Annotated in this window: 56 protein-coding genes (1 of these 56 cut by a window edge); 29 read left to right on the top strand and 27 right to left on the bottom strand. The window is 59.9% G+C overall.

Annotated elements, in window-relative coordinates:
- On the bottom strand, positions 1-425 hold the 5' portion of the coding sequence (gene purE / locus L8V22_RS06400) for a 5-(carboxyamino)imidazole ribonucleotide mutase (RefSeq protein WP_005322524.1). Its footprint begins 76 nt before the window's first position; 425 of the gene's 501 nt are visible here — the first part of the coding sequence; it begins with the start codon at positions 423-425; its stop codon lies off the left edge, out of view.
- Between the two features lie 24 nt (positions 426-449).
- On the bottom strand, positions 450-1,565 hold the full coding sequence (locus tag L8V22_RS06395; RefSeq protein ID WP_238801294.1) for a 5-(carboxyamino)imidazole ribonucleotide synthase: 1,116 nt from the start codon (positions 1,563-1,565) through the stop codon (positions 450-452).
- A gap of 79 nt (positions 1,566-1,644) precedes the next feature.
- Between L8V22_RS06395 and budA the strand changes: the two genes are divergently transcribed.
- Positions 1,645-2,376, top strand: a complete 732-nt coding sequence (budA, locus tag L8V22_RS06390; protein ID WP_238801234.1) for an acetolactate decarboxylase — start codon at positions 1,645-1,647, stop codon at positions 2,374-2,376.
- Here budA and L8V22_RS06385 read toward each other — a convergent pair.
- The gene (locus L8V22_RS06385; protein ID WP_238801233.1) at positions 2,354-2,794 is read right to left on the bottom strand and encodes a hypothetical protein; all 441 of its coding nucleotides are present in this window, start codon (positions 2,792-2,794) and stop codon (positions 2,354-2,356) included. The genes budA and L8V22_RS06385 overlap by 23 nt on opposite strands.
- Positions 2,795-2,831: 37 nt before the next feature.
- Entirely contained in the window at positions 2,832-3,716 is an 885-nt protein-coding gene (locus L8V22_RS06380) for a biotin--[acetyl-CoA-carboxylase] ligase (RefSeq protein ID WP_238801232.1), read from the bottom strand.
- Positions 3,717-3,760: 44 nt separating this feature from the next.
- On the opposite strand from L8V22_RS06380, the gene L8V22_RS06375 reads away from it, so the two are divergent.
- From L8V22_RS06375 to L8V22_RS06345, 7 genes are all read left to right on the top strand, one after another.
- A complete protein-coding gene (locus tag L8V22_RS06375) occupies positions 3,761-4,753 on the top strand; it encodes an ABC transporter ATP-binding protein (RefSeq protein ID WP_238801231.1) in 993 nt (330 codons plus the stop codon).
- Positions 4,754-4,942: 189 nt separating this feature from the next.
- Positions 4,943-6,193: an ABC transporter substrate-binding protein gene (locus L8V22_RS06370; protein ID WP_238801230.1), complete on the top strand. Its 1,251-nt coding sequence runs from the start codon at positions 4,943-4,945 to the stop codon at positions 6,191-6,193.
- 122 nt (positions 6,194-6,315) lie between these two features.
- On the top strand, positions 6,316-7,320 hold the full coding sequence (locus tag L8V22_RS06365) for a carbohydrate ABC transporter permease (RefSeq protein ID WP_420839968.1): 1,005 nt from the start codon (positions 6,316-6,318) through the stop codon (positions 7,318-7,320).
- Positions 7,320-8,141, top strand: a complete 822-nt coding sequence (locus L8V22_RS06360) for a carbohydrate ABC transporter permease (protein WP_238801229.1) — start codon at positions 7,320-7,322, stop codon at positions 8,139-8,141. The genes L8V22_RS06365 and L8V22_RS06360 overlap by 1 nt, the downstream gene beginning before the upstream one ends.
- Positions 8,141-8,326 (top strand): hypothetical protein, encoded by a 186-nt coding sequence (locus tag L8V22_RS06355; protein ID WP_238801228.1) that lies wholly within the window; start codon positions 8,141-8,143, stop codon positions 8,324-8,326. The genes L8V22_RS06360 and L8V22_RS06355 overlap by 1 nt, the downstream gene beginning before the upstream one ends.
- Positions 8,323-9,813: an alpha-amylase family protein gene (locus L8V22_RS06350; RefSeq protein WP_238801227.1), complete on the top strand. Its 1,491-nt coding sequence runs from the start codon at positions 8,323-8,325 to the stop codon at positions 9,811-9,813. The genes L8V22_RS06355 and L8V22_RS06350 overlap by 4 nt, the downstream gene beginning before the upstream one ends.
- A 333-nt stretch (positions 9,814-10,146) precedes the next feature.
- The gene (locus L8V22_RS06345) at positions 10,147-10,338 is read left to right on the top strand and encodes a hypothetical protein (protein ID WP_238801226.1); all 192 of its coding nucleotides are present in this window, start codon (positions 10,147-10,149) and stop codon (positions 10,336-10,338) included.
- A gap of 241 nt (positions 10,339-10,579) precedes the next feature.
- Here the strand turns inward: L8V22_RS06345 and L8V22_RS06340 are convergent, their stop codons facing one another.
- Genes L8V22_RS06340 through L8V22_RS06330 form a run of 3 tightly spaced genes read right to left on the bottom strand, consistent with a single transcriptional unit; the run spans position 10,580 to position 13,035 of the window.
- On the bottom strand, positions 10,580-11,158 hold the full coding sequence (locus L8V22_RS06340; protein ID WP_238801225.1) for a hypothetical protein: 579 nt from the start codon (positions 11,156-11,158) through the stop codon (positions 10,580-10,582).
- A gap of 2 nt (positions 11,159-11,160) precedes the next feature.
- Entirely contained in the window at positions 11,161-11,733 is a 573-nt protein-coding gene (locus tag L8V22_RS06335) for a hypothetical protein (protein ID WP_238801224.1), read from the bottom strand.
- 33 nt (positions 11,734-11,766) lie between these two features.
- The gene (locus L8V22_RS06330; RefSeq protein ID WP_238801223.1) at positions 11,767-13,035 is read right to left on the bottom strand and encodes a hypothetical protein; all 1,269 of its coding nucleotides are present in this window, start codon (positions 13,033-13,035) and stop codon (positions 11,767-11,769) included.
- Between the two features lie 350 nt (positions 13,036-13,385).
- Between L8V22_RS06330 and L8V22_RS06325 the strand changes: the two genes are divergently transcribed.
- Genes L8V22_RS06325 through L8V22_RS06305 form a run of 5 tightly spaced genes read left to right on the top strand, consistent with a single transcriptional unit; the run spans position 13,386 to position 16,855 of the window.
- The gene (locus tag L8V22_RS06325) at positions 13,386-14,846 is read left to right on the top strand and encodes an acyl-CoA carboxylase subunit beta (protein WP_238801222.1); all 1,461 of its coding nucleotides are present in this window, start codon (positions 13,386-13,388) and stop codon (positions 14,844-14,846) included.
- A gap of 8 nt (positions 14,847-14,854) precedes the next feature.
- A complete protein-coding gene (locus L8V22_RS06320) occupies positions 14,855-15,064 on the top strand; it encodes an acyl-CoA carboxylase subunit epsilon (protein WP_238801221.1) in 210 nt (69 codons plus the stop codon).
- Complete coding sequence (locus L8V22_RS06315) at positions 15,064-15,651, top strand: Maf family protein (RefSeq protein ID WP_238801220.1); 588 nt, start codon at positions 15,064-15,066, stop codon at positions 15,649-15,651. The genes L8V22_RS06320 and L8V22_RS06315 overlap by 1 nt, the downstream gene beginning before the upstream one ends.
- 31 nt (positions 15,652-15,682) lie before the next feature.
- Complete coding sequence (locus L8V22_RS06310) at positions 15,683-16,099, top strand: DUF3151 domain-containing protein (RefSeq protein ID WP_269966419.1); 417 nt, start codon at positions 15,683-15,685, stop codon at positions 16,097-16,099.
- A 15-nt stretch (positions 16,100-16,114) separates the two neighbouring features.
- Positions 16,115-16,855: a hypothetical protein gene (locus L8V22_RS06305; protein ID WP_238801218.1), complete on the top strand. Its 741-nt coding sequence runs from the start codon at positions 16,115-16,117 to the stop codon at positions 16,853-16,855.
- Positions 16,856-16,978: 123 nt separating this feature from the next.
- Here L8V22_RS06305 and L8V22_RS06300 read toward each other — a convergent pair whose 3' ends face one another.
- Together L8V22_RS06300 and L8V22_RS06295 are read right to left on the bottom strand one after the other, a co-directional pair.
- Positions 16,979-17,902, bottom strand: coding sequence for a DUF4282 domain-containing protein (locus L8V22_RS06300; protein ID WP_238801217.1), 924 nt, complete (start codon positions 17,900-17,902; stop codon positions 16,979-16,981).
- A gap of 86 nt (positions 17,903-17,988) precedes the next feature.
- Entirely contained in the window at positions 17,989-19,050 is a 1,062-nt protein-coding gene (locus L8V22_RS06295; protein ID WP_238801216.1) for a Cj0069 family protein, read from the bottom strand.
- 247 nt (positions 19,051-19,297) lie between these two features.
- Between L8V22_RS06295 and L8V22_RS06290 the strand changes: the two genes are divergently transcribed.
- The 7 genes from L8V22_RS06290 to L8V22_RS06260 all read left to right on the top strand — a co-directional run bounded on the left by L8V22_RS06290 (position 19,298) and on the right by L8V22_RS06260 (position 25,828).
- Complete coding sequence (locus L8V22_RS06290; protein WP_238801215.1) at positions 19,298-20,161, top strand: sulfurtransferase; 864 nt, start codon at positions 19,298-19,300, stop codon at positions 20,159-20,161.
- Positions 20,162-20,315: 154 nt separating this feature from the next.
- Complete coding sequence (locus L8V22_RS06285) at positions 20,316-22,079, top strand: acetyl/propionyl/methylcrotonyl-CoA carboxylase subunit alpha (protein ID WP_238801214.1); 1,764 nt, start codon at positions 20,316-20,318, stop codon at positions 22,077-22,079.
- A gap of 23 nt (positions 22,080-22,102) precedes the next feature.
- Entirely contained in the window at positions 22,103-22,546 is a 444-nt protein-coding gene (locus L8V22_RS06280) for a hypothetical protein (protein ID WP_238801213.1), read from the top strand.
- Between the two features lie 42 nt (positions 22,547-22,588).
- The gene (locus L8V22_RS06275) at positions 22,589-23,170 is read left to right on the top strand and encodes an ABC transporter ATP-binding protein (RefSeq protein ID WP_238801212.1); all 582 of its coding nucleotides are present in this window, start codon (positions 22,589-22,591) and stop codon (positions 23,168-23,170) included.
- Positions 23,167-24,189: an ABC transporter permease gene (locus L8V22_RS06270; RefSeq protein ID WP_238801211.1), complete on the top strand. Its 1,023-nt coding sequence runs from the start codon at positions 23,167-23,169 to the stop codon at positions 24,187-24,189. Before L8V22_RS06275 ends, L8V22_RS06270 begins: the two co-directional genes overlap by 4 nt.
- Before the next feature lie 140 nt (positions 24,190-24,329).
- Positions 24,330-24,707, top strand: a complete 378-nt coding sequence (locus L8V22_RS06265) for a GntR family transcriptional regulator (RefSeq protein WP_238801210.1) — start codon at positions 24,330-24,332, stop codon at positions 24,705-24,707.
- On the top strand, positions 24,704-25,828 hold the full coding sequence (locus L8V22_RS06260) for a DUF1648 domain-containing protein (protein WP_238801209.1): 1,125 nt from the start codon (positions 24,704-24,706) through the stop codon (positions 25,826-25,828). The genes L8V22_RS06265 and L8V22_RS06260 overlap by 4 nt, the downstream gene beginning before the upstream one ends.
- Before the next feature lie 171 nt (positions 25,829-25,999).
- Here the strand turns inward: L8V22_RS06260 and L8V22_RS06255 are convergent, their stop codons facing one another.
- Entirely contained in the window at positions 26,000-29,431 is a 3,432-nt protein-coding gene (locus tag L8V22_RS06255; RefSeq protein ID WP_238801208.1) for a pyruvate carboxylase, read from the bottom strand.
- 360 nt (positions 29,432-29,791) lie between these two features.
- Between L8V22_RS06255 and L8V22_RS06250 the strand changes: the two genes are divergently transcribed.
- From L8V22_RS06250 to L8V22_RS06240, 3 genes are read left to right on the top strand one after another with little or no spacing between them, the layout of a single operon-like run.
- Positions 29,792-30,160: a GntR family transcriptional regulator gene (locus tag L8V22_RS06250; protein ID WP_284767849.1), complete on the top strand. Its 369-nt coding sequence runs from the start codon at positions 29,792-29,794 to the stop codon at positions 30,158-30,160.
- Complete coding sequence (locus L8V22_RS06245) at positions 30,147-31,001, top strand: ATP-binding cassette domain-containing protein (protein ID WP_238801207.1); 855 nt, start codon at positions 30,147-30,149, stop codon at positions 30,999-31,001. Before L8V22_RS06250 ends, L8V22_RS06245 begins: the two co-directional genes overlap by 14 nt.
- 2 nt (positions 31,002-31,003) lie before the next feature.
- Positions 31,004-31,687, top strand: coding sequence for a transglycosylase (locus L8V22_RS06240; protein ID WP_238801206.1), 684 nt, complete (start codon positions 31,004-31,006; stop codon positions 31,685-31,687).
- 87 nt (positions 31,688-31,774) lie between these two features.
- Here L8V22_RS06240 and L8V22_RS06235 read toward each other — a convergent pair whose 3' ends face one another.
- From L8V22_RS06235 to prpD, 3 genes are read right to left on the bottom strand one after another with little or no spacing between them, the layout of a single operon-like run.
- Positions 31,775-32,932, bottom strand: coding sequence for a bifunctional 2-methylcitrate synthase/citrate synthase (locus L8V22_RS06235; protein ID WP_238801205.1), 1,158 nt, complete (start codon positions 32,930-32,932; stop codon positions 31,775-31,777).
- Between the two features lie 14 nt (positions 32,933-32,946).
- Positions 32,947-33,879, bottom strand: a complete 933-nt coding sequence (gene prpB, locus L8V22_RS06230) for a methylisocitrate lyase (protein ID WP_238801204.1) — start codon at positions 33,877-33,879, stop codon at positions 32,947-32,949.
- Positions 33,879-35,390, bottom strand: a complete 1,512-nt coding sequence (prpD, locus tag L8V22_RS06225) for a 2-methylcitrate dehydratase PrpD (protein ID WP_238801203.1) — start codon at positions 35,388-35,390, stop codon at positions 33,879-33,881. The genes prpB and prpD overlap by 1 nt, the downstream gene beginning before the upstream one ends.
- A 167-nt stretch (positions 35,391-35,557) precedes the next feature.
- Between prpD and L8V22_RS06220 the strand changes: the two genes are divergently transcribed.
- Entirely contained in the window at positions 35,558-36,871 is a 1,314-nt protein-coding gene (locus L8V22_RS06220) for a short-chain fatty acyl-CoA regulator family protein (RefSeq protein ID WP_238801202.1), read from the top strand.
- A gap of 70 nt (positions 36,872-36,941) precedes the next feature.
- Here L8V22_RS06220 and L8V22_RS06215 read toward each other — a convergent pair whose 3' ends face one another.
- The 4 genes from L8V22_RS06215 to upp all read right to left on the bottom strand — a co-directional run bounded on the left by L8V22_RS06215 (position 36,942) and on the right by upp (position 40,782).
- On the bottom strand, positions 36,942-38,369 hold the full coding sequence (locus L8V22_RS06215) for an NAD(P)H-quinone dehydrogenase (RefSeq protein WP_238801201.1): 1,428 nt from the start codon (positions 38,367-38,369) through the stop codon (positions 36,942-36,944).
- 70 nt (positions 38,370-38,439) lie between these two features.
- The gene (locus L8V22_RS06210; protein ID WP_238801200.1) at positions 38,440-39,630 is read right to left on the bottom strand and encodes a M20 family metallopeptidase; all 1,191 of its coding nucleotides are present in this window, start codon (positions 39,628-39,630) and stop codon (positions 38,440-38,442) included.
- 93 nt (positions 39,631-39,723) lie between these two features.
- Entirely contained in the window at positions 39,724-40,098 is a 375-nt protein-coding gene (locus L8V22_RS06205; RefSeq protein WP_238801199.1) for a helix-turn-helix domain-containing protein, read from the bottom strand.
- A gap of 48 nt (positions 40,099-40,146) precedes the next feature.
- Positions 40,147-40,782 carry a uracil phosphoribosyltransferase gene (gene upp / locus L8V22_RS06200; protein WP_238801198.1) on the bottom strand — a complete coding sequence of 212 codons (636 nt, stop codon included), beginning with the start codon at positions 40,780-40,782 and terminating at the stop codon, positions 40,147-40,149.
- Positions 40,783-40,839: 57 nt separating this feature from the next.
- Between upp and L8V22_RS06195 the strand changes: the two genes are divergently transcribed.
- Genes L8V22_RS06195 through L8V22_RS06185 form a run of 3 tightly spaced genes read left to right on the top strand, consistent with a single transcriptional unit; the run spans position 40,840 to position 43,344 of the window.
- On the top strand, positions 40,840-41,118 hold the full coding sequence (locus tag L8V22_RS06195) for a chemotaxis protein (RefSeq protein WP_238801197.1): 279 nt from the start codon (positions 40,840-40,842) through the stop codon (positions 41,116-41,118).
- Positions 41,119-42,054 carry a C40 family peptidase gene (locus L8V22_RS06190; protein ID WP_238801196.1) on the top strand — a complete coding sequence of 312 codons (936 nt, stop codon included), beginning with the start codon at positions 41,119-41,121 and terminating at the stop codon, positions 42,052-42,054.
- Positions 42,055-42,105: 51 nt separating this feature from the next.
- Positions 42,106-43,344, top strand: coding sequence for a hypothetical protein (locus tag L8V22_RS06185; RefSeq protein WP_238801195.1), 1,239 nt, complete (start codon positions 42,106-42,108; stop codon positions 43,342-43,344).
- Positions 43,345-43,672: 328 nt separating this feature from the next.
- Here the strand turns inward: L8V22_RS06185 and L8V22_RS06180 are convergent, their stop codons facing one another.
- Genes L8V22_RS06180 through L8V22_RS06170 form a run of 3 tightly spaced genes read right to left on the bottom strand, consistent with a single transcriptional unit; the run spans position 43,673 to position 46,293 of the window.
- Positions 43,673-44,704 carry an alpha/beta hydrolase gene (locus tag L8V22_RS06180; protein ID WP_238801194.1) on the bottom strand — a complete coding sequence of 344 codons (1,032 nt, stop codon included), beginning with the start codon at positions 44,702-44,704 and terminating at the stop codon, positions 43,673-43,675.
- On the bottom strand, positions 44,705-45,382 hold the full coding sequence (locus L8V22_RS06175) for a type 1 glutamine amidotransferase domain-containing protein (RefSeq protein ID WP_238801193.1): 678 nt from the start codon (positions 45,380-45,382) through the stop codon (positions 44,705-44,707).
- Positions 45,383-45,402: 20 nt separating this feature from the next.
- Positions 45,403-46,293 carry an amidohydrolase family protein gene (locus L8V22_RS06170; RefSeq protein WP_238801192.1) on the bottom strand — a complete coding sequence of 297 codons (891 nt, stop codon included), beginning with the start codon at positions 46,291-46,293 and terminating at the stop codon, positions 45,403-45,405.
- 39 nt (positions 46,294-46,332) lie between these two features.
- Here L8V22_RS06170 and L8V22_RS06165 point away from each other — a divergent pair, with 39 nt between their 5' ends.
- Positions 46,333-47,526 (top strand): D-alanyl-D-alanine carboxypeptidase family protein, encoded by a 1,194-nt coding sequence (locus L8V22_RS06165; protein WP_238801191.1) that lies wholly within the window; start codon positions 46,333-46,335, stop codon positions 47,524-47,526.
- On the opposite strand, the gene L8V22_RS06160 is transcribed toward L8V22_RS06165, so the two are convergent.
- From L8V22_RS06160 to L8V22_RS06130, 7 genes are all read right to left on the bottom strand, one after another.
- Positions 47,489-48,418, bottom strand: coding sequence for an RDD family protein (locus L8V22_RS06160; protein ID WP_238801190.1), 930 nt, complete (start codon positions 48,416-48,418; stop codon positions 47,489-47,491). The genes L8V22_RS06165 and L8V22_RS06160 overlap by 38 nt on opposite strands.
- A 55-nt stretch (positions 48,419-48,473) precedes the next feature.
- Positions 48,474-49,553 carry a YhjD/YihY/BrkB family envelope integrity protein gene (locus tag L8V22_RS06155; protein WP_238801189.1) on the bottom strand — a complete coding sequence of 360 codons (1,080 nt, stop codon included), beginning with the start codon at positions 49,551-49,553 and terminating at the stop codon, positions 48,474-48,476.
- A gap of 102 nt (positions 49,554-49,655) precedes the next feature.
- Positions 49,656-50,681, bottom strand: coding sequence for a tryptophan--tRNA ligase (gene trpS, locus L8V22_RS06150; RefSeq protein WP_238801188.1), 1,026 nt, complete (start codon positions 50,679-50,681; stop codon positions 49,656-49,658).
- Between the two features lie 116 nt (positions 50,682-50,797).
- A complete protein-coding gene (locus tag L8V22_RS06145) occupies positions 50,798-50,989 on the bottom strand; it encodes a hypothetical protein (protein ID WP_049378073.1) in 192 nt (63 codons plus the stop codon).
- Positions 50,990-51,040: 51 nt separating this feature from the next.
- A complete protein-coding gene (locus tag L8V22_RS06140; RefSeq protein ID WP_238801187.1) occupies positions 51,041-52,024 on the bottom strand; it encodes a trimeric intracellular cation channel family protein in 984 nt (327 codons plus the stop codon).
- Positions 52,024-52,941 carry an exodeoxyribonuclease III gene (locus L8V22_RS06135; protein WP_238801186.1) on the bottom strand — a complete coding sequence of 306 codons (918 nt, stop codon included), beginning with the start codon at positions 52,939-52,941 and terminating at the stop codon, positions 52,024-52,026. The genes L8V22_RS06140 and L8V22_RS06135 overlap by 1 nt, the downstream gene beginning before the upstream one ends.
- A gap of 21 nt (positions 52,942-52,962) precedes the next feature.
- Positions 52,963-54,216 carry an MFS transporter gene (locus L8V22_RS06130; RefSeq protein ID WP_238801185.1) on the bottom strand — a complete coding sequence of 418 codons (1,254 nt, stop codon included), beginning with the start codon at positions 54,214-54,216 and terminating at the stop codon, positions 52,963-52,965.
- A 216-nt stretch (positions 54,217-54,432) separates the two neighbouring features.
- Between L8V22_RS06130 and L8V22_RS06125 the strand changes: the two genes are divergently transcribed.
- On the top strand, positions 54,433-56,646 hold the full coding sequence (locus L8V22_RS06125) for an NADP-dependent isocitrate dehydrogenase (RefSeq protein WP_238801184.1): 2,214 nt from the start codon (positions 54,433-54,435) through the stop codon (positions 56,644-56,646).
- The last annotated feature ends 37 nt before the right edge of the window (positions 56,647-56,683 follow it).

Raw genomic sequence — 56,683 nt, 5'->3', positions numbered from 1 at the left:
ACCATTTTGTCTTGGATGGCGGGGTCGCCAGCGCCGAGGATGCGGGCGGCAAGCAGGCCGGCGTTCTTCGCACCGCCGATGGAGACGGTGGCTACCGGCACGCCGCTGGGCATCTGCACGATGGACAGGAGGGAGTCGAGGCCATCGAGATCCTTCAGTGCGCGCGGGATGCCGATGACCGGCAGCGGCGTGGCCGCAGCGACCATGCCGGGAAGGTGCGCGGCACCGCCGGCGCAGGCGATAATTGCCTTCAACCCGCGGGTATGGGCTTCCTTTGCATAGGCCAGCATCTTTTCCGGGGTGCGGTGGGCACTGACCACGCCGACTTCGAAGGGGATGCCGAAGTCCGCGAGGACCTGAGCGGCGGGTTCAACGGTGGGCCAATCGGAATCGGAGCCCATGATGATGCCTACATGCGGTTGCATAGTGTCCTTTCTACAGGCAGGATTTTAAGCCCATGTGGCGTGCACGAGGAAGTGCGCGGCCTGGCGGGCGATGGTCAGGGTCTCGTCGGTATCTTCACCAGTGACGTTGACGTGGCCAATCTTGCGGCCGGGGCGATGGTCCTTGCCGTAAAGGTGAATCTTGGCCTGCGGGTAGCGCTGCATGACCTCGCGGACGCGCTCCGGCATAGGCATGGCGGGATCTTCGTCGGCGCCCAAAACATTGGCCATCACGGTAACGGGTGCGAGCGCGTCGACTGCGCCCAAGGAGAGGTCGAGTACGGCGCGCAGGTGCTGCTCAAATTGGGAGGTCACGCTGCCGTCCTGGGTCCAGTGGCCGGTGTTATGCGGGCGCATGGCCAGTTCGTTGACGGAGATATCCTCGCCCTCAGGGCCGTCGAAAGCAAAGAGTTCGACGGCCAGCACGCCGGTCACGCCGAGGGACTCGGCGATGGACAGGCCCAGCTCGGACGCGCGCTGGGAAAGTTCCGGTGTAAGGCCAGGGGCGGGGGCAATGGCCTCGGCGCAAATGCCGTTTTCCTGGCGGGATTGGGTAATCGGCCATACCTTGGCCTCGCCGGAAGGACGGCGGGCGACCAAGATGGAAAGCTCGCGGGTAAGTTCCACCTTTTCCTCGGCCATCAGCGGGGTTCCGGCCTCGAGCAGCTCGGAGACCAGCTCAAAGCAATTATCGGCGGTGGGGAACCATACGCCTTTGCCGTCATAACCACCGCGGCGGGCCTTGAGGCATACTCGGCCATCGACGGCGTCGAAAAAGGCGCGGGCATCGGCCACCGAGTCGATGGCGGCAAAGCGCGGCACAGGAGCGCCCAGCGCGGCGAGCTTTTCGCGCATCTTGAGCTTATCCTGCGCATAGATAAGGGCGGTGGGCTGTGGCTGGACGTTAAATCCGGCGTCGATAAGCGCGGCGGAGTGCTCGTTGGGCACATGCTCATGCTCGAAGGTAATGGCATCCGCGCCCTCTGCCACGCCGCGCAGCTCCTCCAAGGAGGTGTAATCCCCCAACACCACGTCCGGGGTGACCTGCGCGGCGGAGGAGTCCGGCTTGCTAGCCAGAATCCGCAGGTGAATATCGAGTTCCGCGGCGGCCGGCTGCATCATGCGAGCCAGCTGGCCGTCGCCACAAACAGTTACAATAGGCTTTAAGTCACTCACGTCCCCCAATACTAGCCTGGATACTATGTTCACTCGTCATACCATCTTCCAAAATTCCCTCATGAGCGCTTTGCTGGACGGCATTTATGACGGCGAAATGACCATTTCGGAACTGCTTGGTAAGGGCAATTTTGGCCTCGGCACCTTTGATGGCCTCGACGGAGAGATGATCATTTTGGATGGCACCTGCTACCAGCTGCGCGGCGATGGCTCCGCGCAGATTGCAGACCTAGAACAACGGACCCCCTACGCGGTGGCCACGAACTTTGTCCCGCGCATTACTGCCGACGCCCCCGCGGGCCTGCGCCGCGATCAGCTCTCCGCGTTCATCGATAAGCTCGAGCCTTCCGCTAACTACATGTACGCAGTGCGCATCGTGGGCACGTTCAAGGAGGTGACCACCCGCACGGTGGTCAAACAAGAAAAGCCCTACCCACCAATGTCTGAGGCCGTTGGTGGCGATAAGGAGCTGCACTTTAAGGACGTCGAGGGCGTTATCGGCGGCTTCCGCACCCCTGTCTATGAAAAGGGAATCTCGGTACCGGGCTGCCACGTGCACTTTATCGACGCCGCCCGCACTTCCGGTGGCCACGTGCTGGACTACGTAGTGGATAAGGCAACGGTTGAGCTCTGCCCCGCTTCCGATCTAGAGCTGCGCCTGCCGCTGACGCAAGAATTCAGCCGAGCCAACCTCTCCCCCGAGGATCTGGATAGCCAGCTGCACACCACCGAGGTTAAAACCAAGGGCGATCATTAATAATCTCGGCCACGCGCTTGGGCTTGGCCACGTTGGGAAAATACATGGCCCGATCCCAGCCGTTAATCGCTAGGGATACCCCGCCCCGGCGCTTGCGGGCGCCGCGGATATCCTGCAGCGGAATCGAATCGATATTGCGGCCCTCGCGCGCGATGACGCGCCTATTAGTCACGATGAAGCGCTTGCGGCGGGCCTTAAAAAGAGGAATGACAAAGCGCCAGATTCCTAGCAGGGCCCATACCGCGACGAGGCCGTTGCGCAGCATCGGGTCTACTGCTTGGACATCGCACCAGCCGATGGCAATCCACAGCAGGCCGGTGATGAGGATGAGCTCGAGGAAGGGGAAAATCAGCGCGCGAAACGGCGCGGAGACATCCGCGCGTTTGACCTCACCTTGGCCCATCTTCATTAGTCCCATAGCTATGGATGCTACCTCGCGTGTCTACTGTGGTGGTTTACTGCTGTGGGCGCAGGTGCGTGACATCGCCCGCGGAGTAGTACTCGCCGGCGACCATGATGCGTCCGTCCTCGCCGATTTCATCGACGTGCCCGGTGACATCGCCGGACGGGGTTTCTAGGCGCACCTCCTGGCCGAGCGAGGAGCAGACCGCACGGTAGTCGAGCAGGAGCTGCGGATCTTGGTTCTCCCATTGCACGATGCGGCGGCGCAGGTTCTTCAGCACGGTAATGGCCAGCTCGGTGCGGTCCGTATCGCGGCCCTCGAGCGCGAGCGAGGTGGCCTTTTCAATCGGTAGGTCCTCACGAGTCAGGGTGACATTGATGCCCATGCCCACGACGACGCGCGCAGACGGTGCGGCACCGCTTACGGTTTTATTGAGCTCCGCCTTATTGACCTCGGCCTTGTTAACTTCGGCCTTGTTGACCTCAGCCTTATTAAGTTCAGCCTTGCCCACTTCCACCTTGGTGAATTCTGTCTTTGGCGTGGCCTTGAAAGCCTGGCCCACAGGGCCGGCCTCAGCAAGGATGCCGCACAGCTTATTGCCGTCGATATGCACATCATTCGGCCACTTCAGCACGGTGCCCTCAATGGAATCGGTCACCGCGAGGCCCGCTGCCAGAGGTAGGGTGCCGAGGCGATCGAGAGATTCCGGCAGCAAGAGCACGGAGAGAATAACCTGGGAGCCGGCCGGTGCGGTCCAGGAGCGGCCGAGGCGACCCTTGCCGGAAAGTTGTTCGTCGGCAAGCAGCACAGTGCCACCCGCAACATTGTTGGCCTGCATCAAATCGGTATTAGTGGAGCCGGTCTTTTCCACGAAATGGATGGTGGTGAAATCGTCTGCCAGCGCGGTGCGAATGCGTTCCAAATCAAGTGCAGTCATAAGCCTTAAGGATACCGGCCATCAATGGTGCTAGTGTGTTGCGCATGGCAAAGGTCACTTTTGAAAAGGTCAACATCACCTACCCCGGCGCGAGCGCTCCCACGGTTAAGGACTTGGATCTCGATATCGCGGACGGCGAGTTTTTGGTCCTCGTTGGCCCTTCAGGTTGCGGCAAGTCCACGACGCTGCGTGCGCTGGCGGGGCTGGAACCTACCTCCAGCGGCCGCATCACCATCGATGGCAAGGATGTGACCGACCTAGAGCCAGGCGATCGCGATATCGCCATGGTCTTCCAGAACTATGCCCTCTACCCGCACCTGACGGTGGAGGAAAACATGGGCTTTGCCTTGAAGTTGGCGAAACTACCGAAGGCCGAAATCAAGGCCAAGGTGCACGAAGCGGCGGAAACGCTCGGCCTGACCGAGTATCTCAAGCGCAAGCCCAAGGATCTATCCGGTGGCCAGCGCCAGCGGGTGGCTATGGGCCGCGCCATTGTGCGCGAGCCGAAGGCATTCCTCATGGATGAGCCGCTCTCTAACTTGGATGCCAAGCTGCGCGTGCAGACCCGTGCGGAGTTGGCCAGCCTGCAGCAGCGCCTGGGCACGACGACGGTTTACGTCACCCACGACCAGGTTGAGGCTATGACCATGGGTGACCGCGTGGCGGTGCTCAAGGACGGCGAGCTGCAGCAGGTTGCCCCGCCGCGCGAGCTTTATGACGCCCCCGCAAACGAATTCGTCGCCGGCTTCATCGGTTCGCCGGCGATGAACATCTTTGACTACAACGGTTCCCGCGTGGGTGTGCGGCCGGAAAAGATGTTTATCAATAAAGGCCCGGTAGGCTTCCAGGGCGTGGTGGACATTGTGGAAGAGCTGGGCGCAGAGTCTTATGTCTATGTCACCGTGGGCGAGAATAGGTTGGTCGCCCGCGCCGAGGGTACCCCACCGCAGCGCGGTGAAGAGGCGGTGCTGACCTTCAACCCACGCGAGGCGCACCGCTTCGATCCGGAAACGGGCCTTCGCATCGCCCGGGGCTAGCACCCACGAATTCCCACGGAGGAGACTTATCCGCAAAGGCAGCTAGGCCGTCGTAGAACAGGTACACGGCCGAGCCAGCCGCATCACCCTTACTACCCCCATTTAGAGTTAAATAGGCCAAAACTATCCACCTTTTGGTTTCCGTATTTTAGGTTTAAAGAAACGAAAGTTTTCCGAAAGGTGATTTCCATGCAGAAATTCCTGCTTCGCACTACCGTTGCGGCCACCGCAGTTCTGGCACTGGCCGGCTGCTCTTCTTCCTCCTCCGATTCCGCTGCAGACGGTTCCGCTGAAGGCGGCGCGGATGCGCGCGGCCCCATCACCTTTGCCATGGGCAAAAATGACACGGACAAGGTGACCCCCATCATCGAAAAGTGGAACGAGCAGCACCCAGACGAAAAGGTCACCCTCAAGGAACTAGCCGGCGAGGCCGACGCCCAGCGCGAAACCCTAGTGCAGTCCCTGCAGGCGGGCAGCGATGACTACGATGTCATGGCACTCGACGTGGTGTGGACCGCGGAATTCGCCGCCAACCAGTGGCTCCAGCCGCTCAAGGGAGACTTTGAGACCAATACGGATGAATTGCTGCCAGCTACCGTGGAGTCTGCCACCTATAACGATGTCCTCTATGCACTGCCGCAAAATACCAACGGGCAGCTCCTTTTCCGCAATACCGAGCTCGCGGATGAAACCCCGGAGAAGTTCGCAGATCTGAAGTCCGCATGTAAGGCGCTGGACAAGGGCAAAGACTGCCTGACCACCCAGCTCAAGCAATATGAAGGCCTAGCGCTCAATACCGCTGACTTCATGGAAGGCTGGGGCGGTTCCGTTCTGGATAAAGACGGCAACGTCACCGTCGATTCCGAGGAGGCCAAGGATGGCCTGCAGGCCATGGTGGATGCGTACAAGGAAGAGACCATCTCCAAGGACTCCACCGCCGCTACCGAAGAAGAAACCAATATGGCCTTTACTGAGGGCAAGACCGCCTTTGCTATGAACTGGCCGTATATGTACTCCAATGCGGTCGATGCCGGCGTCGACGTCGAGGTCCAGGCCCCGCTGGGCAAAGACGGCGTAGGCGTTTCCACGCTGGGCGGCTATAACAACGGCATCAATATTAACTCCAAGAATAAGGGCACTGCGCTCGACTTCATGAAGTTCATCATCAACGAGGACAACCAGAAGTCCTTTGCGGAGCAGTCCTTCCCACCAGTCTTGGCCTCCATCTACGATGACCCGCAGCTGCAGCAAGAATTCCCGTACCTGCCGGCACTCAAGGAATCCCTGGAGAACGCAGCACCGCGCCCAGTTTCCCCGTTCTACTCGGCGATTTCCAAGGCTATCCAAGACAATGCCTATGCCGCATTGACAGACGGCAAGTCAGTTGATGATGCCACTGCTGATATGAAGGCGGCTATCGAATCAGCTTCCCAGGGCTAAACGCCCAATCCGGGTGAGGTAGGCGGACACACCGCCGCCTCACCCTTTGTGGTTTTTACTCCCCTAATGGGGATAGAATCTAGCCCATAAACAGCATCTCTTGAACAGAAAGGCGGACCAGCGTGGCTATAGCTTCGCCGACTGCGTCCAAGGGGGCGCCGAAAGGGGCGTCGGCAAGAGCGCCGAAACCCCAGCGCAAGAATTACGGGCGCGTGGCCGGGCTAATTGCTCCGGCGCTCCTCGTGCTCGCTGTCATCATCGGCTACCCCATCATCCGCGCCATTTTCCTGTCCTTTCAGGGAAATAGGCACCTCAACCCGCAGACGGGGCTTTTTGAGGAGGGTGGTTTTGCCGGGCTGGAAAACTACCTGTACTGGATTAACAACCAGTGCGTATCCGGCACTGGTCAGATTTCTACCTGCCCGCCGGGAGTAATTGCCACGGACTTTTGGCCGGCGGTCAAGATCACGCTCTTTTTCACTATCGTTACCGTGCTGCTGGAGACCATCCTGGGTATGCTGATGGCTCTCATCATGAACGGTGAGTACCGCGGCCGCGGCCTCGTGCGTGCGGCGGTACTTATCCCCTGGGCCATTCCAACGGCCGTCACGGCCAAGCTATGGCAGTTCATGTTTGCCCCGGATGGCATCGTCAACTCGCTGCTTGGTGCACAGATCGCCTGGACCACGGATCCGTTCTACGCCCGCCTAGCCGTCATCATCGCGGATGTGTGGAAGACCGCCCCGTTTATGGCGCTACTCATCCTGGCCGGCCTGCAAATGATCCCCAAGGATGTCTACGATGCTGCCCGCGTGGATGGCGCTAATCGCATCCAAACGTTCTTCCGGATCACCCTCCCGCTAGTGCGCCCCGCGCTCATGGTGGCCGTGCTCTTCCGCACCTTGGACGCGCTGCGCATGTATGACCTTCCGGTCATTATGATTTCTAGCTCCTCCAACTCCCCCACCGCGACTATCTCGCAGCTGGTGGTGGAGGATATGCGCCAGGGCAACTTCAATTCCGCCTCCGCGCTCTCCACCCTAATTTTCCTTCTTATCTTCGTCGTCGCCTTTATCCTCATCCGCTTCCTCGGTGCGGATGTCTCCGGCAGGAAGGCAACTAAATAATGCGTAAATTCGGACACTATGCCGGCATCATCTTTATCATGTTCTGGGGTCTCGCGCCCTTTTATTGGATGCTGGTAACCGCACTGCGGGATCAACGCTTCACCTTCGATACCACGCCATGGCCTACCCATGTCACGCTGGATAATTTCCGCGACGCCCTGGCTACCGATAAGGGAAATGACTTCCTGGCCGCCCTTGGAAACTCGCTGCTCATTTCCCTAGTTACCACCGCAGTGGCCGTGCTCATCGGCGTCTTTACCGCCTATGCGCTCTCCCGTTATGACTTTCCCGGCAAGGGAATCGTGACCGGCATCATCCTGGCTGCCTCCATGTTCCCGGCCATTGCCTTGGTCACGCCACTGTTCCAGCTCTTTGGCAACCTGGAATGGATTGGTACCTACCGCGCGATGATCATCCCTAATATTTCCTTCGCGCTTCCTTTGACGGTCTATACGCTGCTGAGTTTCTTCCGCCAGCTTCCCTGGGAACTGGAAGAAGCAGCCCGTGTGGATGGCGCCACACGCTCCCAGGCCTTCCGCCTGGTGCTATTGCCGCTAGCCGCCCCAGCACTATTTACCACCGCAATTATCGCCTTTATCACTACCTGGAATGAGTTTATGCTGGCCAAGCAGCTCTCAACCACCGATACCGAGCCAGTAACCGTGGCTATCGCGCGCTTCTCTGGCCCCTCGGCCTTTGAGTACCCGTATGCCGCCACCATGGCCGCTGGCGCTTTGGTGACCATCCCACTGGTCATCATGGTGCTCATCTTCCAGCACCGCATCGTCGCTGGCCTGACCGCAGGTGGTGTTAAGACCTAATGCGCCGGGCCATGCTGTGGGATACCGCGCTGGGCTTTCTTGGTTTCTTCAGCGTCCTTGCGGTTATCCAGGCCATTATCAACCTCTTTCACGACTCCCCCGCCATCTGGCCTGGTCTCGTAGCCGGAGTACTATGCCTTCTTACCTACCTAACCTGGCGGGCCAAAAGGAAGGACCTTTCATGAGCTGGTACCACAATGCCGTCTTCTACCAGGCCCTCGTCGGCTCGTTTAAGGCCGATGGCGATAAGGAGGTAGGAACGCTGCGCGGGGTCATCGAAAAGCTGGACTACCTCCAGTGGCTCGGCGTGGACTGCCTGTGGCTTTCGCCGTTTTATGCCAGCCCCCTGCGCGATGATGGCTACGATATCGCGGACTACTACTCCATCCACCCAGATTATGGCACGATGGAGGATTTTGAAGAGCTCATTGCGGAGCTGCACCGCCGTGATATGCGCATCATGACGGACCTGGCTCTCAACCACACCAGCTCCGATCACCCATGGTTCCAGGCCTCCCGCACGGATCCCACGGGCCCTTATGGCGATTTCTATGTCTGGGGCGATGATCCGGAGCGCTACCCCGAAATCCGCGTCATTTTCACTGACGTGGAGACTTCCAACTGGACCTGGGACGACAAGCGCGGCCAGTACTACTTCCACCGCTTTTACTCCCACCAGCCGGACCTGAACTACGATAACCAGGCCGTGCAGGAGGAAGTCTTCAAAATTTTGTCCTTCTGGATGGACAAAGGCTTGGACGGCCTGCGCTTGGACGCGATTGCTTATCTTTTTGAGCGCGATGGTTTAGGCGGAGAATCCCTGCCGGAGACCATCGAGTTTGTGGAAAAGATTCGCTCTTTCATGGACGCGCACTACCCGGATGCCGTGCTCATCGCGGAGGCCAACCAGCCGCCGGCCGAAACCATGCAATTCTACGGCCAAGGCGAGCGCTTCCACATGGTCTTCAACTTCCCGGTTATGCCGCGGTTGTATCAAGCTTTGGCGCTTGGCGACGCCACCCCGGTCTACTCCATCCTCGACGAACTGCCTTCCCTGCCGGAAGTCTGCCAGTGGGGTACCTTCCTGCGCAACCACGATGAGCTCACCTTGGAAATGGTGGACGATACCGTGCGCGAGCTCATGTATGAAGCCTTCCTTCCCGATGATGAAATGCGCGCCCACGTAGGCATCGCTCGCCGGCTCATGCCGCTGATGAACGGCGACCGTCGCAAGGTGGAGCTGATGTTCTCCCTTTTGATGACCCTGCCGGGCGCGCCGTTTATCTACTACGGCGATGAGATTGGCATGCTCGATGACACGACACTTCCGGACCGCTATGCGGTTCGCACCCCCATGCAGTGGGACGATTCCGAATACGCCGGTTTCAGCAACAACGCACCATCCCGGCTGCCGGTTGTAGGCGGGACCTCTGTGGCCGCCCAAGTTGAGGATGCCGCCTCGTTGCTCAACACCGTCCGCTCCATGATCGCCCAGCGCCATGCCCACCCTGAACTCGGTACCGCGCCGTGCGAGCCGGTCGAGACCGGCGAAGAGGCTGTCCTTGGCTACCAACGTGGTGATCTGCTGTGCCTGCACAACTTCAGTGATCGTTCCATCGATCTCGGACCGGTGGAGCTCGGCCCTTATGGCTACGCTTGGCTACCGGCCTAAGATCTCAGCCTCCCCCACCCGCAGCTACCTAGCTGCCCCGCTCGCAGTTGAGAGTGTGTCGCAGTCAGTTGTACAAATTGCGTAGCTTGGCAATTGGAACGCCATTCTGCCCCTTTTTCCTAGCAAACCCTTCTCTAAGTGCTGGCATAACCTTTCACACCCCGAGAAACTAAACCTCTACTAAATTATAATGAAAATAATTCAGGTTATTTTCTTTCTCGAGTTGCGAGAATTCCAGTCTGTCTTAGAATTTATTAATGTTCAGGTATTTCCACATCTCCCCTGAGCACATTCTAAACTCACTTCATCATTCCAACTCGAAAGGAATACATCATGGAAGACATCTTGGTAGAAGGCATTCTGGCATCCCTCGAAACAGCCCGCGACCTCGCCCTCGAGGTTTTCGAGAATGTAACTAGCGTTTTTGACGCTGCCGCTGTTTCCTCTGAGGGGTCCTCTCAGAAGCTGGAAGGCTCCTCCGAAGCAGCAAAGGGCATTTACAACATCGTTGATGCTATCGGCTAATCGTCCCTAGTACATAGGCCTACACACGAAAACCGGTCCCCGCGCCACTCTAAAGGAGCGGGGACCGGTTTTCTGCCTGCCATTCTCCTCTCCTTTCACGAGTGCCAGCCCACTATTTACACGTCTGGAGTCCACGACTGGTCCACTGACGCGAACGACAAAATGCTCCCCCTAGACAGAACAAGAGATTGTTCGTGCTTAGGGGGAGCAACTATCTAGAGGCGAGATGAGTTCAGTCGTTTTATTCCCACTCAGGGGCGTCTTCCAAGCGCAGCTCAGAGTAGCGCGCTTCTGGCACGGAGGCCGAGTACGGCTTGCCCTGGGCTTCCCACTGCTGGTCAGAGTTGCAACGCACGTCCTGACCGTCAGTATCGAGCATGGTAAAGCCCCACACCAGCTTGCCCTGCGAATTCGCTGGCAGGGTGTACGGACCAACCACCTGGTTTAGCTTCCAGTGCTGCTCACTGACGTAGTTGAAGCCATAGGTCTTGGTCAACACCTTGGCCAAATCACCGGTACCCTCAACGGAGCCGGAGACCTCGATGGTCTGGGTGCGGGCCTTGGTGACGGTGTGCTTGACCGGCACTTCCTCGGCATTGCGATTAGCCACGCTCGTGGCGTCGGTCTGCTTGAACCAGCGGCGCTTTGCAGTGACGTAGGTGCCGTTTTCACCCGGCGTCGAGCAATGCGTGCCCGGCTTATAATCTTCGTTCCAGCGCTGGGGCAGCTCGAAGTCCCCACCGAAATCAGCGGCGTGGGCAACAGGAGCGGCCACCAGGCTCAGCGCCGCGAGGGCGCTAGCGATGGACGTCTTGCTCACGATTAGCCCCAATCGTTGTTGTCACGAGTGGAAACCTCGACGTGGCGTTCCTTCGGGAGAGAAGCTGTGAAGGTGCCGCCATTAGCCTGCCACTTGTGGTCGGAGCCACACACGGTCTTCTGGCCTTCGAAATCAGAAACAACCCAACCGGCGCGCAGCACGGCAGTCTTGCCCGGAGCAATGTCGTACGGACCAACCTGCTCGCCTACCTCGTAGGACTGGCTATCGGTGTAGCTGGAAGAGAAGGTGAAATTAATGAGATCCAACAGCTTGAAATCGACGCCAGCAGACACGTTCCAAGTCTTTGTCTTGGTCTCCTTGATTGAACGGGTGACAGGCAATGGCTCATCGTTGTAGTTGGACACGGTCCAGGAGCCAGCGGAGCCGTCGAAGTAGGTGCGCTTGATGTCAACGGTCTGGCCGGTGTCGCCCGGGTTGGAGCAGCGCTCACCGATGGTGGTCGGGTTAGCGGGCCCGAGCTCGCGCTGTGGTAGGGCGTTAGCGGCCGGAGCGAAGATCAGGCCGGAAGCAACGGCCAGAGCCGCGGTGGTAGAAGCAATCTTGGACTTGAACATGGGATTTTCTCCTTGCGTAGGTGTAGTGGGAGTTTAGTAGATGGTTTGGGTGGGAACCGGCAGGTCGCGGAATTCGTCCGGAGTGACGTCCTCGGTGCGGGTATTGCCGGCCTTATCAGTGATCTTGGCCTCTGCCCAGAACCCGCTCGGGGCGGAAGTCTGCTTGTAGTTAGAGGTGAGGTCGTAGTTTCCGCTCTTACCGCAGTGAATCTCACGGTAGTTAATGCGGGTCATGGTAGTGCCGTACTCCACGCGCACGCGCTCGCCTGGCTTGAGGTCGACGTGCTTGAGCTCAGTGCCGACCGGCATATAAGCGCGCTTTACGGCACCGACGGACTCCAGCCAGCCCTTCGGAATATCGCCGCGGTTACCACGCCAGTTGGTGTACGGGGCATGCTCGGCACCAACGACGAAGTCAGTTACTGGGGCGAATTCATAATTACCCTCAGACCAGTTCAGGAAGTCAGTGGAGTAGCCAGCCTTGCGGTAGGTCGGCTTTACAGCGGTGATATCCAGCGGGTACCAAGAGCTATCGTCGGCCTCACACTTATCGCCTTCCTTAGGCCAGGATGGATCGCGCTGCATATCCGCGGCCGGCTGCATGATCTCATCCTTCTTCGGATCGGCGATCTTCTCTAGGCTCGGACCGGATACGGAGGTGTAGTTGCCTTCGATCGGCTTGGAGTTTGCCCCCGGAGACCGGGAGGGAATTTCCATGGCCAGATCGGACACTGAGCCGTCCGCCTTGATGATGTAGGCAAAAGCGTAGCGCTCGGCCGGACCCTTGCCGCGGATGACGTTGGAGCCTGGGATGTTTTCCAAGCGGTCATCGTTGCAGCCGACAAACATGGAGATGAAGTCCTTTTCGATGACGCCATACTCGACGCGGAAGGACTCACCCGGTTTCAGCTTCACTGGGCCGAAGGTTTCTTTATCGCGCCAACCATTGGTCATCTTCAGGCCAATATCGGACTTGGCGGTGGTGTCCCAACCGGAAGGCAGCTTGGCCTTAGAATTGGCTTCAATCTCGTGATTGGTACCAGTTTCTACCTCGGCGGTGTAGGGCACTTCTTGGTTGGTGGTGTTTTTGAACTGCAGGGTACCGTCGCTCATGTAGCGGCGGCCGGTTTCTGCAAAGCGCCATTCACGCTCAGCATTATCACCGGCAGCACTGCAGCTCTTGTAGAGGTTGGAAATGGGATATGCCTGCGGCATCGGGGGAATATCTCCCGCATGTGCCACTGGCGTGAAGAGAGCCGCTACGGCGAGCGGTGCGAGCAAACGCAGTCCCTTTTTAATCACCAGAAGACCGTCCTTAATAGATCGTTAAAAACCAGGGGAAAACATTCATGAAGACTCAGCTAATCATAAGGGCTTACAGAAAACACATCAACAGTTGAATGAAAATATTTCTAACGGTTTTACCTCCTTTGAGGTGCGATAATGACCGCTCACCTGCCCAGCATCACTAAATGTTCACGAGAGGCACCACCCCCGTATTAGGGCCCCTTATTCTGTCGCCACTCAAGGAATTCCCAGGTTTACTGCTCACCCCACGTTTGGTGGCATTTGCCACACAATCGATTTCCACACTGCGCCCCTGCAGCGTCCCATTCCGCATTGACCGGGCTGCGCTAGTAGTGTGGGGGCCTATGACTGACCTGAAAACCACCGCCGGCAAGATTGAGGACCTGGACGCCAAGCTTGCCGAGTCCCGCGCGCCGCTGGGAGAAAGCGAGCCGGCCGCCCGCACCCGCTTGACGCAGCTGCTCGATGAGGGCTCCTTCGTGGAAACGGACGCACTGGCCCGCCACCGCTCCACCGATTTCGGCCGCGAGCATGACCGCCCGTATACCGATGGCGTGGTTACCGGCTACGGCACTATCGATGGCCGCCGTGTGTGTGTCTTTAGCCAAGACGGAGAGATCTTCGATGGCACGATGGGTGAGGTTTATGCCGAAAAGCTCACCAAGATTTATGACCTCGCCATCAAGACCGGCGTGCCCATTATCGGCATCTATGAGTCCACCGGCCCGCGTGTACAAGAAGGCATTGTCACAATGGCCGGATACGCCCGCCTTATGGCGCGCGTCTCCCAGGCCTCGGGCCTCATCCCGCAGATTTCTGTAGTCGCAGGCAATACCAGCGGCATTGCGGCTTTCGCGCCGACGTTTGCCGATGTCCTCGTAGTCACCCAAGGCACCGCCCTCCATCAGGCCGCCAGCCACGTCGCCGGCGCCGAGCCAGAAACCTTCGGTGGTGCCGCAGCCCACGCGGAGTCCGGTACTGCTCACCTAGTGGCCAGCGACGACAAGCAGGCCCTGTCCCTCGTGCGCGACGTTCTGGCTTACCTGCCAGCCAATAACCGCGCCGAAGCGCCGCGTGTTGAGGCCGGCACGGTTAAGGACTTTGATTTAAATAGCGTTATCCCGGATTCTGCCGCGCAGGCCTATGACATCAACGATGTCATCAAGGCTGTAGTCGATGAGGGGTCGTTCTTCGAACTCTCTGCAGAAGCGGCACCAAATATCGTCACCGGCTTTGCCTACATCGATGGCCGAGCCGTCGGCATCGTTGCCAACCAGCCGCTAGCGCTGGCTGGTGCGCTGGATTCCGCCGCCGCAGAAAAGGCCGCGCGCTTCGTGCGCACGTGCGATGCCTTCAACACCCCCATCGTGGAATTCGTGGACTCCCCGGGCTTTGTGCCTACCCCGGAGGAAGAAAAGGCCGGCCTGCTACGGCGGGCGTCGAAGTTTGCTTATGCGCAGGCTGAAGCAAGCGTCGGCAAGCTCACTGTGATTACCCGCAAGGCTATTGGCCCGGCCTACGTATTTATGGGTGCAAAGGACCTAGGTGCCGACCTAGTCTACGCGTGGCCCACCGCAGAAATTTCCGTCACCCAAGCCTCCCAGGCTTCCCTGGCCATCTATGGGTCGGAGGAAAAGGAAGAAGAGATGGACGAGCTCTTCTTGCACCCGTATGCCGCAGCGGAGCGCGGGTTGGCCGATAATGTCATCGAGCCTTCCGCCACCCGCCACTACCTGGTAGAAGGCCTGCGCCTACTAGAGCGCAAGGCCGTGGCCCAGGTACCAAAGAAGCACGGAACCGTTTAGGAGGCAAGATGTCTACGCCTGAAATCAAGGTAGTAAAGGGCAATCCTACCGAGGATGAGCTCGCGGCCCTGCGCACGGTACTAGCGCAGATGAGCGCAAAGAATTCGGGCGCTACCGGCGAGCGCAATGAGTGGGGCAACCCGGCCGAACGTTTCGAACGCTTTGGGACCCAGCGCGTCTATAACCCCTCCGCTTTCCATACAGTGCGGTACTTCTAATGCGGCTCATCCTCGCCTCCCAATCGCCCTCGCGCGCGTCCATTCTGCGCAGCGCGGGCGTGGAGCCCGTTTTGGAACCAGCCGATATTGACGAGCGTTCCCTCGAAGCCTCGCTCGCCGGCCGCCCACCGGCCGACATCGTGGCGGCCCTGGCGACAGCCAAGGCCGAAAAGGTGGCCAAGCGCTTCCCCACCGAGCCCGTCATCGGTGGCGATTCCATGCTGCTTCTCGACGGCGAGCTGCAGGGCAAGCCGCACACTGAGGAAGCCACCATCGAGCGCTGGCACCAACAGGCTGGCCGCACGGCCGAACTGCTTACCGGCCACTGCCTCGTCTTTGGCGATGAGCGCCATGTGGAAACATCTACCACCACGGTCCACTTTGCCCACGCCAGCAAGGCTGATATCGCAGCTTATGCCCGCTCCGGGGAGCCACTCCACTGCGCCGGCGCCTTCACCTTAGAGGCCATGGGCGGCTGGTTCATTGACCGCATCGAAGGTGATCCTTCCTCCGTAATCGGGCTGTCCCTGCCGGTGGTGCGCCGCGCGCTGTATTCTTTTGACCTTAACGTCTCCGATTTCTGGTAGCTGCGCGCCCACACCGCTACAGTGGGGTGGCATGGAAATGAAAGATATGCTTGCCCCGAAACCCATTGAGTTGCCGGCCGATCCCGGCGCGGATTCCACTTCGGATCTTGCCGCCGGCATCGTTGCCCACCCCGATTCCCCGCTGCTGTGGGCACTGCTGGCGGAGCAGGAGCTCAAGCAGCAGGAAGGCTCCGAGCCTTCTGCTTTCATCACCGCCTACGCCTACGCGCGCACGGGCTACCACCGCAGCCTGGATCGCTTGCGCGGCAATGGTTGGAAGGGCTGGGGTCCTGTCCCCTTCTCCCACAAGCCGAACCAGGGCGTTCTGCGCGCCATCGCTGCACTCGGCCACGCTGCCAAGGCCATCGGCGAGGACGACGAGTATGACCGCATTCGCCAAATGCTTTCCGACGCCGACCCAGACAGCGTTGCCACCCTCCTCGACTAGACCTGGAGAGCCGCCATGCCTGCCGTGCCACCTCGCCGCTTGCGGCGATTCTCTGCTGCCCTACTACTTGCCACCTCCCTGCCACTAACGCTTAGCGCCTGCCGTTCCCAAGAGGATTCTTCTTCCTCCGAGCAGCCGGTCTTTTCCAGCCAAGCGCCGGCCGAGTCTGAAGCGTCCGACGGGGATGGTGCCGCTTCTACGAAGGCGCCGGCCCCGGCAGACTCCACCGACGAGGCCGATGAGACAACCACGCAACAGCAGGAAAAAGGCAAAGACCGCGAATGCACGGAACTGCCCAACGATCCCCGCCAGGTTTATGCCTCTGGCACCGCACCTGGGCGCATGCCCGCTGACGATGGCAGCGATTTCAACTTTTGGATCGGCAATATAGAGAACGGCTACGACCCCTGCGCCACGATTAGCTGGATCATTTTCCGCGGCTCATTGGGCGATGTGGAAGGTCCGGCAGGCACCGGCGCCTCAATGGTTGATGGGCTCGCCCTCTATGTCAACGGCGCTCCGGCCAAGGACATGTCCGTCTTCGAAAAGGTAGAAACCGTCACCCCAGTCTCAGACGACCAAGTCGACTTCACCTGGGGAGAGCGCAGCCGCTCAACCGCGGAGGGCATTACCGCGCACCACACCGTGCGCTTGCAGGCACAAGGCGACACCATTGCACCAATTTCTGGTGAAGTCGAGGAATTCAACAAGATGTGGGTTGATCTTCCCAGTTACCAGCTCGGAACCTACGATTAGCCTTTAGCCAGCCCACATAAGGCCTAGGGCTGTACGACACACGCCCCAGCTCAATCTGCCGGGGCGTGTGTCGTTTCTTGCTGTGCTACTCGCCTTGTTCAGCGAGCCACTCATCGCAAAAGTTTAGTCCATTTTGTCGAGAATATCACCAGTGTTTTGGGCAATCCGCACGTTTGCCACCATGGCCTCTAGGAACAGCCTGATAGCCACCATAAAGGCGTAGTAGATAATGGTGCACAGGACTGCTAGGAAGATGAAAGCAAAGATGCTTCCGAAGATGGCGGACACGGAGTCTTCACTGATGCCATAAATGCCCATAGCGGTAGCGAATAAGAAGGCGCCGAGAAGGTGAAGAATCCACATGATTCCACCAAGAATCATGGCGACCTTATAGATTTCCTTCACGTGGGTGATGGTCAGGAAGTGCTTGAACTCGAATTCAAAAAGTCCACCCAAGAGCCCGTCTTTTTTGCCCAAGCTCTTGAGAGCACCGCTCATCCGGCTGTTCTTACTACCAAGAACCTGGCCAGAACCGGTAGTCGCATCGCTGCCCGAAGGGAACTCTCCGAATCCTTGGCTCGTGCTCTGCTGTTGGGCGTAGCCACCAAAAGCCGGTTGCTCGTTCGTGGTCTGGGCGGAACCGAATTGGTTTCCGTCCGCAGCAGCGTCCGTTGATACCGAATCCGTGAATGGGTTGTGTGCACGGGAGGCAGCACCCTGACCTGCGGTGGAAGACTGCGTGGCCCAGAAATCGGAGTTGCCGGTACTTGAAGATGCCGCAGTAGCAGCCGAACTATCCCCCTCGGCTGGCTTCTGAGAAGAAAGATCCTGCGGGTTTCCAGAATCGCCAGACTGATCAGTGTGACCAAATGACTTCGTTTCACCTATATCGAAAGAACCTAACTCCTTGGTCTCATTCACCTCTGCGGTGTTGGTACCCTCAGCGTTTTTCGCAGCATCCTGGGCGCGATGACGCGGAGCTTCGGAAAAATCGCGCGGCGAGAAACCCTTGCGGAAACCGTCGGAGTTGAAGTCATTATCAGCCATAATCTGGTCCTTAAAAATGGTTTTAGGGGATCGTAGGAAATGCCCCACGGTCACCCGTGGGGCTATCTGGCAGGATACAGCGAACGTTAGGCGTTCGCGTCCTGAACGCGACGAATTGCTTCGGCGGCAACCTTTTCTTGGATGCCCATATCCAGCTCGGAAGTGAAGCCAACGCAGGAGCAGTTGATTTCGCCGAGAACGTAGGTATCGGTGCCATCGGGGGCGTCGTCAAGCATGAAGTCCGCAGTCCAGATCAGCGGAACATCTTTGGTATCGCCGAGCTTTTCAGCGATAACGGGGCGAGCTTTGTCGAACATCTCCAGCAGCTCCGGCCAGGATTCCGGCTTATCGTAGGTGTACTTCGCACCGGAGAAGAGCGTTGCGGAGAAGTTATCGCCGCCTTCCGCTGGCTTCTTGTGCACAATGAATACCGGCTCATTGCCCACGAGCAGGATGCGGATTTCGCCCTCTACAATGCGCGGCATAAAGCGCATATCCACCAGCATGCCGTTATCGCCCACAATGTACTGGTCACAGAAGTCCATGAAAGCGCCCAGCTGGTAGTCATGGGTCTGGTTATCCACTGCCTCGGTGCACTTCAAAGCGGTATCGAGCGGAAGCGCAGTGCCCGGTTCCACGGACTGGGCAAGCTCCTGATCCGCCAGGCGTACGCGCCAGATTCCCTCACCAGTAGAGCCGCGGTTTTGCTTGAGCACGCGCTCGCCATAGGACAAGGAGGTAGGGAAGGTATTATGCAGCTCTTCCACCTCGTAGTACGCGGCAGTATCGTCCGGCACTAGCGGGGTGTCTTTGAGCTTGACCAGTGCGTCCTTGGCACCATAGGCCATCATGTCCGCCGGAGTGGACATACCTACCAGGCCAGCGTCTGCCAGCTTGGTGAGCAATTCGAAGTAGCCCTTTTCTCCGCCGGGGATATTCCCTGGGTTGACGCGGGAGATATAAGCGTCAAAGTTGCTAGAGACCTGGGCATAGATCTCCTCAGTCTTATCTGGATGGAAGTAGATAACCTCGGCTTCCCAGCCTTGTTCCTTGATCGCATTGACGATCGGCATGGTGTCCTTGCGGTGACCATCTGCGCCCTTATCGGAGCCGCCCTCTACCTCGAATACAACGATTGCTTTCTGCACTTGCAGTTCCCTTCTTAGGTGGTGTTCATAGCACGTTGTCGCACCATATCCCGAGTTTATCCCAGGCTTTCTTACTCCGCGCACCCTACTGCCCCCTCTTTTCAACCCCGCCGGCCGCCACTCGCCGTCCCCGGCCGAAGCCTGTCTCCCACCCCACAGGAATGGTCCCCGAGTGATCACCACGGGAAAAATCGGGTTAAAGTGGTGGGAGCGAATTATTGACCCTTATAGGAAAGGCAGGCGGACAGTGGCTGACGTTGATCCCTATCCCCCATTCCAGGAATACGCACATCCCGAACGCCTCGTGTCTGCACCGTGGCTGTCCGCACGCCTAGGCATCAAAGGCCTGCGCGTTATTGAGGTGGATGAAGACTCGCTCCTCTATGACATTGGCCATATCCCTACTGCTACCCGCATTAACTTCCGCACGGAACTACTTAGCCCACTTACCCGTGATTTCATCGACGGAGAAGAATTCACTTCCCTAATGCGGGAGAAGGGCATTAACGCCGACGATACGATTGTTCTTTACGGCGACAAGTCCAATTGGTGGGCTGCCTACGCCCTGTGGGTATTTACCCTCTTCGGGCACAAGGACGTTCGCCTGCTCGATGGCGGCCGCAATGCCTGGATGGCCGAGGAACGCGATACTTCCTTCATGGTTCCAGACTTCCCCGCATCCGAATATCCCGAGGTAAGCCGCGATGACTCCATGCTGCGTACCTTCGTAGATCAGGTGCGCGAGACCGAAGGCACGCTCGTAGACACCCGCAGCCCAGAAGAGTTTGCGGGCGAGGCCACCGAACACGATCCCAATGGTGATTCCGCCTACGGCACTACCATGCGCCACGGCCATATCCCTAGCGCGATCAACCTCGAGTGGGATCGTTCCACCTACCCCAACTCCTGCTTCCGCTCGGCCGAGGAACTCAGGGTCAACTACGGAATGTTGGAGCCTGAGTCTGCCACAATCCTCTATTCCCACGTGGGCGCCCAAGCCGCGCATACGTGGTTTGTGCTGACGCATCTTTTGGGATTCACAAAGGCGCAGGTCTACGATGGTTCGTGGTCTGAGTGGGGCAATATGGTGAAAATGCCGATTGAGCGTTAGTTTTTCGGTTTAGCCGTATAAGCCCATGTCCACACTGGATGTGGGTTTATTTTTGTTCAAAAATGTCCCCCTTGCGTGCGTGAAAATTAACTCATGCTTTTGTGTGCAAGAATAGATTGCGTATTCAACCTAATGTGTTCAGGAGGTTGCTGCCGTGGCAGTAGAAACCAAAAAGATCTCTAAGGTTCTCGTGGCGAACCGCGGTGAGATCGCCGTTCGCGTGATCCGCGCGGCCCGCGACGCTGGCATTGCCTCCGTCGCCGTCTACGCCGAGCCAGATGCCCAGGCGCCCTTTGCCTCGCTTGCCGACGAAGCCTTTGCCCTCGGCGGCACCACTTCTGCCGAGTCCTACCTCGTCTTTGACAAGATCCTAGATGCCGCAGAAAAATCCGGCGCGGATGCCATTCACCCCGGCTACGGCTTCTTATCTGAAAACGCCGACTTTGCCCAGGCCGTCATCGACGCCGGATTGACCTGGATTGGCCCCTCTCCTGAGTCCATCCGCAACTTGGGCGATAAGGTCACCGCGCGGCACATCGCCGAGCGCGCCGAGGCCCCTATGGCCCCGGGTACTAAGGATCCGGTGGCTGGCGCCGATGAGGTGCAGTCCTTCGCCATGGAATACGGCCTTCCCGTTGCCATCAAGGCTGCCTTTGGCGGCGGCGGCCGCGGCATGAAGGTGGCCTACTCCGCAGAGGAAATCCCCGAGCTCTTTGAATCCGCTACCCGCGAGGCTACCTCCGCCTTCGGTCGTGGTGAGTGCTTCGTGGAGCGCTACCTGGACCGCGCCCGCCACGTCGAGGCCCAGGTGCTGGCGGATAAGCACGGCAACGTAGTTGTCGTCGGCACGCGCGATTGCTCCCTGCAGCGCCGCTTCCAGAAGCTAGTAGAAGAAGCGCCAGCCCCCTTCCTTACCGATGAGCAGCGCGCTTCCATCCACGAGTCTGCCAAGCGCATCTGCCGCGAGGCCGGCTACTACGGCGCCGGCACCGTTGAGTATCTGGTGGGCGCCGATGGCCTCATTTCCTTCCTTGAGGTCAATACTCGCCTGCAGGTGGAGCACCCAGTCTCCGAAGAAACCACCGGCCTCGACCTCGTACGCGAACAATTCCGCATCGCTGAGGGCCACGAGCTCTCCCTGCAGGAAGACCCCACCCCACGTGGTCATGCCTTCGAGTTCCGCATCAATGGTGAGGATGCCGCGGCAAACTTCATGCCGGCTCCTGGCACCATCGTGAAATACTCCGAACCAGCTGGTCCGGGCGTGCGCGTAGATTCTGGCGTCATCCAGGGCTCCGTCATTGGTGGCCAGTTCGATTCCATGCTGGCCAAGCTCATCGTCTGGGGGCCAGACCGCGAGACCGCGCTGCGCCGCTCCGCCCGCGCCCTATCCGAGTACACGGTGGAGGGCCTCCCCACCGTTATCCCGTTTGACCAGGCTGTCGTTGCTGACCCCGCCTTCGCTGCAGAAGACGGCAACTTCGGCGTCTACACCAAGTGGATCGAAGAGGAATGGGATAACCAGCTGCCCGCCCACGATGAGTCCACCGATGCCGAGGCAGCCGACGCAGAGCCTTCCCAGGTGCACACCGTGGAAATCGACGGCCGCCGCATCGAGGTTGCCCTCCCTGCCTCCTTCGGCGCCAACGGCACCCCACGCAAAAAGAAGAAGCGTAAGGGCTCTGGCGCCAAGGCCGCCGTATCCGGCGACGCCGTTGCCTCCCCAATGCAGGGCACGGTCATCAAGGTCAACGTCGAAGAAGGCCAAGAGGTCGCCGAAGGCGAAGTCCTCCTCGTGCTCGAGGCCATGAAGATGGAAAACCCCGTCAAGGCACATAAAGCCGGCACCGTTACCGGCTTGGCCGTAGAAGCTGGCGCTTCTACCACCAAGGGCAGCGTACTGCTGGAAATCAAGTAGCCTGCCCCGCTAGCCTTGGAAGAATGACTGATTCTTCCCTCGGCGTGCGCTTGGCCAAGGAAGAGGACCGCGACTATCTTACGGGCCTCTTCCCTTCTTATATTGCGGACTGGTCCCCCATTGTGGACGGCGGGGTCATCGCCCTACCCATGGCCGCCAACGAGGACCCCACCGTTGCTCCCCGCGGCGCCGCACTCCTGCGCTACTACCCCGCCGCCGACAAAGGCCCAGCTTTCTTGGGCGATCCCTCGGCGCACCCGCTTGACGACGCCACCTGGCTCACCCCCTTCGACCCCGAGGACATTCCCGAGCTCATCGTCTCCAGCGATGACCCCGCCGCCCGCGAGTTGCTTATTACCAACGCCATCGACCTCGCGGCCGAGCAGACTGCCCCCGGCATCTCTTCTGCCACGGCCCTGCCCGGATTCGAGGAACTCGCACCCGGCAAGTTCTTCCGCCGCTTCTAGCTCGCCCCTAGGTCCGGCCGCCCTCCTGCTAACCTAGCTACGATGCTGAAAATAGATGCAACTTATGGACATTCCACCGCTTTAGGGCGCCTGAATCGCACCTTCGACACCGGGCGCGTATACGGCTTGAAGGGCCCCAATGGTGCGGGTAAATCTACGCTGCTGCAGACCTTGAGCGGCGAAATTGCCCCACTCGAGGGCACCGTTACCATCGACGGTGCCGCACCCGGCAACGCAGAGGCCGCCGGCTCCGTCATCGCAGTTGCGGATCCGGTCTTCTTGCCTGACCTCACCGTCGGCGAGCACTTCACCCTGCTTTCGCGCCGCTCCGGCGTGGACTTTGCCGAGGTTCATGAACTTTGGGCCATCGACGACGCCATCCTAAACTCCGCGGTCAGCGACCTTTCTTCTGGCCAGCGCCAGCGCGTTTACCTCGCCGCCCAGCTCTATCAGCCTGCCAAGGCTCTGCTTATCGACGAACCCGAGCGCCACCTTGACCACACCTGGACCGCCTTCTTGGCCGAGGAGCTGCGCCACCTCGCCGACGACGGCCGTTGTGTAGTGCTGGCCTCCCACTCCCCGGCCATCTTCGATGCCTGTGATGAAGTGGTGGAGATTTCATGAAGCTTTTATCCCACGCCTCTTCAGCTATCTATTACGCCTTCATCGCGGCGCTCATCGCGAGCGTCAGTGTCTACGCTTGGCAGAATGCCGCCGAGGTTTTGCCCTCGCTCGCGCAGCGCACCGCCGCGTCCCTGCCCGCCACTGCGACCATCGGCGCTGCGTTCGGCTCCCTCGCCCTCATCGTTCTCCTCGAGGCGCTCTATCCGCTGCGCAGCCTTTCCCTGGGCCGGTGGGTCTATGTGGATAGGCCGCGGGGGCGTATGCGGGGCGTCGATAAGCTGTCCATTGCCCAGCTCGCCGGCGTAAGTCTCCTCGGCCTAGCCCTGTGCACGTCGCTGCACCTTCCGTTCTATGCGGCGATGGCCCTGCCCTTGCTGCGCATTGCGATCGGCTGGCGTTCCTTTAATCTCGCCTCGCTTCTTCGTGCGGGCCGCACCCGTGCCGTCGGCTCGTCCTCCTTTGGGCTTTTGGATTCTGAGGTTTCTGCCGATGCCATCGCCTCCCAGTCGGCCCGCCTGCGCCCCAGCTCGCGCGCCACGGCGTCGCCCAGCCGCCTCTTTTTCCGGCGCCTATACCGCCGCTGGTACATCCCGCTCGGCGCGGTCGCCGTCATGGGCCTAACCCTAGGACTAGCACCACAGCTTGGCAGCCTTGCCCTCATTGGATTCTCTGGCGCATGGACCATCGTCGGCGCCGCCACCGGCCGCGCCGCATCCTTTGGCCGCATCATCGACGGTGCTTGGCCCGACTGGGGACTTCCCTTGACCGCGACAGCAGGTGCCGCCGTTCTCGGTACCGCCTTCATCGCCGCCGTGTGGAAGCTGCCGATACTCGTACTCGCCGCGTGCTGTTTAGGACTTACCTATGCCTCCTTCAAGCGCTCCCGCCCCGCGCGAGTGACCACCATGAACATCATCGACACCGGTGGCTTCGGCGCTTCATTCTCCCCCGAAGTCTTCGGTTACTTCCTGCGCGGTGGCTACGGCATTGCGGCCATAACCGTGGTCCTCTTCTTTTAGTCGCCCTGCGCTTTCCCCAGGTACATCACTGCATTACATGCACATACCTGGGGATTTCTTTTTGGCATTATTCTGTATTACTCCACATAATACAGTTTGTGTTACTATAAGTAATACAGAAAAAAGATTGGAGGTGACAGATGTTTATTAGCCTCAACCCCGATTCGGATGTCCCTGTCTTCCAACAAATTCACGATGAATTAGTACTGGCCATAGCTCGCGGCCAGCTCTCTGATGGTGACAAGCTAGACCCCGTCCGCCGCGTCGCCAAAGACATAGGCATCAACCCGGCCACCGTGAAGAAGGCGTACGACCTCTTGGTCTCTGACGGCCTCATTGAAACCGCCGGCCGCTCCGGCTCCATCGTCAGACCCGGCGCTCACACCGAGACTCAAGAAAGACAACTAGCTGAGCAATTAGGCCGAGTAGTTGCGCTCGCCCGTGCCCAAGGCTTTAGCCCAGATGAGCTCCACACCCACCTCAGCTCCACTCTTAAACACTTGGAAGTATCGTCATGATTTTCGCACTTTTAATGGCCGTCACAACTCTCGCTATTACCTGGATTATGGCCCAAACGCCCTCCCTCGCCTCGCCCGGCACACCGCTCGGTGTGCGCGTGCCAAAGGACTACCTTTCCGATAGTGCAGTTACCTCTGCTCTTGCTGGATACAAGGTCCGTACTTGGGGCTGCGGCATCACGGCAACAATTCTGTCCCTCTTTGCCTGGAAATTGCCACTCCTCGCCGCCGTACCGTCCCTCTTGGTAACGCTCGGCGGCTTGTGGGCCTACATCTCTCAACGCCGCCGCATCATCGCCGCGAAAAAGGTCGGCGGTTGGTTCGACGAGGTTGAAACCACCATCGCTGCTCGTGTGTCCACCAACGCCAATGGCACACCCGAATTCGAAGGCATCCCCACGCCGACTTTTCCGTGGGTAACAATGCTCGCCTCCCTGTTGTGCATCGCGGCCGGTGCCATCATCGTCGCTTCCCACTGGTCCGATATTCCTGACCCCGTTCCTGTGCACTGGAATTCTTCCATGGAGGCGGATAATTGGAGCGAAAAGAATATCGGCAGCGTATTTTCTCTCTCCTTCATCGCCTTAGGAACGCTCTTGCTTTTCGCCATCATCTGCTCTTTTATCGCACATAGTGAGGTATCCCCACGTTCAGAACGCAGCATTAAAGCTCGACTGCGCAACGAGGCCAACCTCGCCTTCACGAATACCGGAATGGGAGTTCTCACCCTGCTCTTGTGTGCCGGCATGGCCTTCATGCAAGTAACCGGCCCTGTACCGCAATTTCAGCGGTTTAATGGCGCCGCCGTTATCACGATGTTGGTTCTTACCATCGGTGGCAGCATCGGACTGGTTGCATTTCTTCTCTACAAACAATCTCAATTATCTGAACAACTGCGTGGAATCCGCTTTCCCGATGAAGGCAAAGAATCACCGGACAATGACCATCTCTATAAATGGGGAGTGATGTACTACAACCCAGAGGATCCGGCGGTACTAGTGGATAAGCGCTTCGGCACAGGCGTGTCGTTCAACTTCGCCCGCTGGCAGGCCAAGGCATTCCTCGCCATCACACTTCTGGTTCTAGTCGGCTCAATAGCGCTGCCTTTAATACTCAGCTAAAAATTTTGGCATTCAGGCTAGATCACGATTTTCGTCCATACAAACCACCGATTTCGTCGACGGTTTTGGTGGTTTATATGGACGAAACTCGCGAAAAGCCGCCTGCAGACAGCACTGCGCCCCGCTTCCTAGAGGATTGCGCGAAGGAAGCGGGGCGCTGGCGTGCGTCAGTTAGTTGATGACGGCGATGAGGTCGCCGCCTTCCACCTTGGTGGCCTGGCCGATGGCCACGCGCTCGACCACACCATCCTTGGTGGCGGAGATGGATGCTTCCATCTTCATCGCCTCGATGACGGCGATTTGATCGCCGGCCTTCACCTCGTCGCCGGGCTTGGCGGTGGGGTTGACCACGCCGGCGAATGGTGCGGCGACGTGGCCCTCGTTGGAGGGGTCGGCCTTTTCGACGGTAGCGACCGTGGATTCGGCGTTCTCGTCGCGCACCTTCATCGGGCGGATCTGGCCGTTGACGTTGAGAACCACGTTACGCATGCCCTTTTCGTCCGGCTCACCCACGGCGTCGAGACGCACTACGACCTGCTTGAGGTCAGCGCGATCGGTGGAGTCCTCTGGGAAGTAGTGGACGACCTTTTCTTCGCCTTCGGTAAGACCATAGAAGAAGGTGGTATCCGTCAGTGCCTCGGTGTTGCCGTACTTGCGGCGGAACTCGTTGAATTCCTCGAACTGCTTCGGGAATAGCAGGCGATTCAGGCTGGCGCGGCGCTCATCCGAGTTATCGGATTCCAGATGCGGTTGCTCTTCCGCAGGAACCTCGCTCACCTTGGCGCCGGTTTCCTCGCGGCCATCGAGTACCTTATCGCGCAGCTCCGGCCAACCGCCCGGAGGGGTACCGAGCTGGCCGCGGAGGAACTGGTTGACGGAGTCCGGAATATCGAACTTGGTGGGGTTGGCAGCGAAGTCCTTCGGGTCTACGCCTGCACCGACAAGGTGAAGGGCAAGATCGCCCACAACCTTGGAGGACGGGGTGACCTTGGTCGGACGGCCCAGCATCTCGTTGACTGCAGCGTAGGTATCCTCGATGACCTCGAAGCGGTCTGCCAAGCCGAGGGCAACGGCCTGCGCACGCAGGTTGGACAGCTGGCCGCCCGGAATTTCGTGCTTGTACACGCGACCAGTCGGGCCAGGGATGCCGTTTTCAAACGGGGCGTAGAGCTGGCGCACGGCTTCCCAGTAGGGCTCGAGATCCGATACGGCCTGCAGGTCGATACCGGTATCGCGCTTGGACTGGGAGAACGCTGCGATAAGGGCGGACAGCGACGGTTGCGAGGTGGTACCGGCCAGCGGCGCGGAGGCGCCGTCGACGATGTCGGCACCGGACAAGGCGGCCGCATAGTAGGTAGCCATCTGGCCGCCCGCGGTATCGTGCGTGTGCACGTGCACCGGCAGGTCGAATTCCTTGCGCAGCGCCATAACCAGCTTGGAAGCGGCCTCAGGGCGCAGCAGACCGGCCATATCCTTGATGGCAAGGATATGGGCTCCGGACTCTACAATCTGCTCGGCCAGCTTGAGGTAGTAATCCAGCGTGTACAGGTTCTCCTTCGGCGACGAAAGGTCACCGGAGTACGCCATGGCCACCTCAGCAACGGTGGTATTGGTCTCGAGGACGGCATCGATGGCAGGGCGCATCTGGGAGACGTCGTTAAGAGCATCAAAGATGCGGAAAACGTCCACGCCGGACTTGGCTGCTTCCTGGACAAAGCCGCGGCAGACCGAATCCGGGTACGGGGTATAGCCCACAGTATTGCGTCCGCGCAGGAGCATCTGGATGTTCTGGTTTGGCATAGCCTCGCGCAGCATGTCCAGGCGGACCCAAGGGTCCTCGTGGAGGAAGCGCATGGCGACGTCATAAGTCGCACCACCCCATGCCTCGACCGAGAACAGGTTCGGGGTCATGCGGGCTACGGCTTCGGCTGCAGAAACCAGGGCGGTACTACGCACGCGGGTAGCCAGCAGGGACTGGTGGGCGTCGCGGAAGGTGGTATCCGTAACCATCAGCGCATTCTGCTGACGGATCTTCTCCGCCCACTTTTGCGGACCAAACTCGAGCAGGTCATCTCGGGAACCGCGCGGCAGCGGCTCGGAAAGGTCTAGCTCGGGGAGCTTATCAAAGGGGCGCAGCGCCGTCGGGCGCTTACCGTTGGGCTTATTAACTGTGGTCTCCGCGATGTACTCGAGAATTCGACCAGACTCATCGACTGCCGGCGGAGCCTTGAGCAGGTGCGGGTGTGCATTGATGAATCCGGTGTCCACGCGGGTCTGAGTGAAGTCCGGCTCGCGCAGCAGGGCGCGCAAGAATCCGATATTGGTGGCCACGCCGGAGACGGTGAACTCGTTGAGCGCACGCTGGGCGCGCTGCACGGCCTGCTCGAAAGTGACGCCGCGGCAGGTCATCTTCACCAGCAGGGAGTCGAAGTTCGGCGATACTTCTGCGCCCACGGAGGTTGCACCATCCAAGCGCACGCCAGCGCCGCCCGGCGAACGATACGCAGTCAGCGTGCCGGTATCCGGACGGAAACCGTTATTAGGGTCCTCGGTGGTAATGCGGCACTGCAGAGCAGACCCGGTAATGGAAATCTTGTCCTGAGCGAGGTGAATATCTTCCAGCGAAGCGCCGGCCGCGATATTCATCTGGGCCTTGACGATATCTACGCCGGTAATTTCCTCGGTCACGGTGTGCTCCACCTGCACACGCGGGTTCATCTCAATGAAGACGTGATTGCCGCGCTCATCGACGAGGAATTCCACGGTGCCCGCGCCCTCGTAATTAATGTGCTCACAGAACTTCACCGCATCCTGGCAGATGCGGTCACGCAGCTCGGAATCCAGCGACGGCGCCGGCGCAATCTCGACCACCTTCTGGTGGCGGCGCTGCACCGAGCAGTCACGCTCGAAGAGGTGCACCACATTGCCCTGGCTATCGGCCAGAATCTGCACCTCGATGTGCTGTGGTTTGATGACCGCGGTCTCTAGGTACACGCTGCCGTCACCGAACGCCGCCTCCGCCTCGCGCGAAGCCTCGGCCGCCTTTTCGCGCAGCTGATCCTCAGATTCCACGAAGCGCATGCCGCGCCCGCCGCCACCGGCGACAGCCTTAACGAAGACAGGGAAGTTAAAGTCCTTGGAATATTCGACCAGCTTATCGACGTCCGTCGATGGCTCCGAGTCCTGCAACGTCGGCAACCCAGCTTCCTTCGCCGCACTAACTGCAGCAGCCTTATCACCGGTGAGGTCCAACGTGCTTGGGGTCGGACCAATGAACTTAATGCCATTGTCCTCACACGCACGGGCTAAATCTGCGCGCTCCGAAAGGAATCCGTAGCCGGGGTAAATGGCATCCGCTTCGGCCTTCTTGGCGGCGCGGATAATCTCATCAATGTCCAAGTATGCCTTGACCGGCTGCCCCTCGGCGCCGATGCGGACGGCCTCATCCGCGAAGGCGCGGTGGAAGGAGTTTCGGTCTTCGCGAGGATAGACCGCGACGGTCTTTGCCCCGGTCTCGAAGGCAGCACGGAATGCACGCACGGCGATTTCGCCACGGTTGGCTACCAGAATCTTTTTGAACGATGGAAGCGCGGGATTAGCCACTTCTGTGTTCCTTTCAACTCGGAAGGTACTGCGATACAGCACCTCCTCTTGGGTGATCCGTATCTCAGTTTAGAGATCGAAACCTTCCTTGTCTGCCCATTTTCAAGCGGAGTTTGCCACACTATCCAGCGCTTAAACCGTTGAACGGGTGGTTTCTGCAGTCCGACCAGTAATAACAGGGTTAGCTATTCTGTAAATCTTGCAAATTTTTACCTCAACAAAATATGCAGCGGGGACACCTGCGTACCCAAGTAAACCGTTGTTGACCAAACGCCTCCCCGGCTATATGGTTACCCACATAGGTGGTAAACCCATACACCAGGGAAGGAATCACATGTCGCATGCACGAGAGGCCGCACCATGAGCGATACTCGGCCTATTTATCAACAGCTGGCAGGAGGAATCAGAGACATGATTATTTCCGGCGAACTCCCCGAGGGAGAACGCGCCCCCAGTACCAATGAGCTTTCAGCTTTCCATTCCGTCAACCCCACTACCTCCGCAAAGGCACTAACCGTCCTCTTCGAGGAAGGCCTGCTGGAAAAGCGACGCGGCCTGGGCATGTTTGTGCGCGAAGGCGCGCGCGACAAGGTACGCCACCAACGCCAAGAGGCGCTCAGGGAAGACTTCATCGTGCCTCTCCTCAAGGAAGGAGCCGCGCTGGGCTTAAGCGCCAGCGATATCGCCGACCTCATCGAAGCCGAAGGAGACCATCATGACGCACCTTAATATGCACAATGTCAGCTGCAAGCGCCGCCTGCACGTGCCACACCTGGATCTCACCGCCGGCATGTATGGGCTTATCGGCCCCAATGGCGCTGGCAAGACCACGCTCCTGCGCACGATAGCGGGATTCCTCCCTACCAAGGGCAGCATCGATACCCCACAGGTAGCGATTGCGCGCACCGGCGCCGATATTTCGCTCTCCGGTTCCACCGTGGCCCAGCACCTGCGCGCCGCACAGCATGTGCGCGAGGGTTTCGACGTGGGGTATGCGGAGGAGCTGTTGGATAAGGTGGGTGTCGACAAGCGCAGCAAGAACCGCTCTTTAAGCACCGGCCAGCGCCAACTAGTTGCCTGTGCCACTGCCCTGGCTGCGCGCACGCCGATCACCCTCCTCGATGAGCCTTTCAATGGCCTGGACGCGCCAACGCGCACGCGCCTGCGCGAGCTCATCATCGCCCACGCCTCCGGCACCCCGGACTGGCTGCTGGTGCTTTCTTCCCACCGCGCCGAAGACCTCGTCGGCCTGGTTGACCACGTCATTACCGTGCACGACGGCACGGTCAATAAACCCACCGACCTGGAATCCCAACGGCCGCACTACCCCGTCATTAGCGGCAGCACCAAGGACGTGGAGCAAGCACTCGCACTTGCCGACGCCCTCCCCCTCCACCACTCCTCCCTTGGCTCCACCTCCAAGGTGCACGCGTGGTGCCCGGCCCCGTTCCCGGCCGATACCGCAGCCGCCGCTCAAATCACCGTCTCCTACCTTGACGACGGCCAGCTCATCGATTCCCTTGTCTCCCGCGCCCACGAATCCACCCGCACCCCACAAGAGGAGTCCTAGTCATGAAGCTACTGAAGACCTTCAACCTCAATGCCGCCAAAGCGCTCATCGTGATAAGCATCATCGTCGTTTTGCTGTGGGTCCTCCCGTATGCTGTCCCCAGCGATCCCTCTGCCATCGGCGCCAATCCAACCGGCTGGGGAATCTTCGCAGTCTTTATGTGGGGACTCTACTGTGCCTTCGCCGCAACCGAATACCGTTCCTTGCGCAGTCTAGGGATGCGGCCCCGGCAATGGCTTACCAGCATGCACGCGACGCTGTGGCTAGCCGCGCTCATTTTTGGAGCCGTCGCCTGGGCCGCTTACTACATCGCGCTGCAGTCGGGTGCGTACGCGAATTCTTCGTGGGCAATCACCCCCGGCGCTGTAGAAGCCAGCCTTCCGTTTTGCTACGCGGCAACCTTCGGTAGCTTTGCCTGTGGCCACCTCATAACCGGATACATTGGCGCACTCATCGGTGTGGTAGTAAGTAGCGCAAACCAAAGCTCCCTATTCGTTCGGCTCCTACTAATCGCCGGCATCATCGTCGGCCTATTCCTAGCGGATGGCATCGTGATTACTCTCGCTGAATCATTTGGAGCTGTAGAAATCGGCGCCCCATGGCCCGGCATGTTTTTCTTCGCTGGTTTAGCGGTCCTTATCTGCACCGCAGCAATTCACCTCCTGGCGCGGCGTATCCAGCCATAACCCGACCGCAGAAAAGCCCCGACAAGTATGTCAGCCCCCCACTCCGGCCAACGTGACGGTGCCGGAATGTGAGGGAGCTGACACGTTTTAGAAGGACTTCGGCGGGACCGAACGCTGCTCCTCGCCGTTATACGCGGATAGCGGACGAATAAGTGAGTTATTCTCGTTCTGCTCCACAATGTGCGCGGTCCAACCGGTAATGCGGGCCATGACAAAGATTGGCGTGAAGAATTCAATGTCGAAACCCAAGATGTGATAGGCAGGGCCAGCGGGAAAATCGAGGTTAGGCTTGATCTTGATGGAGGTATTATCCTCCATCGTCTTGGCCATTATGTCGTACATTTCAATCCATTGGGTCTGGTCGTGTTGTTCGGCCAGCTCCTTAAAGGCGGCCTCCATGGTGGGAACTCGGGAATCGCCGTTTTTGTAAACGCGGTGGCCAAAGCCCATGACCAGTTCCTTGTTGGCCAGCTTCTTCTTGGTCCATTCTTCGGCCTTGGCAGGATCGCCAACCTCCAGGAAGTTCTTCATAACTGCCTCGTTGGCACCGCCATGCAATGGCCCCTTGAGAGCGCCGATGGCCGCAACAATGGCGGAGTACGTATCGGACATAGTGGAGGTCACCACGCGGGCAGCGAAGGTGGAGGCGTTAAAAGAGTGCTCAGCGTAGAGGATGAGGGACTTATCAAAGGCCTCGATATCGGCGCGGTTGGTAGCTGGGGAGCCTTCCTCATCACCGAAGACCATCCACAGGAAGTTCTCCGCAAAGCCCTTCTTGCGAGAAGGTTGGATGTAGCCTTCACCGCGGCGGCGTCGGATATCAAGAGCAATGATGGTCGGAATCTTGGCCATTAGCTCAAGCGCGGTGCGACGGATATGTTCAGAGTCTTTGGTGTATTCCTCTGGGTCTTGGGAACCGATATAGGAAATGGCGGTACGCAGGACGTCCATTGGGTGGCACGACAGCGGCATGGACATAATGAGGTCAATGACATGGCGCTCCAAGTGGCGCAGGGCTTTCTCGCGGGCAGAGAAGCGGATGAGGGATTCCTGTCCCGGCAGCTTGCCGTTCCACAGCAGATAGGCCACTTCCTCGAAGGAGCAATAGCGGGCAAGCTCTTGGACGGGATAGCCGCGGTAGGTCAGTGAGTTGGTCTCAGGAACGACCTTGGACACGGCAGTCTCATCGACGACGACGCCATACAGGCCCTTACGGATTTCGGGGGTCTGGTTCTTATCGGACATGGTGTAAGTTCTCCTTAGCTTTCGAAGGTGGGACGGTAGGTGTCTTTGGAATAGGTGAATACGGATTTGTCGAAGTCGTTGTATTCCTCGTAACGCACCAGCTCATAAAGGCGGGAACGGTGTTGCATGCGCTCGAGCCAGTCGGTTTGCAAGCCGGTTTCATGCATATCCCGCAGGAAATCTTCGGTAGCGCCCATAGCCACACGGAAGGTGGAGACGGGCCAGATGACTGCGTTATAGCCGAGGTCTTCTAGCTGTTGCGCCGAAAGCAACTCGGTTTTGCCGAATTCGGTCATATTTGCCAGCAACGGGGTGTCGACAGCGGCGCGGAATTTTTCAAAGTCTGCTGGCTGATACAACGCCTCAGTGAAGATAAGGTCCGCACCGGCATCGGCGTAAGCCTTTGCACGGTCGATGGCGTCATCGATGCCGTTGACTCCTGCGGCATCGGTGCGGGCACAGATAATGAAGTTCGGGTCGCGCCGCTCGTTGACCGCGGCGCTAATACGGCGGAACATAATATCTGTGTCCACCACTTCTTTGCCGTCGAGGTGGCCGCAGCGCTTCGGGTTGACTTGGTCTTCCAGGTGGCATCCGGCCAGGCCTGCGTCTTCGAGTGCGGCTATGGTGCGGGCGGCGGACATGGGTTCGCCGAAGCCAGTATCGGCGTCGACAAGCACGGGCAGGTCCGTCGCGCGGCCAATCTGGCCCGAACGCTGCGCCACCTCAGTCAAAGTGGTCAGGCCAATATCGGGAAGGCCCAAATCATTGGCCAGCACCGCGCCGGAGACATAAACTCCGCCGAAACCACCGATATCCTGAATAAGGCGCGCGGTCAGGGGATTGAACGCGCCCGGCAATCGGGTAATGGTGCCGGATTCAAGGTCGGCGCGGAATTGCTGGCGCTTTTCCGCCGGAGTTTTCAAAGAGCCAAATAGTCCAGCCATTAGAAGAGTCCTTCCGGTTTCTGGGGCGCGGCGGCGAGGTGAGCATCGGTCACCCGCACGTTTAACTCGGTAAGGTCAGTGAGATTTTCCAAGTTTTGGACGGCGTTGAGGAAGCGCTCTTGTTCGGCCTCGTCCACGATGCCGTTTGCGAGTTTTCTGAACTTCTCTATGTATTGCTCGCGCGCAAAGGGTCGGGCACCAAGCGGGTGGGCGTCAGCAACGGCGCGCTCATCTTCTACCACCGTGCCGTCTTTGAAAGTGATCACAGCCTTGCCGCCAAAGGCCTTTTCAGACAGGTCATTGGAGTGATAGCGGCGGGTCCACTCGGGGTCTTCGACAGTGGAAATCTTGTGCCACAGCTCGATGGTCTCCGGGCGGTTGGCTCGCTCAGGCGCATAGGAAGCCTCGTGATCCCACTCGCCATCCTCGAGGGCTACGGCAAAGATGTACATGATGGAGTGATCCAGCGTTTCGCGGGAGGCGGAGGGATCCATCTTTTGTGGATCATTGGCACCGGTACCGATGACATAGTGCGTATGATGCGAAGTGTGCAGAACAATGGACTCGATATCCGCAGTCTGCAGGCCCTTTTCTGCCAAGGTTTTCTTTAGCGCAAAGGCCATATCGATGGGCGCTTGGGCCTGGTATTCAGCGGAGTGCTCCTTGGTATAGGTATCCAAGATGGCGCGCTTTTCCTCGCCAAGCTCTGGCAAGGGGACCGTGTAGGTGCGCTCCGGTGAATGCAGCATCCACGCGATGAATCCATCCTCGCCTTCCCAGATGGGCGCCGGCGCACCTTCGCCGCGCATAGTCCGGTCAACGGCTTCAATGGCCATCTTTCCCGCGAAAGCTGGGGCATAGGCCTTCCAAGAGGAAATCAGACCCTTACGGGATTGCCGGGTGGCGGTAGTGGTGTGCAGCGCCTGACCCACCGCCTGGTAGATGGTGTCCTTATCTAGTCCGAGCATGGTGCCGATACCGGCGGCCACGGAGGGACCGAGGTGTGCCACATGGTCAATCTTGTACTCGTGCAGGCACATGCCTTTCACCAGGTTGACCTGGATTTCATAGCCGGTAGCGATACCTCGAATAAGGTCTCGCCCGCTCAGCCCCTTATGCTGAGCAGTAGCGAGCAACGGCGGGATATTATCCCCGGGGTGCGAGTATTCGGCAGCCAGGAAAGTATCGTGATAATCCAGCTCGCGGACAGCAGTGCCGTTGGCAAGCGCGGCCCATTCGGCCGAGTAGGTACCGTCCACGCCAAATACCGTGGCCCCTCCCGTACTTACCGGGTGCGCCTGAGCCATAACGCGGGCAGAGGTTACCGAGCCACGCGCTACGGACGCCATGGCCACGGCCGCATTATCAATGATGCGGTTGATGATCATGTCGGTGGTCTCGGCGGGAACCTCTACGGGATCCGCGGCTACTTCTGCCACCTTGTACGCCAGGTGCTCCTCATAGGGGAAATCCTCGGCGGATTTATGGGTTCTTACCTCGTGGTTCTTCACTAGATGGGTCCTCCTCCACTCTGTAAATGCGTTGTGGATCACACTAAATGCTTGAATGTGTCACGCGCTATAAGTATGGTGTGTGTAATCTAGCGGAATGAGTCAGTGAAATCTGCAAAGTTTGTGATTTCAACTGCTCATGGCGGCGAAAGGCGGCACAGCAACCGATGACCAAGCATTATGCGGGGGCACGAATCCATGCACTGCGCAAGCAGCGGGGGCTAACACAGGTAGCGATGGCCAAACAGTTGGGACTATCAACCAGCTACCTCAACCAGCTCGAAAACGATCAACGCCCGCTCACCGTCACCGTGCTCATGCAGCTGTCACAGCGCTTCGACGTGGATCCCGGATACTTCGCCGACGACCGCGATACGCGCACCATCACCGACCTGCGCCGCATCTTTCCCGACGCTGCCGAAGACTCCTTGGCCGACCTAGCCTCGCGCTTTCCGGAGCTCATGCCCCGTTTCGTCGATGTCGCCACCCGCGCCCCAGCGCGGGAGCGCTCCCCTTTTGAGCTCGTCCGTGATTTTTTCTACGACGCCCATAACTACATCCACGAGCTCGATGTCCTAGCTGAAGAGCTCGCCGGCCAGCTCGGTGACCGGGTGCTACGCCGCGGACGTTTAGCGTCCCGCATGCACGAGGATCTCGGCGTTACCGTCCGCTTTTCCCGGCCGGGACCACGCCGCGACTTCGATCCAGACACCCGGGAGCTTGCGCTTCGTGACGGCCTTTCCGAAGCCCAATTGGTCTTTGAAATGGCGCTCCAATACTGCCTGCTCGCCTACCGCGATGTCTGCGATAACCTCGTCTCCGAGCTTCCTGCCGGCGAGGCGCAAGAACTAGCTACCTTAGGGCTTGCACAGTACTTCGCGGCCGCTGTCACCACGCCCTACCAACTGTTCCTGTCGATGGCTGAGGAGACCCGCTACGATATCGACCTTTTGTGCAACTACTTTGGCACCGGTTTCGAAACCACCGCACAACGCCTGGCCACCCTCCAGCGCCCAGGCCTTACCGGCGTGCCCTTTTCCTTCATCCGCACCGACCGCGCTGGGAATATCTCCAAGCGCCAATCCTCCACCGCCTTCCACTTCGCCCGCTCGGGCGGGTCATGCCCATTATGGGTAGTCCACCGCGCCTTTGAGACGCCCAATCGCATCACCCGCCAGGTAGCCGCCATGCCAGATGGCCACGCCTACCTGTGGATAGGCCGCTTTGTGCAAGGAACCGCACAATCTTGGGGAACCCCTCGCAAAGAGTTCGCCGTGGGCTTAGGCTGCGATATCTCTGAGGCCGACCGCATTGTCTACGCCGATGCGCTTAATTTAGACGTATCCGCCGCCACCCCTATCGGCCCTGGTTGTACCGCTTGCCCGCGCGAGCATTGCCCCCAGCGTGCTCTTCCTCAAGCGGATCGCGCCATCCAGGTTTCACTCAATCGCACCGCCGAGCATTCTTACTCCACCTTTTAGCGGCGCATGAAAAAGCGCCCGATCTCGACTGATTATCGAGTGCGGGCGCGAAGAGAGGAATTGGTTTCGTTTACTCCAGATCGTCGTGGGCAACGAGGCGTCGCGCAGCCTCGGTGATGGTGCCCGACAGGGACGGGTATACGGCGAAGGAATCGGCCAGCTGGTTCACGGTGAGCTGGTTCGTCACGGCCATGGCAATGGGCAGGATGAGCTCGGAGGCGGTCGGCGCAACGATGACGCCGCCGATAACGCGGCCAGAGGTGGCGCGGCAGAAGAGCTTGACAAAGCCGTGCTGCAGGGAACGCATCTTGGCTCGCGGGTTGGTATTGAGCGGCATGGTGATGGTGCGGGCGGCGACTTCGCCGGCCTCAATCTCTGCCTGGGTGAAACCGACGGCGGCGATTTCCGGGCGGGTGAAGACGGCGTTGGCCACGGTCTTCAGGCGCAGCGGAGAAACGCCCTCACCGAGAGCGTGGTACATGGCCACGCGGCCCTGCATTGCGGCGACGGAAGCCAACGGGAAAAGGTCAGAGCAGTCGCCAGCGGCGTAGATGCCGGCGATATTGGTGCGGGAGACGCGGTCAACCTGAATGTGGCCAGACTTGGCGGTTTCCACGCCAACGTTCTCCAGCTTCAAGTCCTGGGTATTCGGGATGGAGCCGATAGACATGATGACATGGGAACCGGTAATTTCGCGGCCGTCCTGAGTGGTCACCAGCACATTGCCATCCTCGGTACGGTTAACGGTTTCAACGCGGCAGTTCTTTTCCAGCTCAACGCCGCGCTCGCTAAGCACAGTCTCGAGGACGTCGGCCGCGTCGGCGTCGTCATGCGGCAAAATACGGTCGCGGGAGGCAACCATAGTGACCTTGACGCCTAGCTCCGCAAAGGCAGAGACAAACTCGGCACCGGTGACACCGGAACCGACGACGATGAGGTGCTCCGGCAGCTCGGTGAGGTTATAGACCTGCTGCCAGGTAAGGATGCGCTCACCATCCGGCTGCGCACCAGGTAGCACGCGCGGGGTGGCGCCGGTAGCTACCAAGACGAGGTCTGCGTTAATGGTTTCTTCGTGGCCATCCTCGTTGAAGACGGCGGTGACCTTGTGACCGCCAAAGGCATCGGCTTCCTGGTCCTCTGGGAAGTAGCCGCGGCCATCGATAACGCGTGCGCCCAAGGATTCCACGGTGGCGCGGATATCGGCGGACTGCTTGCTTGCCAAGTCCTGCACGCGCTTATTCAGTGCGGTCAAGGAAAGATGGGCTTGGCCAATGCCCTGGTTAAGTTCCATATCCTCGGCACGGCGCAGGTCGGTCTTGATATTGGCACCAGCGATGAAGGACTTGGAAGGAACACAGTCCAAGATAACGCTGTTGCCGCCCATGCCTTGGTCTTCAATAATGGTGATTTCTGCACCATATTTCGCACCTGCCAACGCAGCCTCATAGCCGGCCGGGCCGCCGCCGATGATGACGATTCGCTTGGTCTGGTTCAACACGCACTTGCTCCTTTATCGGCTCCACTTTAAAAGTCGCTTACGAGTCTAACGTGTAGGCCCTTAAAGCGCGTTAGTCTGTCTCCGCATTCTCCCCTATGAACTGCTCAACCACGGCGCCGAAGAGTTTGATACCCACGCCGATGGCCCGCTCGTCCACAATAAGATCGCCCATGTGCAGGTCATGCTGCTCGCCTTCGCCGGACCAGCAGCCCAGCCGCGCCATGGAACCAGGAACCTTTTCCAGATACCAGGAAAAGTCCTCGCCACCGGAGGACTGCGGGGCTTGGACCACGGCCTGCGGGTCGATGGATTGGGCGGCGGAGGCAAGCAGGGCGGTTGCGACGTCGTCGTTAAGCACCGGCGGAACGCCGCGGTGATAGGTCAGCTCATGCTCTACGCCTACCGGCGCAAGGATTTGGTCCACCAGCTCGCTAAAGAGGCTTTGCATATCGCGCCAGATGCCAATATCGGCCGTGCGCATGGTGCCGGTCAAGCTGCCGGTCTCCGGAATAGCGTTGGGTGCATACCCCGAGTTGACCTGGCCAAAGACCAAAACGGTGCCGGTGCGCGGATCAACGCGACGCGAGAGCAGCGCGGGCAGTTCGGTGATGACCTTACCCAGGGCATAGACGACGTCGGCGGAAAGATGCGGACGGGAGGTATGCCCGCCCGGACCCTTGATTTTAAGCTCCACAACGTCAGTAGCGGAGGTAATCGCGCCAGCACGAATGCCAATTCGCCCCACGCGCAGCTTGGGCTCGGCGTGGATGGCAAAAATGGAATGCACCCCTTCCAGCGCGCCCCATTCAATAACGTCGGTCGCACCGCCGACCCACACTTCTTCAGCCGGTTGGAAGATGACTCGAATACCCAACGGCAGGTCGTGGACACGCTGAAAATCCGCCAACGCGCAGGCCAGGCCGAGCGCCACGGTCGTGTGCACATCGTGGCCACAAGCATGCATCTTGCCGGGCACCTCAGAGGTATATTCCAGGCCGGTAACCTCGGTGACTGGCAGAGCATCAATATCCGCACGAAAGGCTAATCGGCCCAGTTCCGTATCGGGGCCGATGTCTACCATCAGACCGGTCTGTGGGAAGCGCTGGGGCTCCAGACCGTAGTCCTGCAGGATAGAAGCTAGGAAGTTGGTGGTTTCTACCTCTTGATTCGCGGTTTCCGGGTGGCGGTGGATATGGCGCCGCCACGCGATGACCTCCGCACGGTGGGCATTGAACCACTCGTTGATGAATTCTGAGATCATCCGCGTGCCTTCCCTGTCGTTGAAATACGTCTGGGTGCAAAGTCTACAACTAGACCATGCGGTTCAGTAACTCAGGTGGTGATACGGCTCGTGCTAGGCCGAGGCCCCGTTCCACGTAGCGGCAAACCGCCGACGGTCCACATAGCCTTGCGGGAAGGGCGCAACGTCTTCGGCGACGGCCACTGCGGAATCCGCCAAGTGCCCCTCCACTACGTCCCCACCGGCCGGCAGCAGTACCGCCGGCGGGATCTCTAGGGCTAAGGCCAGCTTATATACCGTAGAAAGCTGCGGATCGGCCATAGCGTGCACGCCATTTTCATTGCGCTCTAGATTGGATATTTGGCTGCGGGAGACCCCAGAAATCTCTGCTAGCGCCTGTTGCGAAATCCCCCGGCGCTTCCGCACGCGCCGCAATTGTTGCGAAAATCCGTGGCCATAACTCGACCACATTAAATGAATGAAACTCATATTCTCTCCCCCGGAAAGTGCGGTCGCCTTTCCAGGGAGAACACTACCTTAAAGGTCGATATTGCGCGGTCCGTAGAGGCGGTCGCCAGCATCGCCCAAGCCCGGAACGATATATGCATCCTCGTTCAGGGAAGGATCAATAGCTGCGGTAACCAGGCGCACCGGCAGGTCGGATTCGGCCAGCGCATCCGCGCCCGGCTGAGCCGAGACCATGCAGATCGCGGTGATATCGGTGGCACCGCGGCCGGCGAGCAGGCGCAAAGCGTGCAGCAGGGAACCACCGGTGGCCAACATGGGATCCACCACAAACACAGTGCGGCCGGTGAGGTCTTCCGGCAATGCCTCCAGGTACGGCACCGGTTCGTGGGTCTCTTCATCGCGGGCCATTCCAATAAAGCCGACCTGCGCATCCGGAATCATGGACAGCGCCGGATCCACCATGCCGAGCCCGGCGCGGATGATCGGCACGATAATGGGCGGGTCCTGCAGGCGGGTGCCTTGTGCGGTAGAAACCGGGGTGGCGCAGTCGAAGTTCTCCACGGCAAGGTCGCGGGATGCTTCATATACCAGCATGGCGCCCAAGTCTTTTAAAGCGGCGCGGAAGGCGGAGTTATCGCTGCGCGCATCGCGCATAAGCGTCAGGCGGGAGGCGGCAAGCGGGTGGTCTACTACGTGGATGTCCATGACCCCCACTTTAAACTTTTTGGGAACCAAATGGGCCATTGGGCAGTCCAATAGGACATGAGACCTTTCACGCTTGATACCGACTATGCCCGCCACCTCGCCCGCGACCTGCATGCCCAGTCCCAAGGGGAGAATCCGCCCCACCCTGTTTTGCCTGAAGATTCCGCCTTCACTGCTTTCAATGAGGCCGTACATGCCGCGCTCGATAACGTGGGCGCGCGCATGAGCGTGCTGCGCAACGATATGGGTCAGGTAGCCCACTCCGGTTTCCAGATGTCGCGCGAGGCAGAAGATACCGATGCTTCAGTAGGCCAACGCCTTGGGGCGGCGATGTAGATGCTCGATACCGCGCTCAAACAGATTGCCACCATGCAGCCGGCACAGCTTCCGGAGGTAGAGCTTCCCCGCGTGCCGGATCTTTCCGCCGCCGAGCCTTTAGCCGCCATCGCCCACGGCAATCCCGCTCCTCTACTCAAATCGGCAAAGAATATCGACCTTGATACTGAGACCATCTCTGCTGCGCTCGGCCAGGCCCGCACCTTAGTGGCGGGCACCATCCGGGACCTGGTGGGTATCGCCACGCAGCTAGTGCGCCGGGCCCTGCCCACCGCGCTGGGCTTCCTCTCCTTGGACCCGTCCGCGCGCGCCGAGGCTATGGCCAAGCTGCGTGCGCTTGTCTCCCAGCACCTGGGCATGGCTACTGCTCGCGTGCATCGCTTGATGGGTGATCTCAGCGCGGCAGCTCAGTCTTTGCATCCGGTAGCGCAGCGGCCGGTGCGCTCCGCGCTTGCCGACGCCCCCGTACACCCCACCAGCTCCCATTCCACTACCCTTACGGAACAACCCGCGGTAGGCGCTGGAGCCGATGCCACGGCGAATGAGGCTCACTCTGCCTCGCCCACACCAGAGCTCTCGGCCGAAGGGGGTTCGGCCGCCGGTCAGGCTGCCGTCGCCGCCGCGAAGAGCCAAGTGGGCCAGCCCTATGTATGGGGCGGTACCGGAAATGGCGGGTTTGATTGTTCGGGACTTACCCAATGGGCCTATTCGCAGGCCGGGGTGGACTTACCCCGCACCGCGGATCAACAAGCGGTGGGCCAGCAAGTCAGCGCAGACCAACTCCAGCCTGGTGACCTGGTGGTATGGGATGGGCACGTGGCAATGTATTCCGGCAACGGCGAAATCGTGGAGGCCGGTGATCCGGTGCAAACCAACCCGCTGCGCACCACGAATATGGGCATGCAATTCAAAGGATTTTGGCGCCCCACGGCCTAAGGCCGGTGCGCTCTCGCGCGCTGCTTAGGGCGTTGGGTAGACTAAAACGCCATGAGCACCCGCGCAATTGTACCTGTAAAGCTCTCGCTGACCGAGGGCGATTTTTATACCCTCTGGGCACCCAAGTGGCGCCAAAATGGCTCCGAGTGGCAGGCCTTTTTGGGCGATGACGAGGCCGTCCTAGCCTTTAACTCACCCGCCGAGCTGCTGTGCTTCGTGGAGTCTGGCACCAAGCACGATTTGCTGGACCACCCGCAGTGGGACCAGTTTGCCGGCCGCGATGCGGACCGCGTTACCCCGACTGAGCGGAATGAATATGATCTCATCGGCATGCCAGAGGCGCTGGCTGGTCGCCCGAGCCACCAGAACGTATCCACGGTGGCCCGCAACCTGGAGATAGCCTCCGCGCTTGCCGACGTCGCCGGTGCAGAGCACACCACCATCTTCTTCGCCTCCCACTCCATCTTGCGCAATGTCTCCCGCGGCGCCGACCACTACTCCGGCGAACAGGGCATGAGCGAGTGGTCCGGCGTGGGCCACGTCATCGCCGGCAACTGGAAGAAGGTCATCGAGGACCTGGATGAGCACGTCCGCGTGGTCTCCAGCGATGACTTTGATGCGGCCAAGGTTTCCGATGCCAAGGAGCGCATCTCTTCTGCTGCTGCCGCCTCCGCTGCAGCGGCCAAGGAAGCCGAGGAGAAGCGCAAGGCCGCCGCCGAGGCCGCTGACCCGTACGATAACTCCCCGTGGGCCGCCGCCGGCATCGATCCCATCAAGATAACCGCGCAGTCCAAGTCCGTCTACACCCTGCGCACCTACCTGGACGGCAAGCCCATCTTCTTGGGCAAGTGGGGCGAAATCTTCACCTTCGACTCCCCGAAGACCCTCGTGCGCTGGATCATGGACAACGATGACCACGACCTGGCACGCGTATCCACCTGGGAAGAGGTTGTCGCCGCCGCTAATGCCGGCGAGCTAGAAGTTCAGGTCCACCCGGATAACCAGTACTCCTTCAATGGCATCGTGCGTGATATCGAAAAGGGTCCCGAGGCCGTCGATTCCGATCAGATGGCGCGCTGCTATGAGGTATGCGCCGATGCCGCCGACTGGGCCGGCGACGATTCCATTAACTCCTATATGCTGGCCAACCCGCGCCTGCAGGACTACTTGGGCTACATGCTCGGCTCCACCGAGCACGCCGGCTACGTACCGTCCAAGCCATATAACGAGCACGCCGAGTCTTGGAAGGGCTTGGAGGATATGCTCATCAAGCGCTTCTCTAAGTTCTAAACCCACACGGTTCGTACGGTCCCGGCCGCGCGTAGCACATCAGCCGCCCCGCCTTTGTCCCACTGCACAGCAGCTGGACGGTGAGGGGCGGCTTTTTGCGTCTAGCGGCCCGGCGCTTCTTCCTCTTGGCGTCGGGTCCGGTCGCGCATGTATTTATCGAAAATCAGCCACACTATCCCCAAACTGAGTCCAATAATGGAGCGGCCTAGAGTCCCTATTCCAAAGACTCCGCCCAGAATCAGACCGAGAACAATCACGCTGGCGAAAGTTACGACCCACGACACGTGCGTGTTGTATTTCATCGCTCGTGCTCCCTTAGTACGTGACCTTAGAGGTGGCGGCGAAGGTGGTCAATGAGGGCGTCGATAAGCTCGCGCGATTGCGGCGCCTTGGGTTTAATCTGGTCGAAGCCGTGATAGGCGCCGGCCCACACATCCAGGGTGGTGTCCACGCCGGCCGCGTCGAGGGCTTGGGCAAAGGCCACGGATTCATCACAGAAGAGGTCGATGCCACCAACCCCGATCCACGTCGGCGGCAAGCCGGAAAGATCACTGCGCGTGGCCGGCGAAGCATAGGGCGGCAGGTCAACATCCAGGTGGTCATCTCCCAGGTACATGGACCACGCGCCGCGGTTCGGGCCCGCCGTCCAGATGAATTGACCCACCGCACCGGACTTATCCGTGGTGCGGTGATCCAGCATGGGATAGACCAAGCCGAGCGCGCGGACCGGATGGCCCTCATCAAAGGCACGCTGCACCAGACCCGCGGCGAGGCCGCCGCCGGCGCTATCGCCAGCGACCGCGATGCGCGAGGTATCCCCGCCCAGCTTATCGCCGTGTTCTTGCACCCAGCGCAGCGCGGCGTAGCACTCATCATGGTCCGCTGGGAACGGCTCCTGGGTGGATTTGTGGTAGCGCGGGGCCACCACGATGGCGCCGAGCTCAGCCGCCATGCGAGCATTTTGCGGATCGTACATGGCAGGCCCACCGATAAGATGGCCGCCGCCATGCGTCCACACCACCACGGGGCGCGGCCCAGCGGTGGCTGCGCCCTGGGCATCGCCGCGTGGGGTAAGCACGCGGGCGCTAAAGGCGTGGCCATCGAAGGAAGCGGAGAACTCCGTAATATCCACCGCATGCCGCATCGGACGGGAGAAATCGATGCTGGCAAAGAAGCGGCTGGCGCGGGCAAAGGTGGCGTCGGCAAGCAAATGCATCGGCAGGTACAGAACCGGGCTGCGCAGCTCCGGTGCCACCTCACGCAGGTACGGCCGGCGGCTGAGCGCATACGCCGCCATGCCCGCAGCCCCGGCCACTCCAATCAGGGCAGCCTCGGCCTTGAGGACTCGCGAAACGCGCATTTAGAAATCGCGCAGAATGCGCTGTGCCAGCGGCTCAGAGGAAGCCGGGTTCTGGCCGGTGTACAGGTTGCGATCCACGATGACATTCGGGGACATCGGATCGGTCTCCTGGTAATCCGCGCCCAGCTCGCGCAGGCGAGTCTCCAATGCCCACTTAGCGGCAGCGACCATCTTCTCGCCTTCCTCGGCATTGCTAAAGGCGGTCATCTTGTAGCCCTTGAACGGCCAATTCTCATTATCCACTGCCAATAGCGCGGCCGGGGCGTGGCAAACGAGGCCGAGCGCGCGGCCGGAATCCATACGCGCCTGAATAAGCTGGGCAGAATCCTGATCGTAGGCAAGATCCTCCATCGGCCCGTGGCCTCCCGGGTAGAAAATGAGGTCATAGTCCTCCTCATTGACATCGGCCAGGTTCATCGGGTTCTCTAGCGCCACGCCCAACTCTGCCAAGTAATTTTCCTGCGCCATGCGCACGTTATCGGGCAGTACCTCAAGGCTGTACTCATCTACGACGGGAGCCTTCGCCCCCGGGGTGGCGAAGTGGATATCCCAGCCTGCGCCCTGGAAGACGCGGTGCGGGGCAATAAGCTCCTCGGCCCAATAGCCGGTTGGGCGCTTGGTGCCATCGGCCAGTGTCCATTCCTCAGCGGCGGTAACAACAAAAAGTACGGAAGGCATGTAATTCTCCTTTAATCGTTCTATTCTTCAGCGGCGTCTGCAGCATCTGCGAGGGACTCTTCCGTGTCCGGGCCAGCAAGCTCCGGATCAGATAATTCCTCGTATGCTGGCAAGATAACCGTTTCCAGCAGATGCTGCCGTAATTCCTGGTCAGCGAAGGAACTCTCCACCGCTTTGACGGTAAGATCGAAAAATTCCTCCAGCCCGTAGCCAAAGGTCTCACTCAGCGCGAGGAACTGCTTGGTCAAGGTAGACTCGCCCGAGGAAATGGTGCAGGTAAAACCCAGCTGTTGCAGCAGCGGCAGTGGGTGGTCGGTCAGCTCCTCGGCCTCCTCCAGTGGGGTAAAGACCAGGGGAATATGGCGGTCACGGATGTAGCCAGATGCCTTGCCCGGCACGATGCCTTCAATATTCGCAGTGAAGTCATCGATCATATTCACCGGGTGGATAAGGCGGTTCACGCCGGCCTGGGCGGCGCGCTCCACCTCTGCGAAGTCCTCTCCCACCAGGATCTGGGTGGGCAGGTATGCGGCGCGGAAGTCTGCGGCCGCGCCCGCTTGGTCCTGAGGCAGGTTGTAGCCCACCACGGGGGCGTCGTCAGGCACTACTGCCTCAGGGGCCGTGCCGGCGAGGACGAGGCGGGAGTCGAGGGAAGGAATGCGGGCTGCACCGGCGGCTTCGACAACCGCGGCAGCGTCTAGGCCGATCTCTGCTGGATCCAGGTGCAGTTCCGCATAGACCACACCATCGGCGGCCAAGGCTTCGTAGCGCTCGCGGATGGTCGCGGTAAGTTCCTCCGGCGCGGTGGCCGTGGAGGAAATAGTCTCAAAGAGGGAGACCTTAGGAAGCTTGGCCACCACGTCGGCGGCGGAGTCCTTGTTTTCAGGGCTAATCAAAGGCGCGTCATGCATGCGTCCCATCGTAGGCACGGGCCTAAGATGTGTCATGTCATGAAAAGAATTATCGCTAGTTCTCTCGTTGCTGTCCTGCTCAGCGGCGCACCGCTCGCGCTGGCGGAAGAGCCGGAAACTACTACCACCACGCGCACCACCGCCCCGGATACCGATAAGTGCCCGCACGCCGAGCGCCCGGAAAAGGCCACCACCACCTCGGAGCGCCTCGCTCCGGGGCAGGCCTCCCCCACCCCGCTGCCGCCGGTGGAGAGCGATGAGGCCTGTGGCACCACCCTGCCCGAAGGCTTCAAGGTGGACAAGGATGTGGTGGCCGCGGCGTGGATGGTCTCCGATATCGACACCGGCGAAATCATCGCGATGAAGGACCCTAACGGTCGCTACCGGCCGGCCTCCATCATCAAGGCGCTGCTGGCGCTGGTGGTCATCGACGAGCTGGATCTCCACCAGAAGGTCGAGGTAGGCGAAGAATCTGCGCAGATCGATGGTTCGGCGGTGGGCATCGGTCCCGGCGGCAAGTACACGGTGGAGCAGCTCCTGCAGGGGCTACTGATGGCCTCTGGCAACGATGCCGCCCACGCGCTGGCTCAAGAACTAGGCGGGGATGAGGCTACGTTGCGCAAGGTCAATGAGAAAGCGGCTGAAATTGGTACGAATTCCACCTACGCGGCCAGCTACTCCGGGCTCGATGCCCCGGGAATGTCTACCTCGGCCGAGGATATTTCCCGCATTTACCGCGCGGCCTTCGGCAACCCGATTTTTGCGCGCATCGTTGATACGGAGTCTGTCGATTTCCCCGGTTGGGGCGACTTTGATGGCTATCAATTAGGAAACGATAATGGTCTCTTCCTCAACGACCCTGATGGCATTGGCGGCAAGACGGGCTTTACCGACGATGCGCACCATACCTTCGTCGGCGCGCTGGACCGCAACGGCCGGCGCTTGCAGGCGGTCCTGCTCGATACCACCGTGGAGCATGGCCCGCGTGCCTGGGAGCAGGCCCAAAAGCTCTTGCATGAGGCCTATAAGGTTGCCCCTGGTGAGGGCGTAGGCCAGCTGCTTGCCGACGCCGCCTCCCCCACTTCCCCCGCACCGACGCCGGCACCCGATGCCCAGGTACAATCTGCCAACTCCTCTTTAGCTGGGGTGCAGGGGTGGCTCGGCTGGGTAATCGCTGGCGCTGTAGCTTTATTGGCTATTTGCGTGGGTGCTTTTTCACTACTTCGGCGTTAGCCCACTCATCGTGGGAGCCGCGGCGGTTATTATTCTCCGTAATGGTGAAGGTGTGTACGCCGGCGCCCACCCAACTGGCGAAGGTACCGGGGCCCGGCACGATATTGATGAGGCGCCACCACTGACGCTTTGCGGACTGGGTGAGGCTAAGCCGCTCTTTGGTATCGACATCGCGCACTGTGTAGCCCATCAGCAGCTTGGCCGGGCTGGCGCCGAGCCAACACTCGGTGCCCAAAACGTAGAGCAGCAAGATGATGACACCGCCGATAAACGTCGACAGCTCATCCACACCGCCGGAGAGCAGCGCGCCGCCGAAGCTACCGCTGATGAGCGAGAAAAAGAATAGGTCCAAAATGGCCATTCCAATGCGCGCATCTTGACCGGCGCGCTGACTAATTTCAGGCGCTGGGGGTTGAATCAGGGGTGCGGGCACGAACGCGTTCGCCGTCGCCGGTGGGAAAGCATTGTGCTGTGGTGCGAAGGGATTGCGTGAATATGGCGACCCATAAGGGCTAGCAGTCTGCGCAAATCGTGGCTCTTGGTTAGCGTGGCGCCCCGGTCCTGCCGCCTGACCGGGTTGGAAAGACTGAGCCTGCTGCGGCTGCTGGGGCCGCGGGCTCCACTGGCCAACCGCGCTCAGCTGACCTAAATCACCCCATGTGGGGCGAAGCCCTGCCCCACACGCCTTATCGTATTCCGCACGCTTTGCAGCAGACCCCAAAACACTTGCGGCGATGCGCAGCTGCGCACGCCGCGAATCCTCAACGTCTCGGCCCTGCTGCTCTAGCAACAAATCCTTGGACTCCAATAAGACTAAAAGTTCCCGCTCGCTATCGCGGCGGTCTAGTCCCCATTCTTCATAAAGATTCGGTGCGATGTCATTGGCGTTCATAGTGTTCTACCTTAAAGCCGAATGGCTGCGGCGTCCTCACCCCTTAGGAGGAGATTTACTTACGGCGCAGCAAGCTAATCGCACCCACGGCCGCAGCACCCAAAGCAGCACCAATGCCGAAGGTCGCGCCCGCCGGTGCGCCTTCCTTGACCTCGTTGCGCACGCGAATAACAGCTGGCTCAGGGACGGGCGGGTGCGCAAACTTCAGGGACTCGGCGGTGGTGGCGGTCCACGCGGAGATATACAGCACCACGCGCCAAATCAGGTACATGACCACCATGAGCACGATGACTGGGCCGAAGACCGCGCCGGCCGGGCTGCCGGTAGCAGAGGACATGATGACCGTAGACAGTTGCTTGAGCAGCTCGAAAGCCACCGCACCGATGGCCGCGCCGATAAGACCAGACTTCTTCGGCACCTTGGTGCGCGGCAGGATCATAATCATCCACCACATGACGATGAAGTTGGCCAACAAGCCCACTGCCAAGCCAACAAAGAAAATCACAAAGTTCATACCCGGGAAAGACTCGATGCCGACCCACTCGAAAATCTTCTGGGTGAGACCAGAAGAACCGGCGGCAGTCACGCCAAAGGCGATGAGGAACGCCACGATAAGACCGATGAGGCCTACCAGGTCAGAGAGCTTCTTCTTTAGAAAGGAACCGCCTTCGTTGGCATCGATACCCCACATGGCCGAAATACCAATGCGCAGGTTATTCATCCAGCCCAGTCCGGACCACAGGGTGGTCAAACCACCAATGCCAAACATGGCGCCGCGCTGCTCAATGGCGGTATCAAGAATCTCGTTGACCGTATCGCCCATATCGCCATCTAGGGAGCTGGTGATTTGGGACTGCAAGTCATTGAGCAAGTCCTCGCGATTAGCCAAGACCGCGGCGACGGTAGCCACGATCAGCATCGCGAGCGGGAAGATAGACAGCACCGAGTAATAGGTGATGCCGGCGGCAAATTGATTGCCGCCTTCTGCACCATAGCGCTCGTTCATGCGCATCAGGTGATCAACGAATCCTGACTTGGCGCGGATCTTATCTACCGCACCAGGATCATCGGCATTGGCGCGTTCGATGCCGTAGTGGTCCGTCTTCTTCGAGGAGGATTGCGTGGTGGTAGGCACGTGCTTCCCTTCTTGCTCGCACAGTTTTTATCTCAACTAGAGTAACTGGCAAATGCCCACTTGTCCCTTTGTGGGGTGGTGCACGGGGGAAGCAGCCGCCGACTACTTGCGCAGGCGAGGAAGGAAGCCGACCTTCTTATAGACGTCGTCGACAAGCGGCTGGGCAATCTCTTGCGCCGTCTCTGCGCCCTTGGCCAAGATGCGCTCGAGCTCGCCGCGGTCAGCCATCAGCTCATCAAAGCGTGCCTTGAGCGGGGTGGTAAATTCCTGCAGCGCATCTGCGGTATCGACTTTGAGGTGGCCATAGCCCTGGCCGGCGTACTTCTCCACCAAGGAATCGATGGATTCACCGGTCAGCGCGGACTGGATGACCAACAGGTTAGATACGCCCGGCTGATTTTCGCGGTCAAAGGCTACCGAACCCAAGTCATCCGTTACCGCAGATTTGATGCGCTTGGCCGAGGTCTTCGGCGGGTCCAAGAGATTGACCAAGCCCTTGGGGTTGGCACCGGACTTAGACATCTTGGAAGTCGGCTCCTGCAGGTCATAAATCTTGGCCGCCCCCTCTGGGATAAACGGCTCGGGCACCTTGAAGGTATCGCCGTACTTATTGTTGAAACGCTCGGCTAGGTTGCGGGTCAACTCCAGGTGCTGGCGCTGGTCCTCGCCTACCGGCACATAATCCGGCGAGTACAGCAAAATATCTGCGGCCATGAGGATCGGGTAGGTAAATAGACCCACCGAGGTGCGATCCGAGCCCTGCTTGGCGGACTTATCCTTGAACTGGGTCATGCGGGAGGCCTCGCCAAAACCGGTGAGGCACTGCAATACCCAGGTCAGCTCCGCGTGGGCGGGCACGTGCGACTGCACGAAGAGCGTGGACTTTTCCGGATCAATGCCCAAGGCAATGAGCTGTGCGGCACCCGCGATGGTGCGGTTGCGCAGCTCCTCCGGATTTTGCTCCACGGTGATCGCGTGCAGGTCAGGGATGAAGTAGAAGGCGTCATAGCCGTCCTGCAGGTTAATCCACTGCTTGAGCGCTCCCAGGTAATTACCCAGGTGATAGGAATCAGCGGTGGGTTGGATACCGGACAGGACGCGGGAAACGGTGGAATTGTCTGCAGTCATGGTGCCTTATCCTACCCCCTAGCCTCGCCGCGCGGTTCACATCCTTCCCCGGCGCCGCCTGAGCGAGGGATCGAAAAAATCCCCTACCCGTAGGGCAGGGGAAGCGGCGCAAGAACTTAAATCTTGCGGGAGGTGGGGCTGACAACATCCATAAAGATGGCAAAGCCCGCAACCATCAGCGCGCCGCCCACGCCCATCAGCACGATGGGGCCGAGGAAAGCGAAGGACGGACCAACAACGGTCCACCACCAGATGCTCAGGCCGAGGATTACAGCGCCGAGGACGAAAGAAATAATTGCGCGAGCCATGAACTTTCTCCGTTGCAGATTACTGAATTTTTTGACTTACCTATACTAGCACTACTGCTTGTGTTTGGGTGCCTTGCGCTTGCCGACGTCCCCCTTATTAAAGCTCCACTGCTGCTCCACGTCTACTCCCCTCGCCCCTGGCGAGTGCCGGCCGCTCGGCCGCGTAATCGACTGCTGCTTCGGCCGGCGCGCGATGCGGTTGCTCGACATATCGCTGTAGTCCGTTCCTTCAGCCGCCGTAGAAAACGCTCGAGACTTTTTCCTAAACGTCCGGCTCAAGGGGCGGCTTAGCGGCCGAGTCAGCGGGCGCGTGATCGGGCTGGCATAGCGCGTGGCCGCACCCGCCTTGCGCTTGGCCTTGCGGGCGCCATCGCGCACGATGCGCGCGGACAACCGCAGGCGCGGGTCCATCTGCTGCTCGGCGTCGCGATATTCAAAGACGGGCAATCCCTTCTTGAAGTAAATCGCGGCCAAGCGGGCGATAAAGCACACTGCGGCGGTGATAATCGCGGTCGGTTCCTCGGCCAGGCCACTGTGGTACAGCGCCATAAATAGCGCCGCGGCGAGCACCGAGATTGCGGCGTAGAACTCGCCGGAAAAGACCAACGGGATGCGGTCTGAAAGCAGGTCGCGCAGCACGCCGCCAAAGACGCCAGAAATCACCGCGGAGACCGAGGCAATGATGAACCCGTGACCTAAATGGACTGCAATTTGGGTGCCGAGCACCGAAAAGACCGCAAGACCCAGGGCATCCAAGATGAGGAAGAGGTGGCGGAAGTAGTGCATGAGGAAGGACATGCCCACCGTCACCACGGCCGCCACGATGACGATCACCAAATAGATAGGGTGCTCAACCCAGGTAAAGGGAGGATCATCGAGGATCATATCGCGCACTGTGCCGCCGCCCAGCGCCGTCATGGAGGCGATCATCGTGACGCCAAAAAGATCGAGCTTTTGGCGGCCGGCGGACAATGCGGCGGTCATGGACTCGGCCGTAATACCAACTACATACAGGACGCTAAATAGTGGCGTCATCAGCGGTACTCCACCAGCAGTGGGGAATGGTCGGACCAACGCTGCTCCACGGTAGGGGCCTTATCCACCCAGGTGCGCTGCGCGCGCTCCAGCATCGGGCGGGTGGCCGCCTGGTAATCGATGCGCCACCCGGCGTTGTTATTAAACGCCTGGCCGCGATAGGTCCACCAGGTATAAGGACCGTCTTCTTCTGGGTGCAGGCGGCGGGCGACGTCGAACCACTGCGGTTCTGCGGCCGGAGCCCACGGCTCGCCGCCAGCGTATTCGACCACGCCCTGCCACTGCCCCAGGTTCTTCTTCTCCTGTGGCTTGTCATCCGGAAACACGCCAAAGACGTGATCCATGAAGGCGCGCTCCTCCGGCAGGTGGCCGGCCTTCTTTTCGTTCGCCTTATTATTTTTCAGGTCCTGGGCGCGGTGGCAGATATTCCAGTCGCCGCCGATGACCATGTCGGCCGGGCTGCCATCAGAATTCGTGCGCGCCGCGTTCTCCGCTAGCACATCCTGGAACTCATCCAAAAAGCGGTACTTTTCATCCAACTTCGGCGAACCGGTATCGCCGGAGGGCAGGTACAAGGAAGCGACGCGGATATCGCGGGTGGTCGCAGCGATCCAGCGGCCGGCGTCGGTAAAGGAGCCGAAACCCACTTCGACGTCGGCAAGCGGGGTGCGAGACAGGATGCCTACGCCGGCGCGGCCCTTTGCGGCGGCGTCGGCAAGAGCTAAGTGCCAGCCCGCCTCTAGGGCTGGGGCCAGGGCTTTTTCGGCCTGCTCCGGGGTTGCGCGCACCTCCTGCATGAGCACGATATCGGCCGGAGTCTCCTCCAGCCAGGCGTTCATACCGGGGTTATTTTCATTGCGCTGCTTGCACGCAGCGCGGATTCCGTTGACATTAACGCTCGCGATGGTAAGGGTCATGCCAACAGCATATCGGTATGCCTAGGCGCGGCGAGAAAGGCGCTTTTTATCCCACATCGTCGCAGCCCATACCAGGCAACCCGCAGCCGCCAGGCCGGCACCCGCCAGCGCCGGGGCGGAGTAGCCCAAGCCGGCGCCCACGACGGCGCCGCCAATGGTCGCACCGGCCGCGTTTGCGATGTTCAGCGCGGACTGGTTAAGGGCTGCGGCCAAAGTCTGGGCGTCGCCAGCCACATGCACCAAGCGCAGCTGCAGCGAAGGCACCAGGGTAGAGCCCATAAACGCCACGCAGCCAAAACATAAGGTAGCGGGGATGGCATGGCTGGAAAGGAAGTAGAAGGCCGTCAGGATAACGATGAGGCAGGCCAAGGCAAAGATGATGCCAAACTCCAGGTTGCGGTCAGCCAGCCAGCCGCCAAAGGCATTGCCGATGGTCATGCCGATGCCATAGGCCATGAGTACCACCCAGATGAGGCTCTGATCCATGCCAGCGACCTCGGTCATGGTCCACGAAATATAGGTATAGACGGAGAACATGCCACCAAAGCCGACCACACCCATGATGACGGTGAACCACACCTGGCTGTTTTTGAACGCACCGAATTCGGTGCGGATATCGGTCTGCTTCATCTCCGTCATGTGCGGCATCAGGAAGAACAACGCAATGGCGGTGACAATACCCAAGGCCACGACCACCAAGTAGGCCGCCTGCCAGCCCAGCGCGGAGCCGAGGGCTTGGGCGGCCGGCACACCAATAACCGTGGCGATGGCCAGGCCCATGCCCACATAAGCCATGGCCTTGCCTCGGCCTCCTGGAGGAGCCATGGATGCGGCAGAAAGGTTAGCCACGGAGAAATAAGCGCCGTGCGGCATGCCCGCAATGAAGCGTGCAATCATGAGGATGGCGTAATTCGGTGCCAAGACCGAGAGGAGGTTACCCACCACGAGGAAGCCGATGAGCAGCAGGATGAGCCGGCGGCGCGGCAGCTTGCCGGTAAATGCCGCAATCAGCGGGGCGCCGACCACCACGCCCATGGCATAGATGGTGATGAGCGTGGAGGCGTTTTCTTCCGAAATGCCAAAATCATCTGCAATAAGCGGCAGCAGGCCCATGGACACGAACTCCGTCGTGCCGATGGCAAACGCGCCTAGGGCCATGGCCACCATGACGATGGCGCGGCGGCGGGCGGTAATCTCCGTTTGCAAAGGCAGTGGACGGCGGCGAACGCGGTGTTCGTGTGCGCTGCGCGGGCTGAGCTCGTCGATGATTTTCATGAAGAGTGAGGGTACACCCCACGTTTAGCTGTAGCATGCCCGCAGCGGGTGGTCGTGAATATCTCCACCCCGCCTGCGCATGGGTGATAATTACCACGCAACCCTTTTCAAGGGGCGGCAAATGGGGGATCACTATCAGCAAACTGGCCCACATGCCGCCCACAAAATCGGTAATCTGGGCACTTGAACAATTTTCCAACGTTATATAGGAGAATCATGGCAAAGATTACGTGGACTCGTACCGATGAGGCGCCGCTGCTGGCGACCTACTCCCTCAAGCCCATCGTGGAGGCCTTCGCTTCCACCGCTGGCATCGACGTGGAAACCCGCGATATCTCGCTGGCCGCCCGCATCGCCGCGCAGTTCCCAGAGCGCCTCACCGAGGAGCAGAAGGTCGAGGACGCCTTGGCGGAGCTGGGCAAGATGGCCAAGACCCCGGAAGCAAATATCATCAAACTGCCGAATATTTCCGCTTCCCTGGTGCAGCTGAAGAAGGCCATCGCCGAGCTGCAGGCCGCCGGCTACGATCTGCCTGATTACCCGGATAATCCTTCCACCGAGGAAGAAAAGGACATCGCCGCCCGCTATGACTCCGTCAAGGGCTCCGCTGTTAACCCGGTGCTGCGCGAGGGCAACTCCGACCGCCGCGCACCGGAGGCCGTGAAGAACTTTGTGAAGAAGCACCCGCACCGCATGGGCGAGTGGTCCAAGGACTCCAAGACCAACGTTGCCACCATGGCGGACAACGACTTCCGCCACAATGAGAAGTCCGTCATTCTGGAAAACGAGGACACCCTGTCCATCGTCCTCAAGACCGCCGATGGCGAGCAGACCCTGCTGCCGGAGCTGCCGGTTCTCAAGGGCGAGGTCATCGACGGTACCTTCATGTCCGCCAAGGCCCTGGATGAGTTCCTCCTCGCACAGGTCAAGCGCGCTAAGGAAGAGGGCGTACTCTTCTCCACCCACCTGAAGGCCACCATGATGAAGGTCTCTGACCCCATCCTCTTCGGCCACGTCGTCCGCGCCTTCTTCGCCGATGTATATGACAAGTACGGCGAGGAGCTGCTGGCTGCCGGCCTCAACGGCGAGAACGGCCTGGGCGCTATTTACGAGGGTCTGAAGAACCTGGACAAGGGCGAGGAAATCAAGGCTGCTTTCGACGCCGCGCTTTCCGACGGCCCCGACCTCGCCATGGTCAACTCCCACAAGGGCATCACCAACCTGCACGTGCCTTCCGACGTCATTATTGACGCCTCCATGCCTGCCATGATCCGCACCTCTGGCCACATGTGGAATAAGAACGACGAGGAGCAGGACACCCTCGCCGTTATCCCGGATTCTTCCTACGCCGGCGTCTACCAGGCCGTTATCGAGGACTGCAAGGAAAACGGCGCCTTCGACCCGACCACCATGGGCACCGTGCCGAACGTGGGCCTTATGGCGCAGAAGGCCGAGGAGTACGGCTCCCACAATAAGACCTTCAAGATCCCGGCTGCGGGCACCGTTGAGGTTCGCAACTCCCAGGGCGAGGTCCTCATCTCCCACGACGTAGAGGAAGGCGATATCTGGCGCGCTTGCCAGACCAAGGACGCCCCGATCCAGGACTGGGTCAAGCTCGCCGTCAACCGCGCTCGCCTGTCCGGCATGAAGACCATCTTCTGGCTCGACCCAGAGCGCGGCCACGACCGCAACATCAAGTCCCTGGTGGAGAAGTACCTTAAGGACCACGACACCGAGGGTCTGGATATCTCCATCGAGGATCCAGTCACCGCTACCAAGACCTCCATCGAGCGCATCCGCCGCGGCGAGGACACCATCTCCGTGACCGGCAACGTGCTACGTGACTACAACACGGACCTCTTCCCCATCCTCGAGCTGGGTACCTCCGCCAAGATGCTGTCTGTAGTTCCACTCATGGCCGGCGGCGGCCTCTTCGAGACCGGTGCGGGCGGCTCCGCCCCGAAGCACGTCCAGCAGGTAGAAGAAGAAAACCACCTGCGCTGGGATTCCCTCGGCGAGTTCCTGGCCCTGGCTGAGTCCTTCCGCCACGAGAAGCAGACCAATGGCAACGAGAAGGCCGGCGTCCTGGCCGCCACCTTGGACAAGGCCACCGAGCGCCTGCTCAATGAGGGCAAGTCCCCGTCCCGCAAGGCTGGCGAAATCGACAACCGCGGTTCCCACTTCTTCCTGGCCACCTTCTGGGCCGAGGAGCTGGCTAACCAGACCGACGATGCCGATCTCGCCGCTGCGTTCAAAGACGTGGCTTCCCAGCTGTCCTCCCAGGCAGACGAGATTGCCCAGGCGCTTGTCGACGCCCAGGGCAACCCCGCCGACCTCGGCGGCTACTACTGGCCAAATGACGAGAAGACCTCTGCCGTCATGCGCCCAGTTGCTCAGTTCAACGAGATCATCGACGGCCTGAAGAAGTAATTCTTCCTAGGCAAAAGCCGCCCCGCAGCGTTTATTG

This window comes from Corynebacterium yonathiae, assembly GCF_027570195.1.
In the GTDB taxonomy this organism is placed as follows: domain Bacteria; phylum Actinomycetota; class Actinomycetes; order Mycobacteriales; family Mycobacteriaceae; genus Corynebacterium; species Corynebacterium yonathiae.
This window is presented reverse-complemented; position numbering and strand designations above follow the sequence as displayed.

Bases quoted from the DNA above. Each gene is read 5' to 3' on its own strand.
- L8V22_RS06370 (WP_238801230.1), top strand. From the start codon at position 4,943: ATGCAGAAATTCCTGCTTCGCACTACCGTTGCGGCCACCGCAGTTCTG.
- L8V22_RS06270 (WP_238801211.1), top strand. From the start codon at position 23,167: ATGAAGCTTTTATCCCACGCCTCTTCAGCTATCTATTACGCCTTCATC.
- L8V22_RS06180 (WP_238801194.1), bottom strand. From the start codon at position 44,704: ATGCGCGTTTCGCGAGTCCTCAAGGCCGAGGCTGCCCTGATTGGAGTG.
- L8V22_RS06360 (WP_238801229.1), top strand. From the start codon at position 7,320: ATGCGTAAATTCGGACACTATGCCGGCATCATCTTTATCATGTTCTGG.
- L8V22_RS06355 (WP_238801228.1), top strand. From the start codon at position 8,141: ATGCGCCGGGCCATGCTGTGGGATACCGCGCTGGGCTTTCTTGGTTTC.
- L8V22_RS06385 (WP_238801233.1), bottom strand. From the start codon at position 2,794: ATGGGACTAATGAAGATGGGCCAAGGTGAGGTCAAACGCGCGGATGTC.
- L8V22_RS06335 (WP_238801224.1), bottom strand. From the start codon at position 11,733: ATGTTCAAGTCCAAGATTGCTTCTACCACCGCGGCTCTGGCCGTTGCT.
- L8V22_RS06125 (WP_238801184.1), top strand. From the start codon at position 54,433: ATGGCAAAGATTACGTGGACTCGTACCGATGAGGCGCCGCTGCTGGCG.
- L8V22_RS06240 (WP_238801206.1), top strand. From the start codon at position 31,004: ATGAAGCTACTGAAGACCTTCAACCTCAATGCCGCCAAAGCGCTCATC.
- L8V22_RS06210 (WP_238801200.1), bottom strand. From the start codon at position 39,630: ATGATCTCAGAATTCATCAACGAGTGGTTCAATGCCCACCGTGCGGAG.
- L8V22_RS06250 (WP_284767849.1), top strand. From the start codon at position 29,792: ATGAGCGATACTCGGCCTATTTATCAACAGCTGGCAGGAGGAATCAGA.
- L8V22_RS06300 (WP_238801217.1), bottom strand. From the start codon at position 17,902: ATGGCTGATAATGACTTCAACTCCGACGGTTTCCGCAAGGGTTTCTCG.
- L8V22_RS06325 (WP_238801222.1), top strand. From the start codon at position 13,386: ATGACTGACCTGAAAACCACCGCCGGCAAGATTGAGGACCTGGACGCC.
- upp (WP_238801198.1), bottom strand. From the start codon at position 40,782: ATGGACATCCACGTAGTAGACCACCCGCTTGCCGCCTCCCGCCTGACG.
- L8V22_RS06190 (WP_238801196.1), top strand. From the start codon at position 41,119: ATGCTCGATACCGCGCTCAAACAGATTGCCACCATGCAGCCGGCACAG.
- L8V22_RS06175 (WP_238801193.1), bottom strand. From the start codon at position 45,382: ATGCCTTCCGTACTTTTTGTTGTTACCGCCGCTGAGGAATGGACACTG.
- L8V22_RS06145 (WP_049378073.1), bottom strand. From the start codon at position 50,989: ATGGCTCGCGCAATTATTTCTTTCGTCCTCGGCGCTGTAATCCTCGGC.
- L8V22_RS06395 (WP_238801294.1), bottom strand. From the start codon at position 1,565: ATGATGCAGCCGGCCGCCGCGGAACTCGATATTCACCTGCGGATTCTG.
- L8V22_RS06140 (WP_238801187.1), bottom strand. From the start codon at position 52,024: ATGACGCCACTATTTAGCGTCCTGTATGTAGTTGGTATTACGGCCGAG.
- budA (WP_238801234.1), top strand. From the start codon at position 1,645: ATGTTCACTCGTCATACCATCTTCCAAAATTCCCTCATGAGCGCTTTG.
- L8V22_RS06305 (WP_238801218.1), top strand. From the start codon at position 16,115: ATGCCTGCCGTGCCACCTCGCCGCTTGCGGCGATTCTCTGCTGCCCTA.
- L8V22_RS06265 (WP_238801210.1), top strand. From the start codon at position 24,330: ATGTTTATTAGCCTCAACCCCGATTCGGATGTCCCTGTCTTCCAACAA.
- prpB (WP_238801204.1), bottom strand. From the start codon at position 33,879: ATGGCTGGACTATTTGGCTCTTTGAAAACTCCGGCGGAAAAGCGCCAG.
- L8V22_RS06165 (WP_238801191.1), top strand. From the start codon at position 46,333: ATGAAAAGAATTATCGCTAGTTCTCTCGTTGCTGTCCTGCTCAGCGGC.
- L8V22_RS06320 (WP_238801221.1), top strand. From the start codon at position 14,855: ATGTCTACGCCTGAAATCAAGGTAGTAAAGGGCAATCCTACCGAGGAT.
- L8V22_RS06375 (WP_238801231.1), top strand. From the start codon at position 3,761: ATGGCAAAGGTCACTTTTGAAAAGGTCAACATCACCTACCCCGGCGCG.
- L8V22_RS06315 (WP_238801220.1), top strand. From the start codon at position 15,064: ATGCGGCTCATCCTCGCCTCCCAATCGCCCTCGCGCGCGTCCATTCTG.
- L8V22_RS06310 (WP_269966419.1), top strand. From the start codon at position 15,683: ATGGAAATGAAAGATATGCTTGCCCCGAAACCCATTGAGTTGCCGGCC.
- L8V22_RS06350 (WP_238801227.1), top strand. From the start codon at position 8,323: ATGAGCTGGTACCACAATGCCGTCTTCTACCAGGCCCTCGTCGGCTCG.
- L8V22_RS06260 (WP_238801209.1), top strand. From the start codon at position 24,704: ATGATTTTCGCACTTTTAATGGCCGTCACAACTCTCGCTATTACCTGG.
- L8V22_RS06135 (WP_238801186.1), bottom strand. From the start codon at position 52,941: ATGACCCTTACCATCGCGAGCGTTAATGTCAACGGAATCCGCGCTGCG.
- L8V22_RS06205 (WP_238801199.1), bottom strand. From the start codon at position 40,098: ATGAGTTTCATTCATTTAATGTGGTCGAGTTATGGCCACGGATTTTCG.
- L8V22_RS06275 (WP_238801212.1), top strand. From the start codon at position 22,589: ATGCTGAAAATAGATGCAACTTATGGACATTCCACCGCTTTAGGGCGC.
- trpS (WP_238801188.1), bottom strand. From the start codon at position 50,681: ATGACTGCAGACAATTCCACCGTTTCCCGCGTCCTGTCCGGTATCCAA.
- L8V22_RS06170 (WP_238801192.1), bottom strand. From the start codon at position 46,293: ATGCATGACGCGCCTTTGATTAGCCCTGAAAACAAGGACTCCGCCGCC.
- L8V22_RS06280 (WP_238801213.1), top strand. From the start codon at position 22,103: ATGACTGATTCTTCCCTCGGCGTGCGCTTGGCCAAGGAAGAGGACCGC.
- L8V22_RS06160 (WP_238801190.1), bottom strand. From the start codon at position 48,418: ATGAACGCCAATGACATCGCACCGAATCTTTATGAAGAATGGGGACTA.
- L8V22_RS06185 (WP_238801195.1), top strand. From the start codon at position 42,106: ATGAGCACCCGCGCAATTGTACCTGTAAAGCTCTCGCTGACCGAGGGC.
- L8V22_RS06245 (WP_238801207.1), top strand. From the start codon at position 30,147: ATGACGCACCTTAATATGCACAATGTCAGCTGCAAGCGCCGCCTGCAC.
- L8V22_RS06130 (WP_238801185.1), bottom strand. From the start codon at position 54,216: ATGAAAATCATCGACGAGCTCAGCCCGCGCAGCGCACACGAACACCGC.
- L8V22_RS06345 (WP_238801226.1), top strand. From the start codon at position 10,147: ATGGAAGACATCTTGGTAGAAGGCATTCTGGCATCCCTCGAAACAGCC.
- L8V22_RS06380 (WP_238801232.1), bottom strand. From the start codon at position 3,716: ATGACTGCACTTGATTTGGAACGCATTCGCACCGCGCTGGCAGACGAT.
- L8V22_RS06220 (WP_238801202.1), top strand. From the start codon at position 35,558: ATGACCAAGCATTATGCGGGGGCACGAATCCATGCACTGCGCAAGCAG.
- L8V22_RS06195 (WP_238801197.1), top strand. From the start codon at position 40,840: ATGAGACCTTTCACGCTTGATACCGACTATGCCCGCCACCTCGCCCGC.
- L8V22_RS06235 (WP_238801205.1), bottom strand. From the start codon at position 32,932: ATGTCCGATAAGAACCAGACCCCCGAAATCCGTAAGGGCCTGTATGGC.